This is a genomic window from Pseudomonas sp. 203-8, from assembly GCF_020708595.1.
Classification (GTDB): Bacteria; Pseudomonadota; Gammaproteobacteria; order Pseudomonadales; family Pseudomonadaceae; genus Pseudomonas; species Pseudomonas aeruginosa.
This window is the reverse complement of the sequence record NZ_JAJFDF010000006.1, coordinates 225292-281373: the sequence shown is the minus strand read 5'-3', so window position 1 is coordinate 281373 and position 56082 is coordinate 225292. Positions and strand designations below refer to the sequence as shown.

Here is a 56082-nt window from a genome sequence, read left to right as displayed (position 1 = left end):
AGCACCACGCTGTAGGGCTTGCGACGCACCGCCTCGGTCAGCACGCCACCCTCGCCGTAGCCGATGTAGCCGGGCGGGGCGCCCTTGAGGGTGGAGACGGTGTGGGCTTCCTGGAACTCGCTCATGTTGATGGTGATGACATTCTGCTCGCCGCCGTACATGGCCTCGGCCAAGGCCAGCGCGGTCTCGGTCTTGCCCACCCCGGAGGTGCCGGCGAGCATGAACACGCCGATCGGCTTGCTCGGGTTGTCGAGGCCGGCGCGGGAAGTCTGGATGCGCTTGGCGATCATCTCCAGCGCGTGGTCCTGGCCGATGATGCGCTTCTTCAGGTGCCGGTCGAGGTTGAGCACGGTCTCGATCTCGTTGCGCGCCATGCGGCCGACCGGGATGCCGGTCCAGTCGGCGACCACCGAGGCCACCGCCTGGTAGTCCACGGTCGGCAGGATCAGCGGCTCTTCGCCCTGCAACGCGCTCAGTTGCGCCTGCAGCTCCGCCAGCCGCGCATGCAGCGCCTGGCGCTGTTCCTCGTCGAGACGCGCCTCGCCTTCGCCCAGCGGCACGCCGCCGGCGTCCACCGCTTCGGCGGCGGCACGCAGACGGGCGCGGGTCTCCAGCAGTTCGTCGACCAGGCGTTTTTCCTCGGCCCAGCGCTGCTCCAGGGCGGCCAGGCGCTCGCGCTCCTCGGCCAGCAGGGTCTCGGCGTTGCGCTGGCGTTCGGCGGTGGCGACGCCGATGGCGCTCTCGCGGCGGATGATCGCCAGCTCGGTTTCCAGCGCCTCGATGCGTCGGCGGCTATCGTCGACCTCGGCCGGCACCGCGTGCAGGCTGATGGCGGTGCGCGCGCAGGCGGTATCCAGCAGGCTCACCGACTTGTCCGGCAGCTGGCGCGCCGGGATGTAGCGGTGCGACAGCCGGACCGCCGCCTCCAGCGCCTCGTCGAGGATCTGCACCTGGTGGTGCTTCTCCATGGTCGACGCGACGCCGCGCATCATCAGGATGGCCTTGTGCTCGGACGGCTCGTCCACCTGCACCACCTGGAAACGCCGGGTCAGCGCCGGGTCCTTCTCGATGTGCTTCTTGTACTCGGCCCAGGTGGTCGCCGCCACGGTGCGCAGGGTGCCGCGCGCCAGGGCCGGCTTGAGCAGGTTGGCGGCGTCGCCGGTGCCGGCCGCGCCACCGGCGCCGACCAGGGTGTGGGCTTCGTCGATGAACAGGATGATCGGCTTCTCGGAACTCTGCACGTCTTCGATCACCTGGCGCAGGCGCTGCTCGAACTCGCCCTTCATGCTCGCCCCGGCCTGCAGCAGGCCGACGTCGAGGGCGCGCAGTTCGACGTCCTTCAGCGCCGGCGGGACGTCGCCGGCGACGATGCGCAGGGCGAAGCCTTCCACCACCGCGGTCTTGCCGACGCCGGCCTCGCCGGTGAGGATCGGGTTGTTCTGCCGGCGGCGCATGAGGATGTCCACCAACTGGCGGATCTCCTCGTCACGCCCGACGATGGGGTCGAGCTTGCCGCTACGGGCCTGCTCGGTGAGGTCCACGGTAAAGCGCTTGAGCGCCTCCTGCTTGCCCATCGCGCTCGGCGCCAGGGCGCCGCTGGCCTCGCCCGGGGCGGCGCCGGCGTTGAAGCCGTCGCTGGCCGACAGGCCGTTCTCCGGCGAGGCGCCGACGTACTCGTCGAAGCGCTCGGTGAGCGCCTCGACCTTGAGCTTGGCGAATTCCGCCGACAGCCCGGTGAGGGCATGGCGCAGGCTCGGCGTCTTGAGGATGCCGATCACCAGGTAGCCGGTGCGCACCTGGCTCTCGCCGAACATCAGGCTGCCGTAGACCCAGCCGCGCTCCACCGCTTCCTCGACATGGGAGGACAGGTCGGTGATCGAGGTCGAGCCGCGCGGCAGGCGGTCGAGGGCCTCGGTCAGGTCCTTGGCCAGGCGCGCCGGGTCGATCCCGGACTGGCGGACGATCTGGTGCAGGTCCGAGTCCGGCAACTGGAGGATCTGGTGGAACCAGTGCACCAGCTCGACATAGGGATTGCCGCGCAGCTTGCAGAATACCGTGGCGGCCTCGATGGCCTTGTAGGCCAGGCTGTTCAGCTTGCCGAACAGCGCAACGCGACTGATCTCACTCATGTTCCTTCTCCTTGTGCTCGTGCGGCCGCGCAGTGGCGTACTGGCGGGCCAGCAGTAGATCCCTGGCGTCCTGGCCGGGATCGCCCAGCCAGGTGTTGAAACCGAGCCGCCCGCCGCCCTGCAGGCCCAGCGGGGGTACTTCGTGGCGTTGCAGGACCAGGTTGACGTCCCAGTCCAGCTCCTCGCCCAGGTATTCGGCGACCCAGGCGGCCAGCTCGACGAAGTGGTCGCCGTCGGGCAGGAAGCGCTGGTATTGATCGAGGTCCAGCGGCCCCAGGCGCAGGCGGAACTTGTGCTGGCGGTCCCAGACGTGGGTGCCCAGGCAGACGTCCATGCCCAGGCTCGTCGAGTCGACGCCGAGGCGGCTGCGCTCGGGCAGCTCCAGCCATTGGCCGACGTATTCCTCGACCGCCACCGGGACCTCGAAATACTCCGCGAGGATCACCCGCAGGCCGTCCGGGTAGCGGGTCTGCGCGGCGAGGTGGCCGGTGTAGTAGTAGCGTGCGGTATCCGCCAGCGGCTCGCGCCCCCGCAGGCTCGGCATGCCGCGCCCGGAGAGCGCGGCGAGGCGCGCCGACCAGTAGTCGTCGTCGATCCGGTCGTGGCTGATCTCCGGCCGCGCCTCCGCCCAGGCCCGGTAGAACAGGGTCAGCAGGCGGTGGTGGAAGACGTCCATGAAGCGCTTGAAGGTCGCGTCGTTGACGTTGCGCTGGCGTTCCCGGGCGTATTCGGTGAGGTGCAGCGGCAGCGGCCCGTTGGGGCCGGTGAGGCCGAAGAAGAACTGGTCCAGGCGCGGCACCGCAGCGGTGCCGGCCTGGCTCACCGAGGCCAGGGTCGAGGGCGCGAAGGTGCAGTCGGGCTTCTGCCCGAGACGCAGCGGGTCGTCCGCCAGCCGCACCGAATGACCGAGGCGCGGCAGTTGCGGCGACTCGCACTCGATGCGCCGCAGCGCCTGGAAGAAGTCATAGTCCCAGGGCGCCGCCGCCATCCCGGCGAGCAGGTTCAGAGGTTCGGACGGCTGCCCGGCTTCGCCTGCCATCTCATCACCTCGCCCCGTTCGCCGGTGCGCAGCACCGTCTCGGTAAAGCTGTTGATCGACACGTAGCGTGCCAGGAAGCGCTCGAACACAGCGCCGAGAAGGAACACCCCGGTGCCGCGGAACGCGTTCTCGTCGAAGTCCAGGGTGATCTCCAGGCCACGGCCGAAGACGATCGGCCCGGGCATCGGCAGGCGCCGCGTGCAAGGCTTGCTGCTGACCTCGCGCAGGCCCTCGATCTGCAATTGCAGCGCCGGATCGCCGCTGTCGCCGTAGAGCCGCAGCAGCTCGCGCAGGGCGGCGGCGCCCTGGCCGCGCTCGGCCAGCGACAGGTAGTTCAGCGACAGCTGGCTGATCAGCCGCCAGGCGCTGGCATCGTGGGCACGGCTGGCGCGCGGCCGGCTCGGTCCGGCGAGGCAGCGCACCTGCATGACCGGCGCGCTGTCCTCCAGGGTGAAGTCGCTCTTGTGCGCGCCGATCGGCATGAACAGCGGCAGGTCGCGGTTGGTGCACAGCGCGGCGATGCCGAGCTGGCGCAGGTCGTGGCGATAGGGCGCCTGGTTGGCGTCGACCAGGGCGACGAAGGTCTCGCTGCCGACGTAGGTCGAGCGCGGGCCCTTGCGCCGCTGCTTGCTGGACAGCACGCGCGGTTCGCGGCGCACGCTGAAGTAGGCCTGCTCGCGGCCGTAGCGCGCCGGGTCGCGCACCGCGTAGAACGGTTGGAAGGGTTGCTCCGGACCGCTGCCGTGGCCGCTCACCTGTTGCAGCGAATGCACCTCGAAATCCAGCGGACGGGTGCGGTCGACGATCACGTGATGCTCGTTGACCCGGTCGGACAGGTGGATGCGGTCGCAGCGGCGCGGGAACAGGTTGATCGCCGGGGTGCAGAACGGCACCAGTTGCTCCGCGTCCACCGTGCCCTCCAGGCGCTGGTCGTGCTTGCCGAACAGCACGACCAGTTCCAGCTCCTCGCCGTGGCATCGACGCAGGGCGCGGTTCAGGCCGGAGAACTCGACGAACAGGAAGCGCGCCGGCAGGGCGAAGTATTCCTGCAGCAGGCGGTAGCCCTGGAACGCCCGCGGCACCACCGGCAGCAGCGCGTCCTCGTCGTCGAAGCCGCGCGCACGCAGGCTGCTCGTCGGCAGGCGTTCGACCCAGGCATTGTCCGGGGCGCGGACGAACACCGCGCAGGCGTTGCCGAGCAATTGTTCGTAGAGGCGGTAGGGTTGTTCGTCGGCGCCGTGCAGGTAGAGCGGCAGGGCGTCCAACGACAGGCTGTCGAACGGGATGCCGGCGCCGCTGCGCAGGCGGATGCGCAGGCCGGCCTTGGCCCGCGGCTCGCTGGCGGCGAGGCGGCCGAGCACCGCGGCGGGATTGCCGAAGTAGTCGGCCTGGGCCACTTCCAGCGGCCACAGGGTCACCGGGTGGGCGGTGCGGTATTCGCAGGCGGTCTGGTCATCGGGGCCGAGCTGGCCGCGCAGGGAGGCCCCGCGCTCGACGCTGAAGCCGCTGCTCAGGGCGCCTTCGTTGGGGTCCGGGCGCAACTGCACCACGGTCATCGACGGGGTCGGCGCCAGGTAGTGCGGGTAGGCGATTTCCAACAGGTTGTGGGTGAAGGTCGGGTACTCCGCGTCGAGCTTCAGCTGGACCCGCGCGGTGAGATAGGCGAAGCCTTCCAGCAGGCGCTCGACGTAGGGGTCGGCGCACTCGAAGCCGGACAGCGACAGGCGCCCGGCGATCTTCGGGAATTCCTCGGCGAACTCCGCGGCGCTTTCGCGGATGTGTTGCAATTCCTGGTTGTAGTACTCGAGCAGGCGCGGGTTCATGTACGCCTCCGCTCGCCCTGGGCGACGCGCACGTGGCCGGTCTCCAGGTCCAGGTTGGTGGTCAGCAGCAGGCGCAGCGGCGCCGGTTCGGCCCAGAGGTCGCCCTCGATCTCGAAGCTCAGGGCGTTGTGGTCCATCTCGCCGGGCAGCAGTTGCGCGCGCACCCGCAACGAAGAACGGATGATGCGCGGCTCGAAGGTGGCGATGGTCTCGGTGAGCAGCGCCTCGATGGCATGCACGTCGACGCTCGACGCGGTGTGCCCGGCCAGCGCCGGCAGCCCGTAGTTGAGCACCGAGTTGCCGGCCGGCATCCGTGCGGCGGGGCCGTGGTCGAACAGCGAAGTGGTGTTGAACAGCCACGCCAGGTCGCGCAGCACCGAGGCCTTCAGCTGGTTCAGGGTCAGCACCCGGCGCTCCGCGGCTTCCTTGAGGTTGCCCGGCTCATCGTCGGTGAGGCGGTCGAGCAGCGACGGCTGCAGGCGCTCCTGGAGGGTCAGTTCGGCCATGTCAGGCGTCCGTCGGCTCGAAGTCCAGTTCACGCAGGTCGAACAGCGCGGTCTCGCCGGCATCGGTGACGAACAGCCGCTGGCCGACCGGCAGGCCGCTGTCCAGCCATTCGGTCTTGCGCCCCAGGCGCGCGGCGTCGTCGCCGTGCTCGACGGTTTCCGCGTAGCGCGCCGGCAGCAGCGCGACGGTGGCGCCACCGTTGGCCAGGGTCAGTTCGGCCGGCAGCCAGACCAGATCGCGCAGGTCGCTCGGCGCCTCGACCTTGAGGCTGCGCAGGTTGCTCATCGGCAACCAGGCATAGCGACCGTTGACGATTACCTCGAGCACCGGGCCGAGGCGCGTGTCGGCATCCGCCAGCCAGGCGAACGGCGCTTCGCCGATCCGCCCGGGCACCGCCGGCGCGGCGTCGAAGGCCTGCTCGCGCAGGGCCTGGGCGGCCTCGCCATGGCCTTCGGCGTCCAGGCTCAGGGCCTGCAACAGCGGCGCGATCCATTCCGCCGGCTGGCCGAGGATCACCGGCGTCAGGCGCCCGGCGAACACCTCGCGGCGCAGCGCCTCGCAGTCGATGGCGGTGGAGTAGGTCTGTACCATCGGCAGCGCCGAGGCATCCAGTTCGCCGACCACCTTGAGCTGGTTCTGCGCCCGCGCCCACTGGCCCATCACGGCCAGCAGCTGGAACAGGAAGATCCGCAGGGTAGCGTTCGACGGCTGGCTGCGCACCTGTTCCTGCAAGGCTTTCAAGGCATCGTCCAGGCGCCCGGCGCGCAACAGTTCTTCGGCGATCATCGCGATACTTCCCTGTAGCCGGGAGCCCAGGCGCCCGGATGCGAATGAAGGGTCGGCCATGGCGCCCGGCGGACGCGACGGACGACCCGGTGGAATTCAGTACCTCCGGCAGGAGGTCGGGCGGACGAGGTCCGCGGCGCGCCGCGCGCGCCTTCGGCACCCGGTATGGCGGGCGCTCGCACCGGCCACGGCATGGCCTGGCCACGCCATGACCGGCAGCCGGCTCATCAGGCCTGCACGTTCTGGCGGATGTTCCAGCCGTACTTGACCGGACCGCCGTCCTTCGCGCCATCCGCCTTCTGCGGCTGGTAGTCGACCTGGACCTGGGCGAAGTTCAGGGTCACGTTCTCGGTCAGGCGATCCTCGCCACCGCTGCCGCCGGTGCTCACCGAGGACACCAGGACTTCCTTCAGGGTGATGATCAGGTACTCGACCTGGTTCTCGCCGCCGGCCTTGCGGATGGTCAGCTTCGCCTGCGGATAGTGCTTGCCGCTGGAGCAGGCCATCATCAGGTTGGGCGTGGACTTGTCGATGTACTTGGTGAACGACAGGTCCTGCACGTTGACCTTGCCGGCGCCGCCGCCACCGCCCATGTGCATCGACCCGGACTGGGACATGCCCCAGCTCCATGCCAGCACGTCGATTTCCTCGGCGTGAGTCTTGTCCTTGGACTCACCCTTGACGTCGCCGATCTTGATGAACATATCAACAGCCATCTTTCCTCCCGTGTGGCTCGCGCCACTACGCTATGCAAGCGCCCGCCACCATGGCAGGCGCTGTCGTTGAATGCCTCAGGCCTCTTTGGCCGAAGGCAGCTTGGATACCAGGCGTAGCGATACCGTCAGTCCCTCGAGCTGGTAGTGCGGGCGAAGGAAGAACTTCGAGTTGTAGTAACCCGGATTGCCTTCGACTTCCTCCACCACCACTTCGGCCGCCGCCAGCGGGTGCTGGGCCTTGGTGGTCTCGGTGGAGTGGGCCGGGTCGCCGTCGACGTAGTTGAGGATCCAGTCCTGCAGCCAGCGCTGCATCTCGTCCTTCTCCTTGAAGGAACCGATCTTGTCGCGAACGATGCACTTCAGGTAATGGGCGAAGCGGCAGGTGGCGAACAGGTAGGGCAGGCGCGCCGCCAGGTTGGCGTTGGCGGTGGCGTCCGGATCGTCGTACTCGGCGGGTTTCTGCAGCGACTGCGCGCCGATGAAGGCGGCGAAGTCGGTGTTCTTCTTGTGCAGCAGCGGCATGAAGCCGTTCTTCGCCAGCTCCGCCTCGCGGCGGTCGGAAATGGCGATCTCGGTCGGGCACTTCATGTCCACGCCGCCGTCGTCGGTGGGGAAGGTGTGCGCCGGCAGGCCCTGCACCTCGCCGCCGGACTCGACGCCGCGGATCCGCGAGCACCAGCCGTAGAGCTTGAAGGAGCGGTTGATGTTGACCGCCATCGCGTAGGCCGAGTTGGCCCAGGCGTACTTGCTGCTGTCGGCGCCGTCGGTTTCTTCCTCGAAGGCGAACTCTTCCACCGGATCGGTCTTCGCCCCGTAGGGCAGGCGCGCCAGGAAGCGCGGCATGGTCAGGCCGATGTAGCGGGAGTCCTCGGACTCGCGCAGCGAACGCCAGCCGGCGTATTCCGGGGTGGTGAAGATCTTGGTCAGGTCGCGCGGGTTGGACAGTTCCTGCCAGGAACCCATGCCCATCACCGTCGGCGAGGCGGCGGAAATGAACGGCGCGTGCATGGCGGCGGAGATCTTCGCCATCTCGCCGAGCAGCTCGACGTCCGGCGGCGACTGGTCGAAGTAGTAGTCGCCGACCAGGCAGCCATAGGGCTCGCCGCCGAACTGGCCGTATTCCTCTTCGTAGAGCTTCTTGAAGATCGGGCTCTGGTCCCAGGTGGTGCCCTTGAATTTCTTCAGGGTCTTGTGCAGCTCCGGCTTGGAGATGTTCAGCACGCGGATCTTCAGTTGCTCGTCGGTCTCGGTGTTGTTGACCAGGTAGTGCAGGCCGCGCCAGGCGCTTTCCAGTTGCTGGAAGTCGGCGTGGTGCATGATCAGGTTGACCTGCGCGGTGAGCTTGGCGTCGATCGCCGCGATGATCGACTCGATCGACTTGATCGCGTCGTTGGAGATCAGGCTGGTCTGCTCCAGGGCATGCTCGGCGAGGGTCCGCACGGCGGTCTCCACCGCTTCGCGGGCGCGCTCGGTCTTGGGCTTGAACTCCTGCAGCAGCAGGCTGGCGAACTCACTGGTCTGCTCGGTGGTGGTCTGGCCCTGGGCCAGGTTCTCGGTGCTCAATTCGGCCATGCTGGAATCCTCTTACGCCTGCGGCTCGTCGTCTTTGGGCTTCGGCGCGCTGGCCAGGGCCTGAAGCAGGGCCGGGTCCTTGATCGCCTTCATGATCATTTCCTCGGCGCCGGTCTTGCCGTCCATGTAGGTCAGCAGGTTGGCCAGCTGGGTACGCGCCTCGAGCAGCTTGTTCAGCGAATCGACCTTGCGCGCCACCGCGGCGGGGCTGAAGTCGTCCATGCTCTCGAAGGTGATGTCCAGGCTCAGGTTGCCTTCGCCGGTCAGCACGTTCGGTACGTTGAAGGCCACCCGCGGCTTCATCGCCTTCAGCCGGGCATCGAAGTTGTCCACGTCGATCTCCAGGAACTTGCGGTCGGCGACCGCCGCCTGGGGTTCGGCGGGCTTGCCGGCGAGGTCGGCCATGACGCCCATGACGAAGGGCAGCTGGACCTTCTTCTCGGCACCGTACAACTCCACGTCGTACTCGATCTGCACGCGTGGCGCCCGGTTCCTGGCGATGAACTTCTGACTGCTGGTAGTGCTTCCCATCTTGTTTCTCCCTCGCGCGACGGCGGTTGTTAGCGCCGTCGGAATCGCCCCGGCGGCTTGCAGCGTTGGCCCGGACGGCCGCTAGGCGTTACTCGCTTTCCGGGCCTCGCAGGGTTTCGAACTGGGAAATCCCATCGGGGATGAGATTCCTCACGATTTCGGCGAAGTCGGCCGTCACCAGTGTCTTGGCGCGCTTGAGCAGCACCGGCACCGGGCTCGACGGCTCGTGGCGAACGTAATACTCGAGCAGGCGGTCGAGCTGGCGCAGGACGTCTTCGCGGTTGGCGATCTCGCCGCTGGCTCGCGGTGCCGGCGCGGCGACGGCTGCGACAGGCGCGGCGCCCCCCTGCTCGTCGGCGGCCGCTTCGGCGCCCGGCGCCAAGGGCTCGCCGGCGCCCTGCGGGCCGTACAGGTCGAACACCTGGAGGGCCTGGCGCAGCAGTTGACGAAGGGGACCGAGGTCGAGTCCCTGGGCCGAGCCGACCCGTTCGGCGACGCCGCTCTCGATGGCCAGGGCATGTTCCTGGGCGCCTTCCAGGGCGCGCCGGGTGGCGGCCAGCGCATCGGCGTCGGCATCGGCGAAGGCGCCGGCGATCTGCTCGGGACTCAGGGTCTCGCTGGCGAAGCGTTGCAGCCCGGCGGCGTTCAGCGCGGCGCGCAGGTTGACCGGGCCGAACGCCCGCGAGCGCACCAGCGGGATCGCCCAGACCAGTTGCAGCAGCGGTTCGGCGACCAGGCCGGTGAGGGCGTTGATACGGAAGGTGGGGTCGTTGTCGTCATCGGCGTCGAGCAGCGGATAGACGCCGTCCCAGTACTGGCCGAGCAGCTCGCGGACCAGCAGCAGGCCGTCGGCGAGCCCGTCCAGGCCGTCGAGGGCGACGTTGCTCTGCAGCAGCAGGTTGGCTACCCGCAGGTCCTTGCTACGGCCGAACAGTTCGCTGGCCAGCGCGCGTACGCGCGGCCACTCCGGCGGTTCGGCGGGCAGCACGGCATCGCCCATCTGGCGCTCGGGTTGGCCCTGGGCGATGCGTTCGAGTTCGAGGAACGCGGCGTCGTACTCCAGATCGTCGCCACAGGGCGAGTCCGGGGATACGGCAGCCAGCAAAACGGGTACATCCAGCACGGTGACGATCTCCCTATCATCGAAGCCGCTGCGCGGCCCTCACCTTCGCTTGTAAGATCCACTCCGTCGGATCTTGTAGGAGCCATTGATGAATATCGGATGACTCGAAAGGTTGGCAAAATTCTTGTGGCATGCCGCAAGGCTTGTCAAGGAAGGCACAACGCCACTAGTTGCATGACACCGCAGATCGGACAAATCTTTAAAAGACGTAGGATTAGTCTTTTATAATCCGGTATCACCCGATGTGTCTTCCCGAGGCGACGAAACGCCGGAAAGCCGTCGGGCCAGCCTGGATGCGAACCGAAATCCCTCGGGCACGGGGGTGAGCGCCTGGAAGAGCCGGGCGCTGGCAATGCAAGGAGTAGCAATGCCGCTGCGATTGACCATCACCAGCTACCACAAGCTGACCCCCGGTCAGTGTTCGGAAAAGGTACTGGACCAGGGACAGCTGACCATCGGTCGGGGCCCGGACAACGACTGGGTCCTGCCGGACCCGGAGCGCCTGGTCTCCAGCCGCCACTGCACCATCCTCAACCGCGACGGGGTGTACTACCTCACCGACACCAGCACCAACGGCGTGCTGCTGGTCAATGCCGGGCACCGCCTGCGCCGCGGCAACAGCGAGCCGCTGCAGGACGGCGAGACCGTCCGCCTCGGCGAATACGACATCCTCGTCCAGCTCGGCCATGACATCGCCCTGCCCGGCAGCGGCAATCCGCAGACCGATCCGTTCACCAGCTTCGACGCCCTGATGAGCCGGCAGGCCGCCGGATCGGCGCCTGCCTTCGCCGAACCGGCGCCCACCCCGCACCCCGCGGTGACGGCGCATTTCCAGGGCGGCTCGCCGCTGGACACCAAGCCCGACCTGTTCGACTTCCTCACCCCGCCGCCGCCCGGCGCGGCGCCGCGTCCGGACCATGTACCGGCCGAACAGCACGACTTCCGCCCGCCGGAACCGGTGATCCCGCCGCCCCCCGCGACCACCCCGGCGCCACCGCCCGCTGGCGGCGCACCGCTGATTCCGGCCGACTGGGACCCGTTCGCCGAACTGCTCGGCAACACGCCCGCGCCAAGCGCCACGCCCGTCGCCCAGCCGCTGCCGACGGCCGAACCGACGCCGCTGGCGATGCCCTTCGCCGACCCAGGGATCACCCAACAGCCACAGCCACAGCCACAGCCACAGCCACAGCCACAGCCACAGCCACAGCCACAGCCACAGCCACAGCCACAGCCAGCGAGCGTGGCGGCGCCGACGCCGCCGGCAAGCGCCGCCGCGTCGGCCGGCGGCGACCTGCTGCAAGCGTTCCTGCGCGGCGCCGGCATGACCCAGTTGAAGGTCGACCCGGCCGGCGCCGAAGCGCAGATGGAAGCCATCGGCCGCAGCTATCGCGGCCTGGTGGAAGGACTGGTGGACGTGCTGCGCGCGCGGGCCAGCCTGAAGGGCGAGTTCCGCATGGCGCAAACCATGATCCAGCCGGTGCAGAACAACCCGCTGAAGTTCGCGCCGAACGTCGACGAGGCCATGCTGCTCCTGCTGCGCCGCGACAACCAGGCGTTCATGGCGCCGGATCGCGCGGTGGCCGACAGCTTCGAAGACCTCAAGGCGCACCAGCTGGCGGTGATGGCCGGCGTGCAGGCCGCCATCCGCCACCTGCTGGCGCGCTTCGAACCGGCCGCGCTGGAAGCCCGCTTCGGCAAGCCGGCCGGGCTTTCCGGCCTGCTGCCGGGGGCCCGCCAGGCACAGAACTGGGACAGTTTCACCGAGCTGTACGCGAAGATCCTGCGCGAGGCGGAGGACGACTTCCAGGAGCTTTTCGGCCGCGAATTCAGCCGCGCCTACGAGGAACACAGCGCTCGACTACGGCGTTCCTGACGCCAACGAACACCAGGAGAAACAACGTCAATGAGGACGACACCATGCAGAAACTGATCGTCGCGCTGTTCGGGCTGCTGCTCGCCGCCTGTTCGTCCAGCCCGCCGGAAACCCCGCCGACCCGGGTGGTGATCTGGCTCCACGCCGCACCGAACCTCAACCCGTCCGCCGCCGGCCAGGCGGCGCCGCTGCGCCTGCGGCTGTACGAGCTGAAGAAAGACACCGCGTTCGGCCGCGCCGACTACTTCGCCCTCACCGACAACGCCCAGTCGACCCTCGGTGGCGACCTGGTGGAGCAGGACGAGTTCCTCCTGCGTCCGGGCGAGGAACGGCGCATCGAACGCACGCTCGACGAGCAGACCCGCCAGCTCGGTTTCGTCGCCGCCTACCGCGACCTCGACCGCGCCACCTGGCGCCAGGTCCTCGCCGTGCCGGGGCAACGCACCAGCCATCTCGACATCACGCTCGGCGCGCAGGCCATCGGCATCGTCGCGCGTCCCGCGCCCTGAACCTTCGGAGTCCCTATGTCCTGGAATAACCGCGTGGTGTGGTCCGAAGGCATGTTCCTGCGGCCACAACATTTCCAGCAGCACGACCGCTACCTGGAAACCCTGGTGGATGGCCGCTGCCGCTCGCTCCTGGCGGGCGGCTGGGGCTTTTCCGAGCTGAAGCTGGACGATGCCCTGCTGACCCAGGGCAAGCTGGCCATCGTCAACGCCCGCGGCGTGCTGCCGGATGGTACGCCGTTCAACATCCCCGCCGACGATCCGGCGCCGGCGCCGCTGAATGTCGAGGAAAGCCTGCGCGATGGCATCGTCTACCTCGGCCTGCCGCTGAAGCGGGTCGGCACCCGCGACACGGTAGAGGAGGGCGAGGCCCTCGGCGGCGCCCGCTACGTCAGCCAGGTGCAGGAAGTGCGCGACGACAATGCCGCCTTCGAGAGCCGCGCCCCGGTGGCCCTGGGCAGCCAGGCGTTCCGCCTGCTGACCGAGCGCGACGGCCTCGGCGAATACGCCGCGGTGGGCGTCGCGCGGGTCCGCGAGAAGCGCGCGGACCAGGCCCTGAGCCTGGACGAGGACTACCTGCCGCCGGTGCTCGACATTGCCGCCGCGCCGCCCCTGGCGTCCTTCGCCAAGGAGCTGCTGGGCCTGCTCCACCAGCGCGGCGAAGCCCTCGCCGGGCGGGTGGTGGCATCCAGCGCCGGGGGCGCCTCGGAAATCGCCGACTTCCTGCTGCTGCAACTGGTCAACCGCGCCGAGGCCCTCACCGGTCACCTGTCCCGCGTGCGCCCGCTGCACCCGCAGGAGCTGTACCGCGAACTGGTGGCCCTGGCCGGCGAGTTCTGCACCTTCACCGCCAGCCAGCGGCGTCCCGAGGAGTACCCGGTGTACAACCACGACGACCTGGCCGCCAGCTTCGCCCCGGTGATGCTCGCCCTGCGCCAGGCGCTGGCGACGGTGATCGACGCCAAGGCGATCGCCATCCCGATCGTCGAGAAGGCCTACGGCGTGCACGTCGCGATGCTCAGCGACCGCAGCCTGATCGACAACGCCAGCTTCGTCCTGGTGGTGCGCGCCGACGTCCCCGGCGAGAGCCTGCGCGGGCACTTCCCGCAGCAGGCCAAGGTAGGCTCGGTGGAGCACATCCGCGACCTGGTCAACCTGCAACTGCCGGGTATCGGCCTGCTGCCGATGCCGGTGGCGCCGCGGCAGATCCCCTACCACGCCGGCTCCACCTATTTCGAACTGGACCGCGGCAGCGCGCATTGGAAGCAGCTGACGCACTCCGGCGGCTTCGCCTTCCACATCGCCGGCCAGTTCCCCGGGCTGAACCTGGCCTTCTGGGCCATTCGAGGATAAGCAACGATGCCTCCCATCGACGATCCCTTCGGCACCCCGGCCGGCGGCGGCAACGGAAGCCCGCCCGACGACCGCACCATGATCATGCCGCGTCCCGGCGGCCGCGCCCCGGAACCGGCCGGCGGCCCCCGCGGCGGCGATCCCTACACGCCGCCGCCGATGGCCAGCCTGGCGCCGCTGAGCGGCCGCGGCGACGGCCTCAACCCGCTGGAGCAGGCCGCCGGCCCACTGCTGGCTATGCTCACCCGCCTGCGCAACACCATCGCCCATCCGGCGCCGGCCAGCCTGCGCGCGCAACTGCTCGGCTACCTGCGCCAGTTCGAGGAGAAGGCACGCCAGGCCGGCGTGGCGCCGGACGAAGTGATGCTGGCGCGCTACGTGCTCTGCACCGCCCTCGACGAAGCGGTGCTCAGCACGCCGTGGGGCAGCACCAGCGACTGGGGCAAGCAGAGCCTGCTGATCACCCTGCACAACGAGGCCTGGGGTGGCGAGAAGGTCTTCCAGTTGCTCGAACACTGCCTGCAGAACCCGCACCAGCGCCTGCACCTGCTGGAGCTGCTGTACCTGTGCACCAGCCTCGGCTTCGAAGGCCGCTACCGGGTCATGCACGACGGCCGCAGCCAACTGGAGGCGCTGCGCGAGCGCACCGCGGCGGTGATCCGCAGCACCCGCGGCGAGTACGAGCACGAACTGTCGCCGCACTGGCGCGGCCTCAGCGTGATGCGCGACCGCCTTTCGCAATACCTGCCGCCGTGGGTCGGTATCGCCATCGGCCTGGCCTTGCTGCTGGCCTTGCTGTTCGGCCTGCGGATGAAGCTGGCCGCCGACGCCGAGCCGGTGTTCAAGCGCATCCACGCCATCGGCGAGATCCCGGTGCAGGCCATCGACCGCCCGGCGGTGCAGCCGCGGGTGATCGAGCGGCCACGCCTGGCGCGCTTCCTCGCCGACGACATCAAGGCCCAGCGGGTGGCGGTGGAGGACGCCGTCGACCGCTCGGTGGTGACCATCCGCGGCGACGAGCTGTTCGCCAGCGCCAGCGCCAGCGTGCGCGACGAGTTCCAGCCGCTGCTGCTGCGCATCGCCGACGCCCTGCGCAAGGTCAAGGGCCAGGTGCTGGTCACCGGCCATAGCGACAACCGGCCGATCGCCACGCTGCGCTACCCGTCCAACTGGAAACTGTCCCAGGCCCGCGCCCAGGAGGTCGCCGACCTGCTCGGCGCGACCACCGGCGACGCCGGCCGCTTCACCGCCGAAGGGCGCAGCGACACCGAGCCGGTGGCGACCAATGCCAGCGCCGAAGGCCGCGCACGCAACCGCCGGGTGGAAATCACCGTATTCGCGGAGGGCGCGCAATGAAAGGCTTCCTCAACTTCTTCGCGCGCTGGGTGGTGCCGGTGCTCGGCCTGCTCGCCCTGAGCCTGATCATCTGGTTCCTCGGCCCGCTGCTGCGCCTGGGCAACTACGAACCGTTGGCCTCGGCGACCAGCCGCTGGGTGCTGATCGTCCTGCTGTTCCTGGTCTGGATCGGCTTCCGCGTGCTGCGCATCGTGCAGGCCCGGCGCAACGCGGCGAAGGTCATGCAGAGTCTCGCCGAGGTCAGCGCGCCGGACGCCGCCAGCGTCGCCACCGCCGAAGAGCTGGCGACCCTCAAGCAACGCATGGACGAGGCCCTGGCCCTGCTCAAGCGGGCCAAGTTGGGCGGCAGCGAGCGGCGCAACCTGTACGAGTTGCCCTGGTACGTGATCATCGGCCCGCCCGGTTCGGGCAAGACCACCGCGCTGATGAATTCCGGCCTCGACTTCCCGCTCGCCGCGCAGATGGGCGCCGGGGCGATCCGCGGGGTCGGCGGCACGCGCAACTGCGACTGGTGGTTCACCGACGAAGCGGTGCTGCTGGACACCGCCGGCCGCTATACCACCCAGGACAGCCACGCCCAGGTGGACAAGGCCGCCTGGCTGGGCTTCCTCGACCTGCTCAAGACCCAGCGCAAGCGCCGCCCCATCGATGGCGCGTTCATCGCCATCAGCCTTTCCGACCTGCTGCTGGGCAGCGACGCCGAGCGCGCCGCCCATGCCCAGGCGATCCGCGCACGCATCCAGGAGCTGTACCAGCAGCTCGGGGTGCGCTTCCCGATCTACGTGATGCTGACCAAGTTCGACCTGGTGCCGGGCTTCATGGAGTTCTTCGACAGCCTGAACCGCGAGGAACGCGCGCAGGTCTGGGGGATGACCTTCGCCCTCGACGACGGCAAGAGCGCGGAAGGCCCGCTGGCGGTGTTCGACAGCGAATTCGCCCTGCTCGAACAGCGTCTCACCGCGCGCCTGGTGGAACGCCTGCAGCAGGAGCGCGACCCGGCGCGGCGCGACCTGGTCTACGGCTTCCCGCAGCAATTCGCCGCCCTGCGCGAATGCCTCGGCGAGTTCCTCAACGGCGTGTTCAAGCCCAACCCCTACGAGGAACGCCCGCTGTTGCGCGGCCTGTACTTCACCAGCGGAACCCAGGAAGGCAGTCCGATCGACCGTCTGATCGGCAGCATGGCGCAGTCGATGAACCTCGACCGCCAGCACCTGGCGCGGCAGACCGGAACCGGGCGCAGCTACTTCATCGAGCGGCTGTTCCGCGAAGTGGCGTTCGGCGAACGCGGCCTGGTCGGCACCAACCCGAAGGTCGAGCGCCGCCGCAAGTGGCTGACCATCGGCGCGCTGAGCGCCACCGCGCTGGTGGTGCTGGCGGTGACGGCGGTATGGATCGCCAGCTACCGCGCCAATCAGAGCTACATCGCCGCGGTCGACCAGCGCGTCGACCCGCTGGCGCGCGGCATCGAGTCGCTGAGCCCGGCCCAGCGCGACGTCCTGGCCGTACTGCCACAGCTCAACGCGGTGCAGAATCTCGCCGGCGACGCGCCGAGCTGGGCCGAAGGCTACGGGCTGTACCAGGGCGACATGCTCGGCGAGGAGTCCGCCAGCGTCTACCGCAAGCTGCTGATCGCGGTGTTCGCCCCGCGCCTGGTGACCCGCATCGAGGAACAGTTGCGCTCCGGCGGCAGCAGCGATTTCCTCTACGAGGGCCTGAAGGCCTACCTGATGCTCGGCAGCCCGGACCATTACGACGCCGACTTCATCAAGGCCTGGATCAGCCTCGACTGGGAACGCAACCTGCCGCGCGACCTCTCGCCGGAACAGCGCCAGGCGCTGCACGCGCACCTCGACGCGTTGCTCGAACGACGGCCGCCGTCGGCGCGCCTGGACCAGGACCTGGTCGAGGACCTGCGCCGCCAGTTGCAGCAACTGCCGGTGGCGCAGCGGGTCTACGACCGGGTCAAGCGGCAGAGGCTGCCCAAGGACGTGCCCGACTTCCGCATCAGCGACGCCGCCGGCCGCGACGCGCCGCTGGTGTTCGCGCGCAAGAGCGGCAAGCCGCTCACCGACCCGCTCAGCGGCTTCTTCACCTACCGCGGCTATCGCGAGGTGTTCCTCACCGCCAGCCTCAGCCAGGCCGGCACCATCGCCGAGGAACAGTGGGTGCTCGGGCGCGACCTGAACGATGCCGGCGACGCCGCCAACCTGGCCCTCGACGTGCGTCGCCTGTATTTCCAGGACTACCTGCGGCAGTGGGACGACCTGCTCGCCGACCTCACCGTGGTGCCGATCACCAATGTCACCCAGGCCGCCGACGTGCTGCGCATTCTCTCCGGACCGACGTCGCCGTTCCGCAAGCTGCTCGAGGCGGTGGCCCGCGAGACCGACCTGCAGAAGGGCGACCGGCTGGTCGCCGCGCAAGTGAAGAAGGCCGCCGACGGCACCGTGGACAAGCTCAAGCAGCGCCTCGGCTCGCTGGTCGGCCAGGAGGAAGAGGGCGCCCGCGAACAGCCGCGGCAGGTCGACAGCGACCCGATCAGCGCCCACTTCGCCGAACTCAACAGCCTGGTCAGCAAGGGCGAGGGTGGCAACGAGCCGGCGCCGATCGACAGCCTGCTGGAGGACATGAACGCGCTCTACGTACAGGTCAGCGCCATGGCCGGAGCCAGCGGCGACTCGCTGCTCGGCGACGCCAAGAACCAGGTGGCCGCCGCCGCCTCGCGCGTGGCCCTCAGCGCCGAGCGCCAGCCGCCGGTGGTCCAGGGCCTGGTGAAGAACGTGGTCAACTCCACCACCAGCAGCATGATGGGCAGCGTGCGCAACCAGCTCAACGCGGCCTGGATCAGCGACGTGGTCAGCGTCTACCGGCAGTCCCTGGCCGGGCGCTACCCGATCGCCGCCGGCAGTTCGCGCGACGCCACCCTGGAAGACTTCGGCCACTTCTTCGGTGCCGGCGGGGTGATGGACAGCTACTTCCGCCAGTACCTGCAACCCTACGTCGACACCTCCGCCAGCACCTGGCGCTGGCAGCCCGGCGCGGCGCAGAAGCTCGGCATCAACCCCGGCGTGCTGCACACTTTCCAGCGCGCAGCGGCGATCCGCGACGCCTTCTTCCGCTCCGGCGGCATGCAACCGACGGTGCGCTTCGAGCTCAAGCCGGTGACCATGGACGCGGCGATCAGCCAGTTCATCCTCGACCTCGACGGCCAGCAGCTGACCTACGACCACGGCCCCAGCCGCCCAGTGGCGATGCAGTGGCCGAGCGCCAACGGCCTCGGCGTGGTCCGCCTGACAGTGACGCCGCCGCCCAGCAGCGGCCGTTCCGGCCTGACCCTGGAAGGCCCCTGGGCCTGGTTCCGCCTGCTCGACCAGTCGGACCTGGAACGCGGCAACTCGCCGGACCGCTTCACCCTGCGGCTGCGCATCGACGGCTCCAGCATCGCCTGCGAGCTGCGCGCCAGCAGCGCCTTCAACCCCTTCAAGAGCCGGGTCGTGTCCGGCTTCAGCCTCCCGGAGCGCCTTTGAACAGCGTCGGTTTCTACGGCAAGCTGGCCGGCCGCGGCGATTTCGTCAGCCGCGGCCTGCCGAACACCTTCGTCGAACCCTGGGACGCCTGGCTGGCCAGCGGCATGCGCGCCAGCCAGGACGAGCTCGGCGCGGCCTGGCTCGACGCCTACCTGACCAGCCCGCTGTGGCGCTTCGCCATCGCCCCCGGCCTGCTCGGCGGCGAAGCGGTGACCGGAGTGGTGATGCCGAGCATCGACCGGGTCGGTCGCTATTTCCCGCTGACCGTCGCCTGCCTGCTACCGGCGAACGCCGACCTCGGCGGGCTGGTCGGCGGCGACGACGGCTGGTTCGAACAGGTCGAGAGCCTGCTGCTCTCCACCCTCGAACCGGAGGCCGAGGTCGAGGCCTTCGAGCAGGCGGTGGCGCAGCTCCCGGCACCGCCCTGCGGACCGCGCATCGAACAATCGCTGATCAGCGGCAACCTGCTGCGCAGCGAAGCGGTGACCCCGGCGCAGCGCCTCGCCGCGCTGGCCCAGCACGCCTGCGACGGCGCCAGCCACTGGTGGGGACGCGGCTCGGCACGGATCTCCGCCGGCCTGATGCGCTACCAGGGCCTGCCGCCGGCGCCGGCGTTCGGACGATTCCTCACCGGAGAGGGCGAGGTGATCCCGCTCTTTCCCGGCATACCCGGTTAAGGACAACTGATGGTGCCCAACTCAGTCAGCTACTACAGGTCGGCCAGCTACAGCCACGTCGGCATGGTCCGCAAGGTCAACGAAGACGCCAGTCTCGACGCCCCCGAGGCGGGACTCTGGGTGGTCGCCGACGGCATGGGCGGCCACGCCGCCGGCGACTTCGTCAGCAGCCTGATCGTCGATACCCTGCGGCGCATCCCGGCGGCCTCCTCGCTACCGGCCTATGTCGGCGCGTTGCGCACCGGCCTCGCCCAGGTCAACGAGCGGGTTCGCCAGGAGGCCGGCCTGCGTGGCGTCAGCGTGATGGGCAGCACCCTGGTACTGCTCGCCGCGCGCGGCAACCAGGCGAGCTGCCTGTGGGCCGGCGACAGCCGCCTGTACCGCCTGCGCGGCGGCGTGCTGGAAGCCATCTCGCGGGACCACAGCTACGTCCAGGAGCTGCTCGACAACGCATTGATCAGCGAGGAAGAGGCGCGCCACCATCCGCGCGCCAACGTGGTCACCCGCGCGGTCGGCGTGCACGAGCAACTGGAACTGTCGGAAGCCGCGCTGCACGTGCTGCCCGGCGACAGCTTCCTGCTCTGCAGCGACGGCCTCAACAAGACCGCCGACGACAGCGAACTGCGCGACGTGCTCAGCCACAGCGATCCCTATGCGGTGGTCCGCAGCCTGGTCCACCTGGGCCTGACCCGCGGCGCCCCGGACAACATCACGGCCCTGGTGGTCAGGGCCTTCTGAGACGGACATGGACATAGAACTTCCGGGATTCGACATCGAACGCGAGCTGGGCGAAGGCGCCATGGCCACGGTCTACCTGGCCACCCAGCGCTCGCTGCAGCGCAAGGTGGCGCTGAAGGTGATGGCCGCGGCGCTGGCCGCCGACCCGAGCTTCGCCGAACGCTTCCTGCGCGAAGGTCGGACCCTGGCGCGGCTGTCGCACCCGAACACGGTGACCATCCACGACATCGGCAACGTCGGCAGTTGCTACTACATGGCCATGGAATACCTGCCCAACGGCACGCTCAAGGAGCGCATCCAGCAGGGCCTCGATCCCGAGCTGGGCCTGGTCTACGTACGGCAGGTGGCCGCCGCGCTCGGCTACGCGCACTCCCAGGGCCTGGTGCATCGAGACGTGAAGCCGGCCAATATCCTGTTCCGCGCCGACGGCACCGCGGTGCTCTCGGACTTCGGCATCGCCAAGTCGATCGAGGACAATACCCAGTTCACCCAGGTCGGCTTCGCCGTCGGCACCCCCAGCTACATGAGCCCGGAGCAGGCCCGCGGGCAGGAGATCGACGGCCGCGCCGACCTCTACGCGCTGGGCGTGGTGCTCTACGAGATCCTCACCGGCAAGCTGCCCTACAACGGCAAGGATTCGCTCTCCACCGCCCTGGCCCACCTCACCGAGCCGCTGCCGGAACTGCCGATCGAACAGGGCCGCTACCAGGACATCCTGCGCCAGTTGCTGGCCAAGGACCCGGCCGAGCGCTTCCCAACCGCCGGCGCGCTGATCGCCGCCCTCGACCGCCTGGCGCCGAGCGCCCTGGAAGCCACCCAGATCCGTCCGCTGGCGACGCCGCAGGGCTCGCCGCGAGCGAGCAACCCGCCGCCGGCCGAACCCGCGCCCATGCCGCCCGCCGACCTCGGCGGCCTGCAACCGGTATCGATCCAGTTGCCGCCGGTCACGCCCAGCGCCGGCGGCGCCACGCCGCCCCCGCCTCCGCCATCGCAAGCGGCGAAACCGCCATCGCCCCCGCCGCCTCCGCTGCCACCGGCGAAGCCGCGTGCCGGCGGCAGCCGCACGCCGCTGATCGCCGCCGCCGCGGCCGCCGTGCTCCTGGCGATCGGCGGCGGCGCCTGGTGGCTGCTGAGCTCGGGCGACGCGCCGAGCGCTGCCGATCCAGCGCCGCTGGGACAGACGCCGGCGGACAAGCCGCAGCAGCAGACCCCGGTGGCCGATGCCGAACAGGACGGCGGCGAGCGTCCGCTGCTGATGCCAGGCAAGAAGACCCTGTTCCAGCGCGTCCTGACCAAACCCGGCGCGGCCATCTCCGCCGAGGCTGGCGGCCCGCCCCGGGCCGGCGCGGTGCCGGCCTTCTCGGTGCTCTACGTGTACGCCCGCAAGCAGGTCGGCGGCAGCCCCTGGCTGCGCGTCGGCGCCTCCAGCAACGGCGAGGGCGACGGCTGGCTGCCGGCCAGCGCGGTGAGCGACTGGAAGCAGAGCCTGGTGCTGAAGTTCACCGAACGCTCCGGCCGCGCGCCGGTGATGTTCCTCAACAGCGCCGAGCAGGTCGAGCGCCTGCTCGGCGATACCCGCGCAGCGCGCGACACCCTGACCCAGGCGGTGGATCACAAGGGCGATCCGCAGGTGGTCGCGGTCGAGCCCAACGACCGGGCGATCCCCCAGGACCAGTTCTACCTGCTGCCGATCTTCGACTCGAAGGAAAGCTTCGACGCCGACGGCCAGCCGGCGCAGTTGCTGGAGGTCGCCTCGATCGACCCCGGCGGCAGCGCCGCGGCACCCCAGGCGCCGGGCCAGGCCGGGCAGGGCGGCGCCAGCGGCGCGGCGAGCGACACCTTCCGCACCGGCATCGTCCTGGTGGTGGACACCTCGGTGTCGATGCAGCCCTACATCGACCGCGTGCGCGAGGTGATCGACGGCCTGCAGCGGCAGATCGGCGAGCGCGGCGACCTGGACAAGGTCAGCTTCGGCCTGGTCGGTTTCCGCAACAACACCGACAAGACCCCCGGCCTGGAATACGTCAGCAAGACCCTGGTGCCGCTGCAACCGGGCAACGACGCGCAGCGCTTCGCCGAGTTGAGCAGCCAGGTGCGCGCCACCGACGTCTCCAGCCACTCGTTCAACGAAGACGCCTTCGCCGGGATCATGCAGGCGGTCGACGAAATGGACTGGTCGCCCTACGCCGGGCGCGTGGTGCTGCTGGTCACCGACGCCGGCGCGCTGCGCAAGAACGACCCGCTCGGGCGCACCCAGATGAACGAGGCCGAGGTCCGCCAGGCGGCGCTGCGCAAGGGCGTGAAGATCTATGCCCTGCACCTGCGCACCCCGGCCGGGAAGAACAACCACGGCTACGCCGAGCAGCAGTACCGCAGCCTCACCGCCGACGCCAACCCGAAGATCGCCGACCTCTACATCCCGGTGGCCGGCGGCGAGGTGAACGCCTTCGGCAACACGGTGAAGGAGATCGGCACGGTGTTCGCCGACCTGGTCCACGACGCCGGCAACCGCAAGCCGCAGGCGCCGCGCTTCGACGCCGCGCCAAGCGTGGCGAGCAAGTCGGCGGCCATCGGCTACGCCATGCAGATGGAATTCCTCGGTCGCCGCGACTCGGTGCGCGCGCCGCAGGTCGTCACCGCCTGGACCGCCGACCGTGACCTGACCAACCCGGCGCTGCCGGCGTTCCAGGTCTGCGTGCTGCTGAGCAAGCTGCAACTCAACGAACTGCAACAGTCGCTGAAACTGATCGTCGACGCGGCCAAGCGCACCCAGACCTCGCCCAAGGACTTCTTCCAGGAAATCGCCAGCGCCAGCGCCTACATGAGCCGCGACCCGGCGCAACTGGTGAAGGGCAGCAACCTGGCGCAGAGCGGCGTGCTCGGCGAATACCTGGAAGGCCTGCCGTACCGCAGCAAGTCGCTGAACATGACCCAGGACCTCTGGCTGTCGCTGAGCGTCGCCGAACAGCAGGACTTCATCGACGAACTGGAGTCGAAGATCCGCCTCTACGAAACCTTCCACAACGACGTCGCCAACTGGGTCCGATTCGGCGACGCCGACGCCGGCGACGCGCTGTACCGCGTGCCGCTGTCGACGCTGCCATGATCCTGCGCCTGCACGAGGTCGCCCGCAGCCACGGCGCCGGTCGCCAGCGCTACCGCCTGCGGGTGCCGGCGCTGGAATTGCGCGCGGGTCGCCAGCTGGCCATCGTCGGCCCCAGCGGCTGCGGCAAGAGCACCCTGCTCGACCTGCTGGCGCTGGCCCTGGCGCCGGACCCGGGCGGGCGCTTCGAATTCCTCGCCGGGGAACGCCCGCAGGACATCGCCGCGCTCTGGCGCGACGGCCGCCAGGACCGCTTGGCGGCGCTGCGCCGGCAGCACTGCGGCTACGTGCTGCAAAGCGGCGGGTTGCTCGAGTTCCTCGATGTGCGGCGCAACATCGGACTGCCCTGCGCGTTGCTCGGCGCCCCATCCGCCGAGCGCGTACAGGCGCTGGCCGAGCGGCTGGAAATCGGCGACCAGTTGGACAAGAAACCGGCGGCGCTGTCGGTCGGCCAGCGCCAGCGGGTCGCCATCGCTCGCGCCCTGGCGCATGCGCCGCGCCTGTTGCTGGCCGACGAGCCGACCGCGGCGCTCGACCCGCTGAACGCCGAACGGGTGATGCGCCTGCTGGTGGAGCAGGCCCGCGAGCGCGGCGCCTGCACCGTGGTCGCCACCCACGACGAACGCCTGGCTCGCGCCGCCGGCCTGGAAGTCCTGGCCATCCGCTGGCAACACGAGGCCGACGACAGCGTCGGCGCCTGCCTCGAGGAAGTTGGCTGATGCGCGCCGGCCTGCTGCTCTCGCTGGCCTGGGCCGACTACCGCGGCGAGGCGCGCCTGTCGCTCTGCGCGATCTTCGCCCTGGCGGCGGTGATCACCCCGCTGCTGGTGCTGTTCGGCCTCAAGTACGGCCTGGTCAGCACCCTCACCGAGCGGCTGGAGCGCGCGCCTTCGGTGCGCGAGATCATTCCGGTCGGCGGCGCCCGCTACCGTGCCGAGGACATCGCCGCCCTGGCCGCACGCGCGGACGTCGCCTTCGCCGTGCCGCGCACCCGGCAGATCGCCGCCACCGCCGACCTCAGCGGCGGCGGCGAGACCGCCCTGAGCGTCGAGATGATTCCCAGCGCCGCTGGCGACCCGCTGCTGGCCGGCCTGCCGCAACCCGACCGGCCGACCCGCGTGGTGCTCAGCCACGGCGCCGCGGAAAAACTCGGCGCCCAGCCTGGCGAGCGCATCGTCGCGCGCATCGGCCGGCGCATGGATGGCCAGGCACAGAGCCAGCGCCTGGAGCTGGAAGTGCTCGCGGTGCTGCCGCAGGAGCGTTTCGCCCGCGACGCGCTGTTCGCCCCGCTGGCCCTGCTGGAAGCCGCCGAGGACTATCGCGACGGTCGCGCGGTGGCCGCCTACGGCTGGCCGGGGAAGGCCGGCGAGACCCCGCGCGCACGCATCTACCCGGGCTTCCGCCTGTACGCCCGAGACCTCGATGCGGTGGAAGGGCTGCGCCGGCACTTCGTCGCGAGTGGCGTGGAAGTCGCCACCCAGGCCGAGGCCATCGCCCAGGTGCGCAGCCTCAGCCGCAACCTCGGCCTGGTGTTCTGGATCGTCGCCGCGCTGGCCATCGGCGGTGCCTTCGCCGCCATCGCCGCCAGCAGCCTGGCCGCCGTCGAACGCAAGCGCCGCGCCCTGGCGGTGCTACGTCTGCTGGGCTTCCCGACCGCCGCGCTGGTCGGCTTCGTCATGCTCCTGGCGCTGTTCAGCGCCGTCTTCGGCCTGTTCCTCGCCGGGCTGCTGTACGCCGCCACGGCCGGCGCGCTGAACCACCTGTTCGACAACCAGAGCGGCGAGTTCGTCTGCCGCCTGCTGCCCAGCCACTACCTGACGGCGCTGCTCGCCACGCTGCTGTGCAGCGTCCTGGCCGCCGCCAGCGGCGGCTGGCGCGCGGCGCGGATCGAAGCCGCAGAGGGATTACGCGATGTTTGAGAAAGCCATTCTTCCGCTCGCCCTCGGTGCCTGCCTGGCATTTGCCGCGCCGGCCTGGGCCGAAGGCGACTCGCCGGACAATCCCAAGCCGCTGGCCGACGACGTCGCCCTGCCGCTGCCGTGTGGCGGCGAGATGGTCTTCCGGCATGTCTACGTACTCGCCGAAGGCGCCCTCGACGATCGCGAGGTCAACCTCGGCTACGCCTTCAACGAAGGCGAGGCGGGCTACCAGCAGTCGTTCATCTCCGGCTACCGGCGCGACTACGTGAACGGCCAGTTCAGCCTCGCCGACCTGGCACCGGCCTGGCAGCAGAAGCTCTCCGCCAGCCTGCCGAAGCCTGCCGCCGGCACCCCGCTGAAGCCGATGCTGTACTTCATCGGCAAGTACGAGGTGACCGCCCGCCAGTACGCCGCGGTGATGAGCCAGGCGGCCGCGCTCTCCGGCCAGGGCGAGGCGCCGGCCTGCGACGTGCCGGACGGGATGGCCGCGCGGCTGCCCAAGGTCAACCTCTCGCGCTTCGACGCCGAACGCTTCGGCGCGGTGTACAGCGCCTGGCTGCTGAAGAACCACCCGGAACTGCTGCCGGTCAGCGGCCGCGGCAAGAATCCCGAGGACGGCGGCATCGGCTTCGTCCGCCTGCCCACCGAGGTCGAGTGGGAGTTCGCCGCGCGCGGCGGCCAGGCGGTAAGCCGCCAGGAACTGGAAGGCCGGCTGTTCCCGCGCAAGGTCGAGGGCAGCGACCAGGAAGGCCCGCTGGGCGACTGGGCGGTGTACAACCAGGTCGCCGGCGGCACCGGGCAGGCCGCGCGACTGTTGCCGGTAGGGATGAAGCGGCCGAACCCGCTGGGCCTGTTCGACGTGATCGGCAATGCCGCGGAGATGGTCCAGGAGTCCTTCCAACTGGTCCACGCCGGTCGCCGGCAGGGCACATATGGCGGTTTCGTGGTGAAGGGCGGGAACTATCTCGAAGGCGAGATGACTCTATTCACCGGGATGCGCCGCGAATACCCGCTGTTCGCCGCCGACGGCAGCGAACAGCGCAACGAGACCACCGGTTTCCGTGTCGCCATCGGCGCGCTGTCCGCGCCGCGCTCGCGCTATCCCGAGCTGTTCGCCCAATGGCAGAAGGAAGGCCGACTAGCGGCATTGACCGATGCCATCGATGACGCTCAAGATCCCACCAAGCAATTGGACGGAATCATTGCCGCCACCCGCGACCCGCAGATGCAGGCGCAGTTGGCCCAGATAAACGAGGAACTCAAGCGTAACGTTTCGTTGATCGCCCGGCAGCGCGAAGAGGCCGCCGGAAACCTGATACAGTCGGCGGCACTGGTCGCCGAGACGATCAACAACTACAACATACGCCTGACCAACCTCAAGAAGGACAGGGAGAAAGCCGTGGCAGCCAGGGATCAGGCGACCGCCCAGCTCTATGCCGGCGCCATCGCCAACGGGCGCAGCGCCCTCGATGGCGCATTGGCCATCTACATCGACAACCTCGCCACCGGCACCCGTTACACCGACGCGGTGATCCAGGCGCAGTTCCAGCGCATCCAGGAAGAACTCAATCGCAACCCGGTTCTGGGCAAGAGCCTGGTCAAGCGCGCGACCCTGTTCGTCAAACACGTCGGAGATTATCGCCAGCAGCACCGGGCCGAGCCGGAGGCGGTATTGAAGGAATTGCTCGCGTCCAGCGGGCGTTGAAGGAGTTCCGTCCGGCCCCTCTCGGCAGCCGGGCGGTTCATCAAACCAGGAGTGAGATGCAATGAGCCAACCCAGCGAAAACCGTTTGATCACCTCGGCGCGCTACGCGCTCTGCCTGTTGACCGCCAGCGGCGTGCTGCTCAGCGGCTGCGCCAGCAGCGGCGTCGGCTCGGTCGCCCAGACCACCCGCGCGGAATACTACCCGTCCTGCTACGAGCCGGTGTCGCACCTGCGCAGCACCGATAACGCAGTGCGCAATTCGGCCATCACCGGCGCCATTACCGGCGGCCTCCTGGGCGGCCTGGCCGGCGGCCTGGCCAGCGACGAGAACCGCGGCCGCAATGCCGCCCTCGCTGCCGCAGGCGGCGCCCTGGCCGGCGGCGCGGCGGGCTACTACATGGAGAAGCAGAAGCAGATCAGCGATGACCGCGCGCGCATCGGCTCCTACGGTACCGACGTCGACCGCAGCACCGTCGAGATCAACCGTAGCGTGGCCTACGCCAAGTCGGCGCAAAGCTGCTACCAGAGCCAGTTCAAGGCTCTGCTCGACGGTCGCAAGAACAAGTCGATCAACGAAGCCGAAGGGCGCAAGCGCCTGGCCGAGATCGTCAGCGGCCTGCAGGAGACCAACGCCTTGCTGGTCGCCGCCAACGGCCGTGCCGGCGAGAACATCAGCAACTACACCCAGGCCTACGAGAAAGACCTGCAGCAGGTCGGCGTACCGCGCGCCGAGGTGACCAAGGTCGCCGAGGCCGAGAACCGCGCCAGCACTACGAAAGGCGGCAGCAAGCCCAAGACCGGCAGCAATCCCAAGGTGCCGAAGGAAGCGGTCGCCACCGAGCAGACCATCCGCAAGGCCCAGGACGCGCAAAGCGAAGGCAACAAGGTGGCCTCCCAGGGCCAGGGCATGATCCGGGAAGTCTGCAACAGCCCGGACATGGGCGACTGGGCGCCGCCGAGCTGCGCCAAGGCCTGATCGGCCTCGTTACCGGCACGAACGCGACGGCGACCTTCGGGTCGCCGTTTCGTTGAGGGGGCTGGCGCGCTGACCCGACCGGCCTGAAGGTCGAGCGTTCGCCGGGACGGCTGCTTCCGACGTTTCCGGCTTCCCGGCGGCAGCGGTTCTTCCCGCAGGGCGGATATCGCCACCGGCACGCTCCGCCGCTACTCCGCCCTATACGAAATGCTGCACCGCGGGGAAAACGCTAGAACAACGCCATCTGCGCCCCCGGCACGGCGAACCGGCTGCAATCCAGCCCGAAGCCCTCGCGGCGGTCCAGCCCGAGGCGCTTCATCGCCACCGCGAAACGCTGCGCCAGCAGGTCGGCGAACGGTCCCTGGCCACGAAAGCGGTGGCCGAAGCGGCTGTCGTAGACCTCGCCGCCACGGCATTGGCGGACCAGGCTCATCACATGCTCGGCGCGTTGCGGGTAGTGCGCCGCCAGCCATTCCTCGAACAGCGGGCCGACTTCGCGCGGCAGGCGCAGGAGCATGTACGCGGCGCTGCGCGCGCCGGCGTCCCGCGCCGCCTGGAGCAGGCGCTCCAGCTCCATGTCGTTGACCATCGGGATCATCGGCGAGCAGAGCACGCCCACCGGGATGCCGTTGCCGCTGAGCGTGCGGATCGCCCGCAGTCGCGCCGAGGGCGCCGCCGCGCGCGGTTCGAGAATGCGCTTCAGCTCGTCGTCGAGGGTGGTCAGGCTGATCATCACCGCCACCAGGTTCTGCTCCGCCAGTTCGCGCAGCAGGTCGAGGTCGCGAAGGATCAGCGAGCCCTTGGTGACGATGGTCAGCGGGTGACGGAAGCGCAGCAGCACCTCCAGCACCTGGCGGGTCAGGCGGCGTTCGCGCTCCAGCGGCTGGTAGGGGTCGGTATTGGCGCCCAGGTTGATCGGCGCGCAGCGATAGCCGGGCTTGCTCAGTTCCTGCTCCAGCGCGCTGGCGACGTTGCTCTTGGCGATCAGCCGGGTCTCGAAATCGATCCCCGGCGAGAGGTCCCAATAGGCATGGCTGGGCCGCGCATAGCAGTAGATGCAGCCATGCTCGCAACCACGGTAGGGATTGATCGAACGATCGAAAGGGAGGTCCGGCGACTGGTTGCGGGAGATCACCGTGCGGGCGATCTCCTCGCGCACCTCGGTGAGCTGGATCGGCGGCACGTCCTGCTCCCAGCCATCGTCGAAGGCCTCGCTGTGGGTCGGGGCGAAGCGGTTGAGGGGGTTGCTGGCGGTACCGCGACCGCGCGGGGGCAGGGGAGCGCTCATGAGGGAAACCCGGCGAAATACTGTATATGGATACAGTATCGCACCGGGCCCCGGCCCACAGCCATCGCCGCCGGTCGGCGGCGAGCGGTCAGGCGTCGGGCTTCTTCTTCAGCTTGGGATTGGGGAAGAACTGCACCGACTGCACCTTCGGGTTGGCCGGCTTCGGCGCGTTCTGGTTGACCCGCGTACCCAGCTCCTTCGGGATCGACTGGCCCTGGGCGTTGAGCGTGTCGGCGTAGCCGCAGGCCACGCATTCGCGGTGCGGCACGCCGTCCTCTTCCCACATCTGGATCTTGTCCTGTTCGCTGCACGCCGGGCAGACCGCCCCGGCGATGAAGCGCTTCCTGGTGATCGCCGGGCTCATGCGGCCTCCCCGACCAGCCCGGAGTGACGCAGCAGGGCGTCGATGGACGGCTCGCGACCGCGGAAATCGACGAACAACAGCATCGGCTCGCGGGAGCCGCCGCGGGCCAGGATCGCCTCGCGGAAGGCACGCCCGGTATCGGGGTTGAACACGCCTTCTTCCTCGAAACGCGAGAAGGCATCGGCGGACAGCACCTCGGCCCACTTGTAGCTGTAGTAACCGGCCGCGTAGCCGCCGGCGAAGATGTGCGCGAAGCTGTTGGCGAAGCGGTTGTACGCCGGCGGACGCATCACCGCCACTTCGTCGCGGATGCCCTCGAGCACCTGCAGCACGCTGCGGCCGTCGCCGTGGGTGGCGTGCAGCTCGAAGTCGAAGAGGGAGAACTCCAGCTGGCGGACCATCATCATCCCGGACTGGAAGTTCTTCGCCGCCAGCATCTTCTCCAGCAGGTCCTGCGGCAGCGCCTCGCCGGTCTCGTAGTGGGCGGAGATCAGCGCCAGGCCTTCCGGTTCCCAGCACCAGTTCTCCATGAACTGGCTGGGCAGCTCGACGGCGTCCCAGGCCACCCCGTTGATCCCGGAGGCGGCGGCATGCTCGACGCGGGTCAGCAGGTGGTGCAGGCCATGGCCGAACTCGTGGAACAGGGTAGTGACCTCGTCGTGGGTCAGCAGCGCCGGCTTGCCGTTCACCGCCGGGGTGAAGTTGCACACCAGGTAGGCCACCGGGTCGATCAGCCGGCCCTGGGCGTCGCGCCGGCGGTCGCGGGCGCCGTCCATCCAGGCACCGCCGCGCTTGTTGGCGCGGGCATAGAGGTCGAAGTAGAAGCGGCCGACGTGCTCGCCGTTCTCGAGGATCTCGAACAGGCGTACGTCGGCGTGCCAGCGTTCGAAATCGTGCAGTTCGCGGATCTGGATGCCGTAGAGGCGCTCGACGATGGCGAACAGGCCGGAAAGCACCTTGTCCACCGGGAAGTAGGCACGCAGCGCCTCCTGGGACACGCTGTAGCGCGCCTCGCGGAGTTTCTCGGCGTAGTAGCCGGCGTCCCAGCTCTGCAATTCGGTGCAGCCCTGCTCGGCGGCGTAGGCGCGCAGCTGCTCCAGGTCGCGGGCGGCGAACGGCTTGCTGCGCACCGCCAGGTCGCGGAGGAAGCTGAGCACCTGGTCGCTGGACTCGGCCATCTTGGTCGCCAGCGACAGCTCGGCGTAGTTGGCGAAGCCGAGCAGGCCGGCCAGCTCCTGGCGCAGGTCGAGGATCTCTTCCATCACCGGACCGTTGTCGTTCTGCCCGGCGTTCGGGCCCTGGTCGGAGGCGCGGGTGCAGTAGGCGGCGTATACCTCTTCGCGCAGGGCGCGGTCATCGGCATAGGTCATCACTGCGTAGTAGCTGGGGAACTCCAGGCTGATCAGCCAGCCGTCCAGGCCCTTGGCCTCGGCGGCCTGCTTCATCTGGGCCTTGGCCGAATCGGTCAGGCCGGCCAGCGCGGCTTCGTCGGTGACATGCTTGGTCCAGGCCTGGGTGGCGTCGAGCAGCTGGTTGGAGAAACGGCTACCCAGCTCGGACAGGCGCGACTGCACCTCGGCATAGCGCTTCTGCTTGTCCGCCGGCAAGTCGATGCCGGACAGGCGGAAGTCGCGCAGGGCGTGTTCGAGGATGGTTTTCTGGGCCACGTCGAAGCCGGCCGCCTCGGGGCTCTTCGCCAGCGCCTCGTAGGCCTCGAACAGGGCGCGGTTCTGCCCCAGCTCGGTGGAGTAGGCCGACAGCTCCGGCAGGCAGGCCTCATAGGCCTCGCGCAGCTCGGCGCTGTTGCACACCGCGTTGAGGTGGCTGACCGGACTCCAGGCGGCGCCCAGACGGTCGTTGAGTTCGTCCATCGCCAGCACCAGGCCCTTCCAGGTCGGCTGCTCGCGCTGGGTTTCCAGCAGGCGGGCGATGGCGGCGCGGTTATCGGCGAGGATCCGCTCGATGGCCGGCTTCACGTGTTCCGGGCGAATGGAGGAGAAAGGCGGCAGGTCGTAGGCCTGCAGAAGGGGATTCGCGCTCACGTTGGCAACCTTGGCTAAGGAAATACCCGACCATCTTAAATACAATCGGCGGCATCCGCAGCCTGAGGAAAACTATCGTGACCATTCGTTCCTACCAGGGCAAAACGCCACTGCTCGGCGAGCGGGTCTTCGTCGATCCCTCGGCCGTGCTCGTCGGCGACATCGAGATCGGCGCCGACAGCTCGGTCTGGCCGCTGGTGGTGATCCGCGGCGACATGCACCGCATCCGCATCGGCCAGCGCAGCAGCATCCAGGACGGCAGCGTGCTGCACATCACCCACGCCGGCCCCTTCAACCCGGACGGTTTTCCGCTGAGCATCGGCGACGAAGTGACCGTCGGGCACAAGGTCCTGCTGCACGGTTGCAGCATCGGCAACCGGGTGCTGGTGGGGATGGGCTCGATCGTCATGGACGGCGCGGTGATCGAGGACCAAGTGATCCTCGGCGCCGGCAGCCTGGTGCCGCCGGGCAAGGTGCTGGAGAGCGGCTTCCTCTACGTCGGCAGCCCGGCGAAGAAGGCCCGTCCGCTGAGCGACAAGGAGCGCGGCTTCTTCACCTACACCGCCGGCAACTACGTGAAGCTCAAGGACCTGCACATCGCCGAGGACTACCATGCGTGACGCCACGCTGCGCTACCCGAACATCCTCTTCGATCTCGACGGCACCCTCACCGACCCACGCGAGGGCATCACCCGCTCGGTGCAGTTCGCCCTCGCCCGCCTGGGCATCGACGAGCCGGACCTGGCGCGCCTGGAACACTTCATCGGCCCCCCGCTGTTGCAGTGCTTCATGCAGACCTACGGCTTCGACGAAGCGCGCGCCTGGGAGGCGGTGAACCACTACCGCGAGCGCTTCAGGGTCACCGGTCTCTACGAGAACCGCGTGTTCGACGGCATTCCCGAGCTGCTCGAAGCCCTGGTCGGACGCGGCCACACGCTCTACGTCGCGACCAGCAAGCCCGGCGTGTTCGCCCGCGAGATCGCCCGCCACTTCGCCTTCGACCGTCACTTCAAGGCGATCTACGGCAGCGAGCTGGACGGCACGCGCACGCACAAGGACGAACTGATCCGCCATCTGCTCGACAGCGAAGGCCTGGCAGCGGAGCATTGCCTGATGATCGGCGACCGCATGCACGACCTGCTCGGCGCCAGCCGCAACGGTGTCGCCTGCATCGGCGTCGGCTACGGCTTCGGCAGCGAAGACGAACTGCGCGCGCACCAGCCGACCCATTACTCCGCCGACCTCGCCGCCCTGCGGCAGGTGTTGGAATCCCACTGACCCATGCTCCGTTTCAGACAAGGACGCCTGACATGACCGACAATCCCTTCGCCACCCCCACCGCCCCGGTGCAGCCGCCGGCCAGAGAGGTGCCCGCCACCACCCAGCCCTATGCGTTCATCGCGGTGCTGGCGCTGGTCACCTGCCTGTCCTTCGCCGTAAGCCTGGGCATCCAGTGGTACAACGACATCGGCGAGATCCGCCAGCGTTTCTCCGAGCACCTGCAACTGATGGCGCCGCACTGGTTCACCGGCCTGGTGTTCTACGCGGCGGCCAACCTGCTGGTGCTGCATGCCTACCGCGAGAAGCGGCAGCTCGTCGAGTTCCGCCCGCTGGCGCTGCTGCTGATCGGCTACGGTCTGCTCAACCTGGTCTGCGGCATGCTCGCCGGGATCGGCCTGGCACCGCTGACGCTGCCGTTCTACCAGTGGGTGACGGCGCAATCCAGCTACGGCGTCTGGCTGATGGCGTTCAACGAAGCGATGAGCTGGGTCTACCTGCTCCTGGGCAGCCTGCTGCCGTTGGGGCTGGTGCTGCTCGGCAGCCGGGTGAACTCGCCGCGCCTGGCCGAAGGGGAAGAAGCCCGCGTCGCTGCCTGGCAGGTCGCCCTGGGCGCCGCGCTGTGTTTCGCCACGCTGTGTTTCAAGCTGATGCAGTTCCTTCCCTACGCCCTGCTGCGCTACGACGAGCCTTGGCTATACGGCCTGTACCTGAGCGGCGTGGCGCTGCCCGCGGCGCTGCTCTTCGGCGCCGTCTGCACGCGCCTGCCGGCGCGCCTGCAACGCTTCGCCGCCGGCCGCGCGCTGCTGCTCGCGGTGGTCGCCATGCTGCTCTGGAGCGTCGCGCTGCTGGCGGTCGGCGGGGGGCTGGCGCTGCTGATGATCCTCGGCCTGGCGCCCGCTGGCATCGGCTATACGCTGCTGGTGGCGCTGCTCGGCGTCGGCCTGTTGGCGCTGCTCTGGCCGATCGGCCGGCTGGCCACGCGCTGGTGCTACGCCGACCAGCTCGCCGCCTGAGCAGGCGTCAGGGCGCTGCGGCGGCCAGCCGCTGCAACGCCGCCTGGCGCTCCGCCAGGGGGAGCTGGCCAAGGGCACGGACCCGCGCATAGAACGCCGGCCAGTTGCCGCCGACCTGGCGGAACAGCACGGCGAACGCCGCCACCCATTGGTCGTAGAGGCCGAAGGGAAGCAGCTTGGCATTGTTGAACGGCGCGTCGATCCAGGCCTTGAACGGCGACTCGCCACCCCATTCGCGCTGGCTCAGCGCCGCGTACTCGCGGCGCAGGCGCTGGAATTCGGCAGCCTTGCCGGCACGCTTGGCGGCATCGTCCAACGGCCCGGCATAAAGTGCTTCGAGGCGCGCACGACTGGCCAGGACCAGCGCGGTGAACTGCTCGCGGCGCTTCTCCTCGCGGCCGTCCGCCGGCGGCAGTCCACGATACTCGCGCCACTGGCGGGTACCTTCCTGTTCGACGAAGGTGGCGAAGGATTCGTTGAAGGCGGTGTCGTCGCGCAGGTAGAACTTCTGGTGCGCCAGTTCGTGGAAGATCAAGGTCGCCAGCCGTTCGTCGTCCCAGCGCAGCATGCTGCTGAGGATCGGATCGTCGAACCAGCCGAGGGTCGAGTAGGCCTGCACCCCGCCGACGTAGACGTCGTCGCCGAGCGCCCGCTGGCGCGCCGCCTCGGCGCGCGCGGCGGCCTCGCTGTAGTAGCCGCGGTAGGCCACGCAGCCGGCGATGGGGAAGCAATGTGTGACCGGCTGCAGCGACAGCTCCGGGGTGGCGAACACGTTCCATACCACGTAGGGCCGGCCGATATCGGCGTACAGGCGATAGCTGCGGTTGTCCGGCAGGCCGAGGCGTTCGCTGGCGAATTGCCGGGCCTTTTCCGCCTTCGCCAGGCGTTCGCGCAAGCGCGCGTCGCGCTGCGGGTCGGCGATCACCGCGGCGGCCGGCTCGCGGGCGCGCAGCAGGGCGAACTGGCCGCTGGCCAGTTGCCCGTAGTAGGAGACGGTCGAGCAACCGCTCAGCGCCAACAGCGCCAGGCAGGGAACCCAACGGGGCAGTCGAAGGTCAGCAAGCGGATGGCGAAGGCGGCGTGGCATGGGCGGAACATAGCACAGCACGCGGACCGCCCGCCGCCCTACCAGCACCGGTCCGCGATCCGGCGAGGCGGAGGAACGCAAGGCGTTTTTCCAAGGCGCGACGGATGGCGGCCGGGTTAAAGGAGCTTCGGAGTCTTCTATGCGTACGCTGCTGCTTGCCGGTGGCCTGCTCGTCCTGAGCGGCTGCTCACTGCTGATGCCCACCCCCGACCCGAACCGCGCCTGGGTCGACCTCGATACCCAGCCCGACGCCGATCTCGCCGCCGTGGAAGTCGACGACAAGAGCTGGGACCGCACGCGCTACTTCGAGGTCGATCCCGGCACCCGCGAACTCACGGTGCGCTACCAGTTCACCGTCGACCCGACCAACATCGGCCCCGTGGACAGCCCGCTCTGGCGCGATTGCCAGCTCAACCTCAAGTTCAAGGACTTCAGCGCCGGCCAGCGCTACCGTCTGGAGGCCGGGCACATCGGCTTCCGTCCCTGGGCGAAGCTCTACGACCAGGACAACAGGGAACTGGCGCGCGGCCGCGAGGGACGCTGCGCGAAGGTCTGAACGGCACAAGGCGAGGGCGCTATGCTAGGAGCTGAACGCCCTCCGGAGCCCGCCCCATGCGTCCACTCACCCGTCTCGTCCCGCTCGCGCTGCTGCTCCTCGCCGGCTGCGCCGGACCGCTGCCGCAGCCGGACCCGCAGATGGCCTGGGTCGAGCTGCGCAGCGCGCCGGCCAACACCCTGCTGGCCGAGCGCCTGGACGGCGAGCGGTTGAGCGACGGGCGCTACTTCCAGGTCACTCCGGGACGCCATGTGCTGGAGGTGCGCTTCCAGTACGAACTCTATGGCGGTTCCGGCGGCGGGGGGGGCGGCTTCGGCGAGCCGGTGCAGATCAACTGCTACCAGCAGGTGGTCTATGACGGCTTCGAGGCGGGCCGGCGCTATCGCCTGGAGGTGCGCCCGCAATTGCGCAGGGCGCTGGCGCTACTGAGCGACGAGCGTGGCGAGGTGGTCGCCCGTTCGAACTTCCAGACCAGCCGCTGCCCGCCGTACTGAAACGCAGCGGCTCAGTCGTCGCTCTTCTGGTAGATGATCTTCTTGGTGCCGTTCTCGCAACTGCCGACCACCATGTTCGGGTCGCTGACTTCGTCGTTGCGCACGATCTCCAGGGTGTAGGAGGTCACCCCGGCCGACTGGATCTTGGTCTCGATCTCCGCCTTGAGTTCCTCGCACGGCTTCGGCGCGGCCAGCGCCGTGGCGCTGAACAGCAAGGCGGCAATCCCCAGCCCGATGGTTTTCATGACCCGTCACTCCTCGTCGATGCCTGGCAGCCGAGTGCTGCGCAGCGCATCCTGCCGCATTCGACTGCGGCAGGCCAGGGCCAGTTCGCCGGGCTGGGGAAGCGTTCCGCTCAGCCGTCGAGGCTGGCGTCCAAGCTGATCTTCGCGTTGAGCACCTTGGATACCGGGCAACCGGCCTTGGCCTTGTTGGCGATCTGCTCGAAGGTCTGCGCGTCCGCCCCCGGCACGCGCGCCCTGAGCACCAGGTGCACGGCAGTGATGGCGAAACCGTCGGACTGCTTGTCGAGGGTGACCTCGGCGCGGGTCTCGATACGTTCGGCGGTCAGGCCGGCCTCACCGAGCATCATCGACAGGGCCATGCTGAAGCAGCCGGCGTGGGCCGCGCCGATCAGCTCTTCCGGGTTGGTTCCCGGTGCGCCCTCGAAGCGGGTATTGAAGCCATAGGGGTTGTCCTTGAGCGCGCCGCTTTCGGTGGAAAGGGTGCCCTTGCCGTCTTTCAGGCCGCCTTGCCAGACCGCCGATGCCGTCTTCTTCATGTCGACTCCTCCGGAGCTGTGGATGGACATCCGCTCGCGTCGGCGAGCGGGCATGTCTACATGGGAGGACGACGCAGCCGGACAAGTTCAGTCCGCTTGCGCGGCGGCGGGATTCAGGCGCAACCGTCGATGCGGCAGAGCGGCGCCGCGGCCCCGCCCACGGCACCGCTGCCGCCGGCAAGGCACAGCTGCGTTTCGAGGAGAGCCCGCCAGTCGTCCGGCTGGCCGAGGTAGCGCCCGGTGTCGAGCACCTGCAGGCGGCCGTCGCGCTCCAGGGCGAAGGTCGGGAAGCCAGCGGCGCCGAGACGGTTCATCAGCCGCCGACTGTCGGCGAAGTGCGCGCGCAGCGGCTCGCCGGCGCAGGCGTCGAACGCCTCGGCGAAGCCCTCGCCAAGCCCCAGTTCGGCACCCAGCTCGAGCAGCACCGGACGCTCGGCGATACGCCGGCCCTCGACGTAGTGGGCACGCTGGATCCGCGCCAGCATCGCCGCGCCGAGGCCGTCGAGCGCTTCGGCGGCAAGCACGGCGGCGGTCGGCGGGGCCGAGTCGAATACCGCGCTGGTGTCGCGCAGCAGGCCGTCGAAGTAGTCCTTGCCGAACGGCTGGCCGGTCAGTTGGGCGATCCGCAGGTCATGGGGCATCACGTAGTGGCGCAGACCGGCGCCGACCGGCTGGCGGTTGGCATCGGTCATCATGCCGCCGCCATGCAGGCGTACGTCCAGACCTGTCACCTCGCGGGCGGCGGCGAGCAGCGGTGAGGCGCCGTAGCACCAGCCGCAGAGCGGATCGTAGAGGTAATGCAGGGTGAGGTCGTTCATCTCGGTCTCCACGAGACGCCCCGCAGGGGACGCCTCGATCAGCGGCTATCGGCGGGCGCGGCTCAGGGCCACTGCATCTCGCCCTTGAGCACCTTGGCGCTCAGCTCCAGGCCTTCCTCGCCCGGCAGGTTCGGGTAGCGGCGCTTCATCGCCTCGACCAGCGCGGCGGAATCCCTGGCCTTGGGCAGTTCGGCTTCCAGGGCCTTCAGGTAGTCACGGGTGAAGCGCACGCCGTCCAGGCCCTTCGGCTCCTCGCCGGTGAAATGGCCGGGCACCACGCGCCGCGGTTGCAGCGCCTCGATCCGGTCGAGCATCGCCACCCAGGCCTGGCGCGAGGCCTGGGTCTGGGTATCGGCGGTCCAGACGTGCGAACCGGATTCCACCAGCACGCCACCAACCACCGTCTTCAGCGACGGAATCCACAGCACCGTGCGGTCCGGGCTCGGCCCCTTCAGGTCGACCACCTTCAGGGCATGGCCTTCCAGCTTCAACTGGTCGCCCTTCAGCGGCTCCGGCACCACCAGCGACGTCGGCGCGTTGTCCTTGAGGATCGGCCCCCAGTAGGCCAGCTTGGCGTCCTTGGTCGCCTGGATGTGTGCGACGGTCTGCGCCGTCGCGAGGATCTTCGCCTCGGGGAAGGCGGCCTTCAGCACGTCGAGGCCGAAGTAGAAGTCCGGGTCGCCGTGGCTGATGTAGATAGTGCTGAGGGTCTTGCCGCTGGCCTGGATACGCTTGACCAGTTGCTCGGCGTCGGCGCGGGAGAACTGCGCGTCGATCAGCATCGCCTCGCGCTGGCCCACCAGCAGTTCCGAGGACACGGCGAAGATCGCCTTCTCGCCGGGGTTGTAGACCTCCAGCCGCAGCGGTTCGGCGCTGGCGGCGAAGACGCCGGCGGCACCCAGCAGGGCGGCGGCGGCGAACAGGGAACGAAGCAATCCATGGCGCGACATGAGCGGTTCTCCAGGCAGTGGGATCAGAGGCTTGCCATGTTAGTTGCTTGAAAGCGCGCAAAAAGCCCCGCAATAATCACAGCTTTGTTGCATGGATCGAGCGAATCATGGACCGCCTGACCGCCACTCGCGTCTTCGTCGAAGTCATCGACAGCGGCAGCCAGACCGCCGCCGCCGAGCGTCTGGACATGTCCCGGGCGATGGTCTCGCGCTACCTCGCCGAGTTGGAGGAGTGGGTCGGCGCACGCCTGCTGCACCGCAGCACCCGCCGCCTGAGCCTGACCGACGCCGGCGCGGAGCTGTTGCCACAGTGCCGCGAGATGCTCGCCGTGGCCGACGCCATGCAGGCCACCGGCCAGACCCGCCGCGACAGCCCGCGCGGCACTCTGCGCATCACCAGCAGCCTGTCCTTCGCCCAGGCCTGGCTGACCCGTGCCGCCACCGCCTTCGTCGAGCGCTACCCGGGCACCGCCATCGACCTGCAGGTCAACAGCCAGGTGGTCAACCTGGTGGAGGAGCGCATCGACCTGGCCCTGCGCATCGCCAACCAGCTCGACCCCAACCTGATCGCCCGCCGCCTCGGCGAATGCCGCTCGGTGATCTGCGCCGCGCCGGACTACCTGCGCCGCCACGGCACTCCGCGACGCCCGGAGGACCTCGCGCTGCACAACTGCCTGACCTACTCCTACTTCGGCCGCAGTCTCTGGCAGTTCGAGCGCGACGGCGAGCCGACCAGCGTGCCGGTGGGTGGCAGTCTCAGCGCCAACGAATCCACCGTGCTGCTGGAGGCCGCCGCCGCCGGTGCCGGGATCAGCCAGCAGCCGCTGTACTCGGCAGCCCCGCTGATCCGTAGCGGACGCCTGGTGGCGCTGCTGCCGGAGTGGTCGCCGCAGGTGCTCGGCATCCACGCGGTGTACGCCTCGCGCCGGCAGATGCCGCCGGCGCTGCGGGCGCTGCTGGACTTCCTGGTCGAACGGATGGCGGCCGATCCGCACTGGGACGAGGCGGGCCCCCTGGCGCTGGCGTGAAAGCCGGGTAGACTGCTGGACGCGCCGCCTTCGACGCACCTTTATCCCCTGTCTGGAGCACGTCCATGTCCCTGTCGATCTACCAGGCTTCGATCCCGACCTTCCTGCGCACCCTCGGCAACCTCTCGGCGATCCTGAAGAAAGCCGCCGCCCACGCCGAAGCGAAGAACATCGATCCGCGCATCTTCATCGACGCCCGGCTGGCGCCGGACATGTTCCCCCTGGCGCGCCAGGTGCAGATCGCCAGCGACGCCGCCAAGGGCGCCGGCGCGCGGCTGGCCGGGCTGGAAGTGCCGAGCTACGCGGATACGGAAACCACCTTCGACGAACTCCAGGCACGCATCGCCCGCACCGTCGAGTTCCTCGAGGGCATCCGCGAGGAACAACTGGACGGCGCCGAAGAGCGCAACGTGACCCTCAAGGTGCGCGGCCAGGAGATCAGCTTCAACGGCCGCGACTTCCTCTTCGGCTTCGCCCTGCCCAACTTCTTCTTCCACGTCACCACCGCCTACGCCATCCTCCGCCACAACGGCGTCGAACTGGGCAAGATGGACTTCCTCGGCGGCGCCTGAGGTTCCCGCGCCGGGATGGCACGCACAAGGACCATGGAATGGATCGGAAAACCCTCGACGACACCAGCAAGTTCCTCAGCTATGTCCTTCGCCACCAGCCCGAGGCCATCGGCCTGACGCTGGACGGCGAAGGCTGGGCCGACATCGACGCCCTGATCGCCGGCGCGGCGCGGGACGGCCGCGCCCTCGACCGCGTGCTGCTCGGCGCGGTGGTCGAGAACAACGACAAGAAGCGCTTCGCCCTCTCCGCCGATGGCCAGCGCATCCGCGCCGTGCAAGGCCACTCGCATGCCGCGGTGGCCATCGCCTACGCCCCCGCGGTCCCGCCCGCAGTGCTCTACCACGGCACCGCCAGCCGCTTCCTCGACTCCATCCGCGAGCGCGGCCTGGTTCCCGGCAGCCGCCACCACGTCCATCTCTCCGCCCGCCGCGCCACCGCCCTGGAAGTCGGCCGCCGCTACGGCAGCCCGGTTCTGCTGGAAATCGACGCGCGCGACATGCATCTGGCCGGGCACCTATTCCACCAGGCGGAGAACGGCGCCTGGCTGACCGAGCGGGTACCCGTGCGGTTCATCCGCGAGGCTTGAGAAGGCATCGCCTCTCATCGGGAAGTCGTAGGGCGCATAACGCGCAGCGTTATCCGCCGATGCGCCGAGGCTAAAAGGAGAAAGCCGCCGCCTGCGATGAACCAACCGCCTCCTTGATGGCCCGCTGCCGCCTAGCAGAAGCGGCAGTGGAGCAGGCGGTGAAAGCCGGCTTGACTGAGGAAAAACACCGACAAGCGCAGGACGCCCGATGGACCTTCGCCCCAGCCACGTGCATGTGTTCCCACCCAGCCGCGACCTCCCGGCCGCAACCAGTCCGCACCGCGAAACCCTGCTGCGCAGCGGCTGCGCCTGGAACGGCTCGCTCTACCTCGGCTATCCCCTTGGCCAGCCGCAGCTCACCGTGCAGCGCCTGAGCCTGGCCGCCCACGAACGCCTGGACTGGCAGGTCCATCCGATGCCCAGCGCGCTTTACGTGCTCAAGGGCGAACTGCGCCTGGAGACCCGCGACGGAGCCCAGAGCACGCGGGTGCTGGAAGGCGAGGCGGCGGGTTGCCTGATGAACATCATCCATCGCCTGATAGCCGGGGCCGAACCGGTGGAAGCCCTGCTGTTCCATGCCGGCGTGGAAGGCATGCCGGTGGGGCTCGGCGAACGCGGCGAAATGCCCGACGCCTGAAGACGCCGGCGGGCCGGACAGCAGCCCGAACCCGCCACGCCCCGCGTCACGCTCAGGCGGAGAGCCCGTACAACCTGAGCCAGCCTTCCAGCGCCAGTGCGGTCTCCAGGTTGTGGCGGCTCACCTGGGTGTTGAAGTACCCCTCCGGATGCTCCAGTTCGGCGGCCAGGAACTCTCGCGAAACGATGCCGAACACCGGGTTCGCCGCGTCCTCCAGCAGACGCCGCACGCTCCCGCGCAGGAAACGCTCGTAGCCGAGGTTGGCAGAAGTCGGATAAGGGCTCTTGCGGCGCTTGAGCACGGCTTCCGGGACATAGTCGGCGCAGGCCCGCTTGAGCAGCCACTTCTCCTCGCCGTCCCGGCTCTTGATCGACCAGGGCACGTTGTAGACGTACTCCACCAGCTCATGGTCGGTGTAGGGCACCCGCACCTCCAGGCCGTTGCACATGCTCAGGCGATCCTTGCGTTCGAGCAGCAGCACCATCCAGCGCTTCAGATGCAGGTGGCTGAACTCGCGCATCCGCCGCTCCTCCGGGCTGTCGCCGGCCAGGTGTTCGACCTGGCGCAGCCCATCGTCGTAGCTGGCCTGCTGGTACTGGAGGAGATCGCAGCGGCGGTTGAAACCGGCGTCGATGAAGCCGGCCGGCAGGCGCACCCTGGAGGCCCAGGGGAAGCGCGCCGCAGCCACCGCCTGCGGATCGCGGAACCAGCCGTAGCCACCGAACAGCTCGTCGGCGCCTTCACCGGAGATGGCCACCGTGGAATGCCGGCGGATCTCGCCGAACATCAGGTGCAGCGAGGTATCCATGTCGCCGAAGGTGAAAGGTACGTCCTTGGCCCGGAATACCTCTTCGCGCGCTCGTTCGCAGACCAGTTCGGCATTGTCGATGAGCACGGTGCGATGACGGCTGCCGATGTACTGCGCGGCCAGCAGGGCGAACGGCTGGTCCTGGTCGGGACGCAGGTCGTCGCTGCGGAACTGCTCGGCCTGGCCGACGAAGTCCACCGAGAACGAATTGATGTCGCCGCCGTGCTCCGCCTTCGCGATGCGCTGGGCGATGCCGGTCAGGGCGGTCGAATCGAGCCCACCCGATAGCAGCGAACACACCGGAACGTCGGCGTGCAATTGCGCCCCCAGGGCGCGGGTGACCAGTTCGCGGGTGCGCTGCACGGTGCTCTGCAGGTCGTCGGCATGCTCCTGGCGGCGTACCTCCCAATAGCGGCGCAACTTCGCCTGGGAATTGGGACGCCAGGACAGCAGGTGGCCGGGCAGCAGTTCCTGGACCTCGCGGAACGGCGTCTGCGAAGTGCCCCGGGACAGCGTCAGGAGGTCGACCAGGCCGACCGCGTCGAGCCTGGCGGCGAATTCCGGATGCGCCAGGATGGACTTGATCTCCGAGCCGAACAGCAGTCCCTCGCGGTGCCGCGCGTAATACAGCGGCTTGATGCCCAGGCGGTCGCGCACCAGCAGCAGGTGGCCGTCGCGGCCATCGAAGACGGCGAAGGCGAACATCCCGGTCAGGTACTCGCAACAACGCTCGCCCCATTGCAGATAGGCGTGCAGGACCACCTCGGTATCGCTGCGGGTGCGGAACTCATGTCCGGCCCGGCGCAACCGCTCGCGCAGGGCATCGTGGTTGTACACCTCGCCGGTGTAGACGAGGGTGACCTCCTGGCCGGTGGGAAAGCGATAGGACATCGGCTGCACGCCGCCGCTGAGGTCGATGACCGCCAGCCGCCGGTGACCCAGCAGGGCGTTGCGGTGCTTCCAGATGCCCTCGGCATCCGGCCCGCGCAAGGCGAGCGTATCGGTCATGGCGAAGATCGCCGGAAATTCGTCGTCGAGCTTGCGCGTGTAATCCACCCAACCCGCGAGACCGCACATAGGGAAACTCCTCTAATTGATGTTTATCGGGAAACTCATCCAGAGAACATGCTGAAAACATCCGTGCGGCCGGACAGATTTCCGGCGTACGAATGCTTCGCCCAAGGCGGTCGATGTATGAACTTTTCGAGGACCTGAAGATAAGCAGTTTCGGCAGGCCTGCGCCCAAGGAAGGCCAATGATAGAACAGGAAAAAACGTGGACGAGTTAATTAATATCTATCTAAATCTGGTAGCTGTTTTTAAAAAAACAAAGGAAAAACAATAATCTACAAAATTAATGAAATATCCTGAAACATCATTACGCGGCTCTACAACCAGATATTACAGGGTCGTTCACGGCTCTTTCCAAAGACTTAGAAGGCTAATCCAATTAAACTTATAATTGCTTTACGGCAATCATATGAATAGCCAGCTAAGCAAATGACTACAACAAACTCAGATCGTACAACTATTGAATATAAGAGTTGTCCATCGACGCTGATTTCGTGGCAACGTTCGACGCGACGATGGACGAGCGGGAAAAGTAGGGCGGCGCGGGGAAGGGAGAATTAAAGAAGGCAACTTCGAGCGAGCGATACATCCGGAAGCGGGCCCGCTGCACCGGGCCCGCCAGACGACCTACCTCAAGGGCATTCGCAGGTCGACGGACCGAACACCGGCCCGCTGCACGGGTCCTCGGACGGGCCGAAAACCGGGCACGCGGCCTGGGCGGTAAGAGAGAAGCCACAGAGCAGGAACACAGCCAACAGTACTTTCTTCATTTGCAACCTCCTGGTTGGTAATCGAACGCTCCCTGTCCCTGGTCGAGGGTACAGTCGGTCATCACGGGCACTCGCAGACGGTCGGTCCCAGCACCGGGCCCGCGCAGGGATCTTCCCCCGGCCCGAGCACCGCGCAGTCCGCCTGCGCCGTCAGCGAGAACATCCACAGCAGCAGCGAAGCCGCCAGCATCTTCCTTTTCATCTGACCTCCTTGGTCGAAACAGCGATCAACGATCCGTGTCCTTCTCCGAAAACAAGGGCATTTGCCTGCAGAAGGACCGAACGCCCGTCCGCTCGCGGCGCACCGCAAGACTCGCCGGCGAGCCGCCGGACCCCGGAGAGCAAAGACCAGCCCGAGCGAACGCGCCAGTGCGGTGGATTGCCGCAGCGCCAGCGAAAGTACCGGGGCAGGGGGCTTCGGCACCGGTTCGCCATCAACTTTTCCTATCCCCGGCGGCCACATAAATTCGTTGGACGCACCGCGCCGGCGCCTCCAAGAATGCCGCACGGGTGCGAAGTCCGGCCGTGCACCCACCGACGCCCCACAACAGCAAGAACAACGATCGGTGCATCCATGGCAAAGGACCTGACTTTCCCAGACGCCTCCGCGTCGTCCCGCAACCCTCCCTCCGCGCGCCTCCGTCTACCGGCGACACGCGCCCCCTAGCACCGCCCTCGCGTCCGCCACCGCAGCAACCCGCGACGCACCTTGCGTCGGTCCCGGCCCCCGCCGCCGGCGGGCGCCGCTCGCCCGCGCTCCGCCCGCCGCACCGATCGACCCATGAACCGAACAAGAACAGGAGTCCACCCGATGCGCTACGCCCGTCACGCAAGCCGATACTCCCTCTTCGCCCTGGCCGTCTCGGCAGCCCTGCTGCCCGGCGCCGGCTGGGCCGCCAACGGCGACCTCGCCGGCGCCCGCAAGCCGCCCAGCGTCGCCTGCTCCTGGAACCGCGAGGCAGCGTTGTCCTACGAGGAGCGCCGGCTCGACACGCCGCTGCCGTTCAGCGGCGCCAACGTCGTCACCCATGACCAGACGCCGCTGGCCGAGCGCATCGTCAAGGGCGCCGGCTTCGACGGCTTCGAACCGGCCTTCGCCAAGCGCCTGTGCGCCGCCGACGGCCGCACCCCGGTCAGCAGCTACGCCAAGGCACTGAAGCTGGTCACCGAAGAGGGCCGCGCGCTGTGGCGCGCCGCCGTCGACCGGGCCCAGGGGCGCCGCGCCATTCCCGCCGGCGCGCTGCCGGCCGATGACCGTATGCTCTACTGGACGCGCCTCTACATGACCCGCACCCTGCGCCAGTGGGCGCCATCCTTCCACCTCGGCAAGGCCCAGGCCCAGGCACTGCAATGGCGCTTCGAACGCGCCTCGCGCGGACAGCTGGACATCGACCTGCCACGCCGCTACGCCGCCGACGGCTCGCGCTACCGGCGGATGATCATCAGCGGCTTCGACGTCTTCACCCTGGGCACTCCCGGGACGGCGAACACCGGCCTGCGCAACGGCAACCCCTCGGGCGCCACCGCCCTTGCGCTGGACGGCCGCGAGTTCAGGCTGGCCGACGGCAGCCTGCTGCGTATCGAGGCCTACCTGTTGCCGGTCAGCTACGACCCGTTCAACCGCGGCATGCAGGAAGACACCCTGGGCCCCTGGTTCCGCCCCGGCCCGCGCCGGGTCGACGCCTCCATCACCATCAGCCAGGGCGGCGCCAACCAGTTCTGGCTGGAGGCCTGGAACGGCCGCTTCCACGGCTCCTCCGCCGGCAACGACGGCATCGTCTACTGCCCCGCCGACAGCGCTTTGCCCAACTACGTGCTTCCCCTGGGCAGCGTGACCAATCCCGGCACCGCGCCGATTTCCCTGCGGGGCTCCGGCTGCAATATCAACCCGCCGCGCCGCTGGCTCGGCTACGACAGCGCCAGCCGCTGGCGGCAGAACCTGCCGGCACAGTTCTCCAAGGCCTCGCTGCCGGTCCGCCAGTTGCTCGCCGCCGATACCTGGCGCGGCATCGAGCGGCCGCCGGGCGCTACCAGCCAGGCCACGGAAGGCTTCGACGTCACCTGGCACACCAACTACGACTTCTTCCCCGATTGCGCCAACCCGCGCACCGAAAACGTGCCGACCAACGGGGTGATGAACGCCATGCCCGATCCCTCCCTGGTGCTCCCGCCGAACCGACGGATCTGCGCGCGCAACGGCGGTGGCGGCGACTACCTGTCCAACGAGAGCGCCTACCGCAACACGGTGCTGCGCGACGCGTTCCGCCTGGAGATTCCCGCCGGGCACATCCATGTACCGGTGATGAACAACTACTACACCGGCGTACCGGCGAGCGGCGGCGGCGCGCGCAACGACAACGCCATCAGCGACGCCCGCTACGAGGCCTACCGCAGCGCCATCGTGGCGCAGACCCGGGCGCTGCTGGTGGGCGTCGGCAACGCCCTGGCGCAGGGGGCGCAAGCGGACTAGTCCTCGCCAGGCGCAAGGCCCTCGCGTCCTATCGCTTCGCCGCGGAGCCAAACTGCCGCCGACGCAGGCCAACGGGACGGTAGCCCGTCGCTTCAGCCTCTACTGAATCGAAAAAGGCGGCACGCGGGGAAACCTCGGACTCACGACCCGGAGCTTTCCCAGGCCCGCGCCGGAACGGTAGGGCAGAGTCGAAGAGTGCGAACGCCGATGATGGAGACAACCGCCATCGCCCGCATCACCGGGGCGGTGGCAAGGATTTCCCCTGACTTGGAGAGTTTTCCATGAGCTTCGCGCAGAATCTCCTACGCCTACGCCAGCAGAACGCCCTGACCCAACGGCAGATGGCCGAGCGACTGGGCGTCACCGTGAGCCAGTTGCGGCACTTCGAAACCAAGGGCGGGCACCCGTCGCTGGTGGTGCTGCAAACCATCGCCGGACGTTTCGCGGTGCCCCTCGACTGGCTGGTCTGCGAGCGCAGCGAGCGGCAGGCGCTACCGGAAGACCTGCGCCTGCAGTTCGAGGCCATCGGCCGCCTGCGGCTGGACGAGCGGCGCGCCATCCGGGCGTTGCTCGACGACCTGATCCGCCAGTACATGGCCAAGCGCAACGCAGCGGCCAAGCCCCTCCCGGCGGCTTGCACCGAGGCCACGGAGACGTCCCCGTAGCCCCGGCGCACGGCTCAGTCGCTGCCGTACCTCGGCGAGCGCGGGCCGTACAACAGTCCGCCCGGCTGGCCGGCCGAGAGCAGGCGCGCACTGGTCATCCCGGCGATCGGATAACCGGCGTCCTCCACCGAACTGTTGATGATCTGCTTGACCGCCGCGGTGATCAGCATGCCCACCAGGCCGCCGTTGTTGCCGCCGTTGCCTTCCTCGCTGGAGGCGGTCGCCGAGCCGGTCCACAGGGTGGTGCCGGATCGCAGGTCGACCAGCTTGGCGCTGGCGGTGACGATGGTCGCGCTGCTGATCACCATGTAGCGCGTGCCGTAGTCGCTCACCGTGACGTACAGCGCCGCGTCGGCGCCATAGATCTCGCGCAGCTTGGCCGGGGACACCTGGTGCACGTCGCCGGCGCTGGTCAGGCCGTTCTGGCGGAAGGTCTCGTCGGCCAGCGCCACCGGCACCACGTAGTAGCCGGCCTCGGCCAGCGGGAAGGTGACCTGCGAGAGCATGCTGTAGGTCGCCTTCACGTCGGGCGACTCGTTCAGCGGCGGCAGGACCAGGATCGAGCGCGGCTTGGCCTGCTTGAACGCCGAGTAGTCGACGCTCTTGGTCGGCGCGCAGCCGCCGAGCAGGGCCAGCAGGGTGAAACCGGCCACCAGGCCGGACAGTCGGGCGAGTTTCAACGGGCACCTCCACGGGCGTTGTTCAGGAGGAAGTCCATGTAGGTCGCCGACTCGGGAAACAGCGCCTTCTCGGTCTCGAACTCGCGGACCATCTGGTCGTCCTTGCCGATGCTGGAATAGAGCAGCCCCAGCTGGGCGTGGTAGCCCGGCGGTACCGCGCCGTTCTTCGCCCGGATCTTCTCGAGGTCGGCTTCCAGCGCCTGCGCCTGGGCCTCCTTGGATTCACCCTTGAAGTATTCGTGGACCTGGGCCTGGTAGCCCTCCCACTGGTACAGCGTCTTCGGTCCGCTGCACCCGGCCAGCGCCATGCTCCCCAGCAGCGCCGCCGTCCATGTGATCGTCTTGCTCATGTGTGCCGTGATTCCCTGGTTTCTGGTGGATTATTGGTTCTGTGGCTTCCAGGCCCCGCTATCGACCGCGTTGACCAACTTGTTCACCGCCTCGCGCATGGCCAGGTCGAGAACCTTGCCGTTGAGGGTCGAGTCGTAGCTGGCGGTGCCGCCGAAGCCGATCACCTCGCGGTTGGACAGGGCGTACTCGCCAGCGCCCTGGGTCGAATAGACGACCTCCGAGGTAGAGATGTTGACGATGTTCAGCGCCACCTTGGCGTAGGCGATCTGCGACTTGCCGCGGCCAAGGATGCCGAACAGCTGGCGGTCGCCGACTTCCTTGCGGCCGAACTCGGTGACATCGCCGGTCACCACGTAGTCGGCACCCTTCAGGCGCTGGGCCTGGCCCTTGATCGCCGCTTCCTGCTGGATCTCGCTCATGTTGTCGCGGTCCAGCACGTTGAAGCGATTGGTCTGCTGCAGGTGGGTGATGAGAATGGTCTTGGCCTGGCCGCCGAGGCGGTCGACGCCATCGGAAAAGATCCCGCGCATGTAGCTGGAGCGGTTGTCGAACTTGCCTACCGCAATCGGCGAACGCACGCCGCTGTAGGGTCGGTTGACGCTCTCGACCTGCTGTACCGGCAACGCGGTGGAGGTCTCGGTGGCGCAGCCCGCCAGGCCGGCCAGGGTGGCGACGGCGAGGAGCGGCAGTAGTGCTTTCTTGGCGCTGTGACTCATGGGGTTCTCCTGGAAAAAAACGCTATCGACGCGGAGCGGCTTCTAGCCGCCCCGTGTGCGGAAAAGAGGGCGTAGTGAAAATCGAGGAAGGCCAGGCGGCACGGCGGCGCGCCAAGGCGAGGGGCGAAATGGGGTGGCCACGATTTCTTTCCTTGAAATACGAATGCGTCGATCAACCGGCGCTCCCGGCCGGCCTTGGAAATCCGAAAGAATCGTGCGGGAAGCGATGCACGAACCGTATGAGCCATCAATAGGCCATCTCGGTGGGCGGCAAAGTTACCACAGTTATTCCGATCGTTTCGTTATGCAGGAAGCATACTCGGAGAATTCTGACTGCGTCTCGTTCGCAGGATCGAGGTGGGACGCCGGGCACCGGTGTCCGCCACCAACCGGTGGCAGCCAGGCAGGCCTCCTTGCCGCCCATTGCGCCCGACGCTGTACGGCGCAAATGAAAACGGACACCCCTTGGGAGTGTCCGTCTCTGCCGTCGACCGGTCAGGCCAGGTCGAGGCCGCGCATTCTCAGGCGCAGGTCCTGTTCCTGGGGCTTGCCTGAACGATCCGTCCCGGTTGCCAGGTCCAGGGCATCGAGCAGTCCCTCGCCGTGGCCGCTCCGTTCCCCCAGCGTGGCCTCTTCGAGCACCCGACGGGTCACACCCTGCCCATCCTTGGCGCTGAGAAGCACGCGCATGTCGGTCCCCTTGTCGTAGAGGATCTCCTGCTCATCGCCCTCGATCGATATCTCGCTGACATCGATCCCGGATCTGCCGAACAGGGTGGTTATCGTGCCCTGGCCCGCGAAGCTCCTGGCAACGCTGGGGTCCCGGGAGGTGGAGAGATAGCCGGCGTCGTGGCCGACCTGGCCCTCTTTCACCGCCTCGAAGGCATCCCTGCCCTGGGTGCCGCGGAAGGTCTTCACGACCTGTTCAGCCGGTCCGCTCTTTTCGAACGCGGCAGACATGCCCCGGTCGATCAACGCCTGGCCCGCATCCAGCTCTCGCCCCTGACGCAGGGAACGATTCAGGTGCTGGTACTCGCCGTTGGTATAAAGACCGAGCGCCATCACCTCGGCATCGCTGTACGGCCCGTCCGGGTGTTCGCTTAGGTACTGCTCCGCCTCCAGCCCGAAGTGCTCCACCAGGCCATCCGCCAGCGCCTTGTCGACAGGCTCGCCCTTTACCTCGCTCTCTACCGCGTGGCGCAACAGGGCGACCTTGTCCATTACCGCATGCAGTTGGACGGCGATTTCGCGCAGTTGCTCCGGGCTTGCGCTGAGTACATGCTGGCTGGCGGCACCGCCCGCGGTCCCCCACTGTTGCAGCGCGATCCCCCCAACGCTCTGTTCGAGCAGGCGGGCAGCCTGGGTACGGGAAGCCTCGATCCGGCTGCCATCGCGAATCCCGACCAGGGCGGTGGCCAGCGAGCGCAGGGCGCCGTCGCCGCTGGCCAGGCGCGTGTGATCCTTCGCCAGCCTCTCCGCTGTCAAAGTCGCCAGCTCGCTCGCCTTGCCAAGTCCGCCCAAGGTCAGGGGCAGTGCCTTTTGCAGCATCATCTGCTTGATCTCGGCGGCCGAGAGACTGGCGGCAGGCGGCGCGTCCTGACGGGAGAGCGGCGCCTGGGTGGAGGCGTGGGCACGGCTCCCCAGCAGTTTGCCCAGCCACTCGATGATCGCCACGAAGGGACGCGCGAGGGCGGCCCCCAGGCGGGAGAGCAGGCCCTCGCCCTTCGGTGCTTCCTGGCGCTGGGCCAGTTGTTGCGCCTCCCGGGGAGTGGCCACCTGGCGGGCCTCGACCTGTCCCAGGCGCCCGGCCACGGCCTGGCTCAACTCAGCCACGAAAGACGGGTTCTGCTGAGATGATTGAATATGCATGATGATTGACGTCTCCTGATGTTTCCCCGCCAGTCTAGGAACGAGGCGCCCCTCCGCCTATCAGGATTGGCCGTGGTTTTTTTACTGTTGGCGGCCGTCGGAGCACGCGGAAAGAGAACCGTCAGCGGCCGAAAAACAGCGGACTTTCCCTACGCCAGCTCCCGTGCGCCTACACCGGGGCGGAGAACCCGATGGATATCGGCGGCAGCGACGGGCTCTTGGTGGACGGCGCACCGCCGTGCGGGCGCCTCGGGGTCGTCTGCTGCTATGGTGCGCACAGGCACGTCGCCATCCTCTCTCCCGGCGAATGGAATCGAGCATGACGCTTTCCCTGGATCTGTTGTTGAGCCTGTGCACGGCCCTGGCCATCGGCCTCCTGATCGGCGCCGAGCGCGGCTGGCAGGAGCGCGACCACGAAGATGCGCGGCAGATCGCCGGAATCCGCACCTTCAGCCTGGCCGGCCTGCTCGGCGGCTTCGCCACCCTGCTCGCGGGCGAACTGGGCAGCGCAGTCTGGGTAGCCTTGCTGCTGGCCCTCGCGGCGCTGGCCGTGGCCGGCTACGTGAGCGATGTCAGGCGTGGCGGCGACCAGGGCATGACCACCGAGATCGCCCTGCTGATGACCTTCCTCCTCGGCAGCCTCGCCCTCACCGAACAGCGCCTGCTGGCTGCCGCCGGCGGCATCGTGCTGACCCTGCTGCTGAGCCTCAAGGACAAGCTCCACGCCCTGCTGAAGCGCCTGACCGCCGAGGAGCTATCGGGCACCCTCAAGCTGCTGTTCATTTCCGTGGTCCTGCTGCCGGTGCTGCCCAACCAGGGCTATGGTCCCTGGGCGTTCTTCAATCCCTACCTGACCTGGTGGATGGTGGTGCTGATCGCCGCCCTCGGTTTCTCCGCCTACCTGGCCATCCGCCTGATCGGCTCGCGCAAGGGCCTGTTGCTGACCGCGGTGCTCGGCGGCCTGGTGTCCTCCACGGTGATGACCCTGACCCTGGCGCGCCTGCGCGAGCGCATGCCCGACGCCCTGTTGGCGTGCGCCCTGCTGGCGACCTCGGCGCTGATGTTCCCGCGCATCCTTGTCGAGATCGGCGCGATCCACCCGGCCTTGCTGAAGGAGCTGGCCCTGCCATTCGCCGCCACCACCCTCGTCTACCTTGGCGGCACGCTGTTCCACGCCCTGCGCGGCGGCCGCGCCAGCCAGGAGGCGCCCGACGAGCCAGGCCTGCGCAACCCCTTCGAACTGCTCCCGGCCATGCGTTTCGCCGCCTTGCTGAGCGCGATCCTGCTGTTGGTGGAGGTCGGCCGGCGGCTGTTCGGCGACGCCGGCATCTATGCGGTCGCGTTGCTCTCCGGCCTCGCCGACGTCGACGCGATCACCCTGTCCCTGGCCCGCGCGGCGCAGGGCGAACTCGATCCAGGCGTGGCCAGCCGCGGCATCGCCCTTGCCGCCCTGAGCAACAGCCTGGTCAAGGCCGGCCTGGTCGTGCTGGTGGGCGGCAAGCGGCTGGCCCTGCAAACGCTGCCCTTCAGCCTGGCGGGGCTGCTGGTAGGAGCGCTGCTGATCCTGTTGTGAGGCGCCGGGGAAACCCCGGAGCACCGCTGGACGAACGCGACGGCAACCGCCTGGCGCCCCGCATCAACCTGCGCGGCTACTGGCTGCAACGGCCGGGTTTCGAGGACCGGACCAGGACCCGGGTGAGGCAGGGCGGCCTGGCGATCACGGCGGAGCGAGGGGAGGGGACGCCTCCGCGCTGGACTGAGGCGTCTCTGCGACGTCGGAGACAAGGCGGTGGCTGGCTGAGCCAATCACCCTTTGCGGCGTGAAGAGCGCCTGGAACTAGCGGCACTCACCCCGCGCGGTCGCATCGACCACCCTGCCCGAGGCGTCGGCAAAGAACTCGTAGATGCAGGTGTAATAGCCGCTCTGGTTGGCCGTGCCGGTCTTCTGGTTCAGGACCGAGCTGTTGGGCGTATTGCCATGGCCCTGCTCGTAGTAGGTGTAGTCGTAGTCGTGGCTATAGTTCTCGTACTCCTTCCACACGTACTTCTGCCTGGCGGCATCCCCCGTCACACGTTCCGGCTCGCCGAAGCGCTTGATCACGTCCTGGATCGGCAAGCCGATCCAGGACTGCGCATCGCTACGCGCGCGACTGCCATAGGCCTCCATGACGCACCCCGACACGCTGATCGCAAGGGCCGCCAGGGCGGTGAGTCTCAGAGCCAGTACCGGCATATTTGCTTCTCCTTCCATGGCGGCCTGCCTACGCGGCATCCCGCTCCCTTTGCGCGGGTCGGTGTGCTGCGAATGGTAGGGGGCCGGGGCCCGCCCGTTCAACGGGAGACGGCGGTTTCCGGTGTACTAGTACATTGGGGCGCTGTGCGACGGGGCAGTAGAAAGGAGGGTCGGCAAGCCGCCAGGAGCAGATGGATATGGGTGGTTATTCGGCAAAATGCATGGAGCTTGTTATCGAAGGCATCCTCGAGGTTTTGAGGATCGGAGAGGTAGCGTTGGTAGTCCTCGTCCTCGGCGAATACCACTTGGCGACTGTGTCCCCGCTGGACCATGTGAAGCGGATAATTCGGTAAACCACTCGCCCTTGCCTAGGCATCGCGGAGCCTCCTTACGGCGTCTGCGCTGGAGCCTCCCTGCTTAGAAAATTAGAGTAGGGAAAATAAATCAGTCCCCTCTATGCTGGTCCCCTTTATGCTGATTACTGACCTGTACACGTCAATCTGCTCGGGCAGCGATCAAGAAACACGGTCATCCGAAAAGGGTTAAGTAAGTGCCATTCAAATCTGTCCCCTTTGTTCTTTCATTCCTAGAACATTTCATGCCTGAGCAGCTTAAAGCATGCACCCTTCTTGATTACCCCTTCTATAGCAGATGAACGTGTCGTGGCGTTTATATAGAGCAAAATAGGGTAGTCAGGAAAATTTAACTCTACTGGTTCATCATCAAGAGGGTCAAGATTGGCTTTCAGAATAAAATTCTCCGAATCATTACTACCAAACATGTAGTAATCCCCTCCTTGATAAGAACTATTTCTTTCATCAAGAGGCACTCCAAAAATTTTCTCTATATGCTCTCTTGCCAGCAAAAGGCTGAGATTTTTCGTTCCGTACAAGTCATATGCAATCATTTTGGAAGTACCAAGCTCGGAGCGCGGCTTGCAGCCGTTGCCGCAGAATCATAAATCATAAAGTTAACTTCACGCCCTGCTTGTGCACTTAGCTTTCTAGCTAGATCTTTTAATCCAAGTGCTTGCAAATCTCTTCCGCTCAGAGGACCAGTACGAGTACCGCCGCTTCTCAAACCTATTCCTAGCGGCTGTGCACGCTGCAACAACTCAGGGCCTGCCAAGGCAATATCGAAGTCACTCACCCTACCAACGTCAAACGCTTGTCCAGTCTTGAAACTCTGCCCCGTTATAGCACTCCCTTGTAAAAAAGGGGACAGATTTATTTTTACTACTCTAATTTCGGCGACTGCGCCCACTCTGAAACGCTCAAAGCAAATAATTCGCTAGGCATCGCGAAGTTCCTTTACGGCATCTGCGCTGGAGCCTCCATGCTCAGAAAATTTAGAGTAGAGAAAATAAATCTGTCCCTTTCATTCGATATAGATGCTCCTTTGGAACTCTAAAAACACCTAGCTCACTTTTTGACAAATACTCAAGCAGATCTGACTCCGGATAAACACCATCATATTTTATATACCCACATACATCATTAGACATTTAATCACCTATCTGGTATCCAAGGGCCTACCGGCTTTCCATCCGAGCCTATTTCTTACTTACATAGCCCTTTCGTTATATTCAATTTTATGCTCGTGCGGAGCCGCCCTTCCATCCGAACCACATCCTAAGCTTCCGTGGGCTCTTTGCTGACCACAGTCTTCTCTTGAAACAACATTGAAAGGGGAAAGATTTACTTTCTCTACTCTAATCTTCTGAGCAAAGGCTCCAGTGCAGATGCCGTAAAGGAACTTCGTGATGCCTTGGTAAGGGCGCATGGTTTAACGAGTTATTTTCTTTGAGTAGTTCGGCGTGGGCGCCGTCGCCGAAATTAGAGTAGAGAAAATAAATCTGCCCCTTTATTCTTTCAACTAAAACTTTGAGGATTTCTCTGAAATCAAAGTATCGAACTCATATTTGCCGCCGGATAACACTAGAGTCAGGAAAATAAAAATCCCCATTATAACCAGTCTCTTTATTTAAATATTACAGCGAATCTTCATTTTCTAAAGCTTGAGGCAAAAAAGCTTCCGCCCTACCATATATTTCATAGAACTCTTCAGAGCTTAGGGAAAAATTATCAGCTCTAGAATAAAAAACAAACTCAATCTTTCTTTCTTTACTCACTGATATCTCCATAAAAGGCTCTCTCTCCCCCTCCTTATATACACAAAGATATGGATAATCACTATTAACATCTCCAACTTTTTCAAAAATCAAATTTACCTTCATTTTTGCACGCCTCTAAACCCAATAAATTTACCATCCCCACCCCAACTAGCAGCCCGTCCGTCTGGTAATGTAAGAAAAAAGGGGACTAAGAAAAAAAGAAAAAAGGGGACAGATTTATTTTCCCTGCTCTAATCTCGGCCGCCCTTGCCCACGCCGCTCTATTCTCACCCCGGCTACCCGCTCGATCTCGTCCACGAACCGTTGATTGCCCGTCAGTTGTCCACGCTGAACCGCCTCGCGAATCAGCCTCAATTCCTCGGCCGGTATCGCCTCTTTCATGAACGTTACGTATCGCCGATATCTCTCTTCGGCCGTCTGACCTAGCTCAATGAAGCAGGAATCCATATCCAACCAGTTTGGCTCCTTCAACCAATCCGCCCGCAGCCCATAACTTGACCAGGGATAGGCCGCCACATCGTCCACCATCCGCGCCCGAACAGGGTTCAGTTCGATGTACCGGCAACACGCCAGCAGGTAGGCATCGCTCTGTACGACACTCGATTTATAGCGACTTTCCCACAACGTTCCGGAACGGCCCTCCAAGCGATTCCGATATCGTGTCGTGCGCGCCGCCAGCGTTTTCATCAGTTGCGCCAAGCCAGACAGCGAATCACCAGGCGCCAAGAGCAGATGGACATGGTTGGTCATCAGGCAAAATGCGTAGACCTTGATACCAAAGGCATCCTTGAGGTCCCGTAGATCGGAGAGGTAACGCTGGTAGTCCTCGTCCTCGGCGAATACCACTTGCCGATTGTGTC

Annotated in this window: 53 protein-coding genes and 1 pseudogene (2 of these 54 cut by a window edge); 24 read left to right on the top strand and 30 right to left on the bottom strand. The window is 67.5% G+C overall.

Going from position 1 to position 56082, the window contains the following annotated elements; all coding sequences use genetic code 11:
- From tssH to tssA, 9 genes are all read right to left on the bottom strand, one after another.
- Window positions 1–2129, bottom strand: the 5' portion of a protein-coding gene (gene tssH / locus LJF27_RS16070; protein ID WP_010793589.1) for a type VI secretion system ATPase TssH. It extends 580 nt beyond the left edge of the window; only the first 2129 of its 2709 coding nucleotides appear in the window; it begins with the start codon at window positions 2127–2129; the stop codon falls past the left edge of the window.
- Window positions 2122–3168 carry a type VI secretion system baseplate subunit TssG gene (tssG, locus tag LJF27_RS16065; protein WP_003104969.1) on the bottom strand — a complete coding sequence of 349 codons (1047 nt, stop codon included), beginning with the start codon at window positions 3166–3168 and terminating at the stop codon, window positions 2122–2124. Before tssG ends, tssH begins: the two co-directional genes overlap by 8 nt.
- Entirely contained in the window at window positions 3132–4991 is a 1860-nt protein-coding gene (gene tssF / locus LJF27_RS16060; RefSeq protein WP_003083676.1) for a type VI secretion system baseplate subunit TssF, read from the bottom strand. Before tssF ends, tssG begins: the two co-directional genes overlap by 37 nt.
- Entirely contained in the window at window positions 4988–5497 is a 510-nt protein-coding gene (tssE, locus tag LJF27_RS16055) for a type VI secretion system baseplate subunit TssE (RefSeq protein WP_003104971.1), read from the bottom strand. Before tssE ends, tssF begins: the two co-directional genes overlap by 4 nt.
- Window position 5498: 1 nt before the next feature.
- On the bottom strand, window positions 5499–6344 hold the full coding sequence (gene tagJ, locus LJF27_RS16050) for a type VI secretion system accessory protein TagJ (RefSeq protein ID WP_003119488.1): 846 nt from the start codon (window positions 6342–6344) through the stop codon (window positions 5499–5501).
- Between the two features lie 167 nt (window positions 6345–6511).
- Window positions 6512–7000 carry a type VI secretion system receptor/chaperone Hcp gene (gene hcp, locus LJF27_RS16045; protein WP_003083670.1) on the bottom strand — a complete coding sequence of 163 codons (489 nt, stop codon included), beginning with the start codon at window positions 6998–7000 and terminating at the stop codon, window positions 6512–6514.
- Window positions 7001–7075: 75 nt separating this feature from the next.
- Window positions 7076–8572 (bottom strand): type VI secretion system contractile sheath large subunit, encoded by a 1497-nt coding sequence (gene tssC / locus LJF27_RS16040; RefSeq protein ID WP_003104973.1) that lies wholly within the window; start codon window positions 8570–8572, stop codon window positions 7076–7078.
- Between the two features lie 12 nt (window positions 8573–8584).
- A complete protein-coding gene (tssB, locus tag LJF27_RS16035) occupies window positions 8585–9103 on the bottom strand; it encodes a type VI secretion system contractile sheath small subunit (RefSeq protein ID WP_003083666.1) in 519 nt (172 codons plus the stop codon).
- An 88-nt stretch (window positions 9104–9191) separates the two neighbouring features.
- The gene (tssA, locus tag LJF27_RS16030; protein WP_003104975.1) at window positions 9192–10226 is read right to left on the bottom strand and encodes a type VI secretion system protein TssA; all 1035 of its coding nucleotides are present in this window, start codon (window positions 10224–10226) and stop codon (window positions 9192–9194) included.
- A gap of 367 nt (window positions 10227–10593) precedes the next feature.
- Here tssA and tagH point away from each other — a divergent pair, with 367 nt between their 5' ends.
- The 12 genes from tagH to tagQ all read left to right on the top strand — a co-directional run bounded on the left by tagH (window position 10594) and on the right by tagQ (window position 27958).
- Entirely contained in the window at window positions 10594–12099 is a 1506-nt protein-coding gene (gene tagH / locus LJF27_RS16025; RefSeq protein ID WP_016263986.1) for a type VI secretion system-associated FHA domain protein TagH, read from the top strand.
- Between the two features lie 44 nt (window positions 12100–12143).
- A complete protein-coding gene (gene tssJ, locus LJF27_RS16020) occupies window positions 12144–12608 on the top strand; it encodes a type VI secretion system lipoprotein TssJ (protein WP_004351964.1) in 465 nt (154 codons plus the stop codon).
- Window positions 12609–12623: 15 nt separating this feature from the next.
- A complete protein-coding gene (gene tssK, locus LJF27_RS16015) occupies window positions 12624–13958 on the top strand; it encodes a type VI secretion system baseplate subunit TssK (protein ID WP_023117262.1) in 1335 nt (444 codons plus the stop codon).
- 6 nt (window positions 13959–13964) lie between these two features.
- The gene (locus LJF27_RS16010) at window positions 13965–15314 is read left to right on the top strand and encodes a DotU family type VI secretion system protein (protein ID WP_003115051.1); all 1350 of its coding nucleotides are present in this window, start codon (window positions 13965–13967) and stop codon (window positions 15312–15314) included.
- On the top strand, window positions 15311–18841 hold the full coding sequence (gene tssM, locus LJF27_RS16005) for a type VI secretion system membrane subunit TssM (RefSeq protein WP_003106968.1): 3531 nt from the start codon (window positions 15311–15313) through the stop codon (window positions 18839–18841). Before LJF27_RS16010 ends, tssM begins: the two co-directional genes overlap by 4 nt.
- Window positions 18838–19518 (top strand): type VI secretion system-associated protein TagF, encoded by a 681-nt coding sequence (gene tagF, locus LJF27_RS16000; RefSeq protein ID WP_003106966.1) that lies wholly within the window; start codon window positions 18838–18840, stop codon window positions 19516–19518. Before tssM ends, tagF begins: the two co-directional genes overlap by 4 nt.
- A 9-nt stretch (window positions 19519–19527) precedes the next feature.
- Window positions 19528–20256: a serine/threonine phosphatase PppA gene (pppA, locus tag LJF27_RS15995; RefSeq protein WP_003106965.1), complete on the top strand. Its 729-nt coding sequence runs from the start codon at window positions 19528–19530 to the stop codon at window positions 20254–20256.
- Between the two features lie 7 nt (window positions 20257–20263).
- Window positions 20264–23362, top strand: coding sequence for a serine/threonine protein kinase PpkA (ppkA, locus tag LJF27_RS15990; RefSeq protein WP_229601854.1), 3099 nt, complete (start codon window positions 20264–20266; stop codon window positions 23360–23362).
- Window positions 23359–24078, top strand: a complete 720-nt coding sequence (gene tagT / locus LJF27_RS15985) for a type IV secretion associated ABC transporter ATP-binding protein TagT (RefSeq protein WP_023117263.1) — start codon at window positions 23359–23361, stop codon at window positions 24076–24078. Before ppkA ends, tagT begins: the two co-directional genes overlap by 4 nt.
- Complete coding sequence (gene tagS, locus LJF27_RS15980) at window positions 24078–25277, top strand: type IV secretion associated ABC transporter permease TagS (protein ID WP_003083634.1); 1200 nt, start codon at window positions 24078–24080, stop codon at window positions 25275–25277. The genes tagT and tagS overlap by 1 nt, the downstream gene beginning before the upstream one ends.
- A complete protein-coding gene (gene tagR, locus LJF27_RS15975) occupies window positions 25270–26982 on the top strand; it encodes a type VI secretion system-associated regulator TagR (protein WP_003106615.1) in 1713 nt (570 codons plus the stop codon). The genes tagS and tagR overlap by 8 nt, the downstream gene beginning before the upstream one ends.
- A gap of 61 nt (window positions 26983–27043) precedes the next feature.
- On the top strand, window positions 27044–27958 hold the full coding sequence (gene tagQ / locus LJF27_RS15970; protein ID WP_003106614.1) for a type VI secretion system-associated lipoprotein TagQ: 915 nt from the start codon (window positions 27044–27046) through the stop codon (window positions 27956–27958).
- Window positions 27959–28187: 229 nt separating this feature from the next.
- Here the strand turns inward: tagQ and LJF27_RS15965 are convergent, their stop codons facing one another.
- From LJF27_RS15965 to prlC, 3 genes are all read right to left on the bottom strand, one after another.
- Window positions 28188–29246, bottom strand: a complete 1059-nt coding sequence (locus tag LJF27_RS15965; protein ID WP_003083628.1) for a PA0069 family radical SAM protein — start codon at window positions 29244–29246, stop codon at window positions 28188–28190.
- 88 nt (window positions 29247–29334) lie between these two features.
- Window positions 29335–29610, bottom strand: coding sequence for a YheV family putative zinc ribbon protein (locus LJF27_RS15960; protein ID WP_003083624.1), 276 nt, complete (start codon window positions 29608–29610; stop codon window positions 29335–29337).
- Window positions 29607–31652 carry an oligopeptidase A gene (gene prlC, locus LJF27_RS15955; protein WP_003083621.1) on the bottom strand — a complete coding sequence of 682 codons (2046 nt, stop codon included), beginning with the start codon at window positions 31650–31652 and terminating at the stop codon, window positions 29607–29609. Before prlC ends, LJF27_RS15960 begins: the two co-directional genes overlap by 4 nt.
- A 77-nt stretch (window positions 31653–31729) precedes the next feature.
- Between prlC and LJF27_RS15950 the strand changes: the two genes are divergently transcribed.
- The 3 genes from LJF27_RS15950 to LJF27_RS15940 are packed head-to-tail and all read left to right on the top strand — an operon-like array spanning window position 31730 to window position 33946.
- Window positions 31730–32272, top strand: a complete 543-nt coding sequence (locus LJF27_RS15950; RefSeq protein WP_003106612.1) for a gamma carbonic anhydrase family protein — start codon at window positions 31730–31732, stop codon at window positions 32270–32272.
- Window positions 32265–32930, top strand: a complete 666-nt coding sequence (locus tag LJF27_RS15945) for an HAD family hydrolase (RefSeq protein ID WP_023117264.1) — start codon at window positions 32265–32267, stop codon at window positions 32928–32930. Before LJF27_RS15950 ends, LJF27_RS15945 begins: the two co-directional genes overlap by 8 nt.
- A gap of 32 nt (window positions 32931–32962) precedes the next feature.
- On the top strand, window positions 32963–33946 hold the full coding sequence (locus tag LJF27_RS15940; protein ID WP_003114660.1) for a hypothetical protein: 984 nt from the start codon (window positions 32963–32965) through the stop codon (window positions 33944–33946).
- 7 nt (window positions 33947–33953) lie between these two features.
- Here LJF27_RS15940 and LJF27_RS15935 read toward each other — a convergent pair whose 3' ends face one another.
- Window positions 33954–35081 (bottom strand): aminopeptidase, encoded by a 1128-nt coding sequence (locus tag LJF27_RS15935; RefSeq protein WP_003118564.1) that lies wholly within the window; start codon window positions 35079–35081, stop codon window positions 33954–33956.
- A 91-nt stretch (window positions 35082–35172) separates the two neighbouring features.
- On the opposite strand from LJF27_RS15935, the gene LJF27_RS15930 reads away from it, so the two are divergent.
- Window positions 35173–35589 carry a hypothetical protein gene (locus tag LJF27_RS15930; RefSeq protein ID WP_003083614.1) on the top strand — a complete coding sequence of 139 codons (417 nt, stop codon included), beginning with the start codon at window positions 35173–35175 and terminating at the stop codon, window positions 35587–35589.
- A gap of 56 nt (window positions 35590–35645) precedes the next feature.
- On the top strand, window positions 35646–36083 hold the full coding sequence (locus LJF27_RS15925) for a hypothetical protein (protein ID WP_003083612.1): 438 nt from the start codon (window positions 35646–35648) through the stop codon (window positions 36081–36083).
- 11 nt (window positions 36084–36094) lie between these two features.
- Here the strand turns inward: LJF27_RS15925 and LJF27_RS15920 are convergent, their stop codons facing one another.
- The 4 genes from LJF27_RS15920 to LJF27_RS15905 form a co-directional block, all read right to left on the bottom strand.
- Complete coding sequence (locus LJF27_RS15920; RefSeq protein WP_023117265.1) at window positions 36095–36328, bottom strand: DUF1161 domain-containing protein; 234 nt, start codon at window positions 36326–36328, stop codon at window positions 36095–36097.
- A 110-nt stretch (window positions 36329–36438) separates the two neighbouring features.
- Window positions 36439–36894 (bottom strand): OsmC family protein, encoded by a 456-nt coding sequence (locus LJF27_RS15915; RefSeq protein WP_003118563.1) that lies wholly within the window; start codon window positions 36892–36894, stop codon window positions 36439–36441.
- 83 nt (window positions 36895–36977) lie between these two features.
- Window positions 36978–37682, bottom strand: coding sequence for a disulfide reductase DsbM (gene dsbM / locus LJF27_RS15910; protein ID WP_012613434.1), 705 nt, complete (start codon window positions 37680–37682; stop codon window positions 36978–36980).
- 62 nt (window positions 37683–37744) lie between these two features.
- On the bottom strand, window positions 37745–38632 hold the full coding sequence (locus tag LJF27_RS15905; RefSeq protein ID WP_003083599.1) for an MBL fold metallo-hydrolase: 888 nt from the start codon (window positions 38630–38632) through the stop codon (window positions 37745–37747).
- Window positions 38633–38739: 107 nt separating this feature from the next.
- Between LJF27_RS15905 and osaR the strand changes: the two genes are divergently transcribed.
- The 4 genes from osaR to LJF27_RS15885 all read left to right on the top strand — a co-directional run bounded on the left by osaR (window position 38740) and on the right by LJF27_RS15885 (window position 41456).
- On the top strand, window positions 38740–39660 hold the full coding sequence (gene osaR, locus LJF27_RS15900; RefSeq protein WP_023117266.1) for an oxidative stress response transcriptional regulator OsaR: 921 nt from the start codon (window positions 38740–38742) through the stop codon (window positions 39658–39660).
- Between the two features lie 65 nt (window positions 39661–39725).
- The gene (locus LJF27_RS15895) at window positions 39726–40232 is read left to right on the top strand and encodes a DUF1993 domain-containing protein (protein WP_003083593.1); all 507 of its coding nucleotides are present in this window, start codon (window positions 39726–39728) and stop codon (window positions 40230–40232) included.
- A gap of 38 nt (window positions 40233–40270) precedes the next feature.
- Entirely contained in the window at window positions 40271–40819 is a 549-nt protein-coding gene (locus LJF27_RS15890; protein WP_023117267.1) for an RNA 2'-phosphotransferase, read from the top strand.
- 208 nt (window positions 40820–41027) lie between these two features.
- Window positions 41028–41456: a cupin domain-containing protein gene (locus tag LJF27_RS15885; protein WP_003083588.1), complete on the top strand. Its 429-nt coding sequence runs from the start codon at window positions 41028–41030 to the stop codon at window positions 41454–41456.
- Between the two features lie 52 nt (window positions 41457–41508).
- Here the strand turns inward: LJF27_RS15885 and asnB are convergent, their stop codons facing one another.
- The 3 genes from asnB to LJF27_RS15870 all read right to left on the bottom strand — a co-directional run bounded on the left by asnB (window position 41509) and on the right by LJF27_RS15870 (window position 44306).
- Complete coding sequence (gene asnB / locus LJF27_RS15880; protein WP_012613433.1) at window positions 41509–43341, bottom strand: asparagine synthase (glutamine-hydrolyzing); 1833 nt, start codon at window positions 43339–43341, stop codon at window positions 41509–41511.
- 625 nt (window positions 43342–43966) lie between these two features.
- Window positions 43967–44104, bottom strand: coding sequence for a PA0050 family protein (locus LJF27_RS15875; protein WP_003083584.1), 138 nt, complete (start codon window positions 44102–44104; stop codon window positions 43967–43969).
- 61 nt (window positions 44105–44165) lie between these two features.
- The gene (locus LJF27_RS15870) at window positions 44166–44306 is read right to left on the bottom strand and encodes a PA0050 family protein (protein ID WP_003083582.1); all 141 of its coding nucleotides are present in this window, start codon (window positions 44304–44306) and stop codon (window positions 44166–44168) included.
- A 609-nt stretch (window positions 44307–44915) separates the two neighbouring features.
- On the opposite strand from LJF27_RS15870, the gene LJF27_RS15865 reads away from it, so the two are divergent.
- Window positions 44916–46574, top strand: a complete 1659-nt coding sequence (locus LJF27_RS15865) for a hypothetical protein (protein WP_023117268.1) — start codon at window positions 44916–44918, stop codon at window positions 46572–46574.
- Between the two features lie 281 nt (window positions 46575–46855).
- On the top strand, window positions 46856–47239 hold the full coding sequence (locus tag LJF27_RS15860; protein ID WP_003118492.1) for a helix-turn-helix domain-containing protein: 384 nt from the start codon (window positions 46856–46858) through the stop codon (window positions 47237–47239).
- Window positions 47240–47253: 14 nt separating this feature from the next.
- Here LJF27_RS15860 and LJF27_RS15855 read toward each other — a convergent pair whose 3' ends face one another.
- From LJF27_RS15855 to exoT, 4 genes are all read right to left on the bottom strand, one after another.
- Window positions 47254–47919: a DUF799 domain-containing protein gene (locus tag LJF27_RS15855; RefSeq protein WP_003083573.1), complete on the bottom strand. Its 666-nt coding sequence runs from the start codon at window positions 47917–47919 to the stop codon at window positions 47254–47256.
- Entirely contained in the window at window positions 47916–48269 is a 354-nt protein-coding gene (locus LJF27_RS15850) for a DUF4810 domain-containing protein (protein ID WP_003083569.1), read from the bottom strand. The genes LJF27_RS15855 and LJF27_RS15850 overlap by 4 nt, the downstream gene beginning before the upstream one ends.
- Window positions 48270–48299: 30 nt before the next feature.
- Window positions 48300–48986, bottom strand: a complete 687-nt coding sequence (locus LJF27_RS15845) for a CsgG/HfaB family protein (RefSeq protein ID WP_003111706.1) — start codon at window positions 48984–48986, stop codon at window positions 48300–48302.
- A gap of 495 nt (window positions 48987–49481) precedes the next feature.
- Window positions 49482–50855 carry a T3SS effector bifunctional cytotoxin exoenzyme T gene (gene exoT, locus LJF27_RS15840; protein ID WP_023117269.1) on the bottom strand — a complete coding sequence of 458 codons (1374 nt, stop codon included), beginning with the start codon at window positions 50853–50855 and terminating at the stop codon, window positions 49482–49484.
- A 163-nt stretch (window positions 50856–51018) separates the two neighbouring features.
- On the opposite strand from exoT, the gene LJF27_RS15835 reads away from it, so the two are divergent.
- Window positions 51019–52428 (top strand): MgtC/SapB family protein, encoded by a 1410-nt coding sequence (locus tag LJF27_RS15835; protein ID WP_003118557.1) that lies wholly within the window; start codon window positions 51019–51021, stop codon window positions 52426–52428.
- 264 nt (window positions 52429–52692) lie between these two features.
- Here the strand turns inward: LJF27_RS15835 and LJF27_RS15830 are convergent, their stop codons facing one another.
- The 6 genes and pseudogenes from LJF27_RS15830 to LJF27_RS15805 form a co-directional block, all read right to left on the bottom strand.
- Window positions 52693–53088, bottom strand: coding sequence for a hypothetical protein (locus tag LJF27_RS15830; RefSeq protein ID WP_003083536.1), 396 nt, complete (start codon window positions 53086–53088; stop codon window positions 52693–52695).
- Between the two features lie 179 nt (window positions 53089–53267).
- A pseudogene (locus tag LJF27_RS15825) lies at window positions 53268–53464 on the bottom strand (transposase); the annotation flags it as partial.
- Between the two features lie 210 nt (window positions 53465–53674).
- Window positions 53675–53995, bottom strand: coding sequence for a hypothetical protein (locus LJF27_RS15820; RefSeq protein WP_071549187.1), 321 nt, complete (start codon window positions 53993–53995; stop codon window positions 53675–53677).
- Window positions 53992–54237, bottom strand: coding sequence for a hypothetical protein (locus LJF27_RS15815; RefSeq protein WP_088136366.1), 246 nt, complete (start codon window positions 54235–54237; stop codon window positions 53992–53994). Before LJF27_RS15815 ends, LJF27_RS15820 begins: the two co-directional genes overlap by 4 nt.
- An 841-nt stretch (window positions 54238–55078) precedes the next feature.
- Window positions 55079–55324 (bottom strand): hypothetical protein, encoded by a 246-nt coding sequence (locus LJF27_RS15810; protein WP_124083303.1) that lies wholly within the window; start codon window positions 55322–55324, stop codon window positions 55079–55081.
- Window positions 55325–55438: 114 nt separating this feature from the next.
- Window positions 55439–56082 carry the 3' portion of a transposase gene (locus LJF27_RS15805; protein WP_023117270.1) on the bottom strand. 58 nt of this gene lie beyond the right edge of the window, so 644 of the gene's 702 nt are visible here — the last part of the coding sequence; its start codon lies beyond the right edge, outside the window; its stop codon occupies window positions 55439–55441.

Excerpts from the sequence above, each read along its gene's own strand:
- tssG (WP_003104969.1), bottom strand. The coding sequence starts at position 3,168 with ATGGCAGGCGAAGCCGGGCAGCCGTCCGAACCTCTGAACCTGCTCGCC.
- tssF (WP_003083676.1), bottom strand. The coding sequence starts at position 4,991 with ATGAACCCGCGCCTGCTCGAGTACTACAACCAGGAATTGCAACACATC.
- tssE (WP_003104971.1), bottom strand. The coding sequence starts at position 5,497 with ATGGCCGAACTGACCCTCCAGGAGCGCCTGCAGCCGTCGCTGCTCGAC.
- tagJ (WP_003119488.1), bottom strand. The coding sequence starts at position 6,344 with ATGGCCGACCCTTCATTCGCATCCGGGCGCCTGGGCTCCCGGCTACAG.
- hcp (WP_003083670.1), bottom strand. The coding sequence starts at position 7,000 with ATGGCTGTTGATATGTTCATCAAGATCGGCGACGTCAAGGGTGAGTCC.
- tssC (WP_003104973.1), bottom strand. The coding sequence starts at position 8,572 with ATGGCCGAATTGAGCACCGAGAACCTGGCCCAGGGCCAGACCACCACC.
- tssB (WP_003083666.1), bottom strand. The coding sequence starts at position 9,103 with ATGGGAAGCACTACCAGCAGTCAGAAGTTCATCGCCAGGAACCGGGCG.
- tagH (WP_016263986.1), top strand. The coding sequence starts at position 10,594 with ATGCCGCTGCGATTGACCATCACCAGCTACCACAAGCTGACCCCCGGT.
- tssJ (WP_004351964.1), top strand. The coding sequence starts at position 12,144 with ATGCAGAAACTGATCGTCGCGCTGTTCGGGCTGCTGCTCGCCGCCTGT.
- tssK (WP_023117262.1), top strand. The coding sequence starts at position 12,624 with ATGTCCTGGAATAACCGCGTGGTGTGGTCCGAAGGCATGTTCCTGCGG.
- LJF27_RS16010 (WP_003115051.1), top strand. The coding sequence starts at position 13,965 with ATGCCTCCCATCGACGATCCCTTCGGCACCCCGGCCGGCGGCGGCAAC.
- tssM (WP_003106968.1), top strand. The coding sequence starts at position 15,311 with ATGAAAGGCTTCCTCAACTTCTTCGCGCGCTGGGTGGTGCCGGTGCTC.
- pppA (WP_003106965.1), top strand. The coding sequence starts at position 19,528 with ATGGTGCCCAACTCAGTCAGCTACTACAGGTCGGCCAGCTACAGCCAC.
- ppkA (WP_229601854.1), top strand. The coding sequence starts at position 20,264 with ATGGACATAGAACTTCCGGGATTCGACATCGAACGCGAGCTGGGCGAA.
- tagT (WP_023117263.1), top strand. The coding sequence starts at position 23,359 with ATGATCCTGCGCCTGCACGAGGTCGCCCGCAGCCACGGCGCCGGTCGC.
- tagS (WP_003083634.1), top strand. The coding sequence starts at position 24,078 with ATGCGCGCCGGCCTGCTGCTCTCGCTGGCCTGGGCCGACTACCGCGGC.
- tagR (WP_003106615.1), top strand. The coding sequence starts at position 25,270 with ATGTTTGAGAAAGCCATTCTTCCGCTCGCCCTCGGTGCCTGCCTGGCA.
- tagQ (WP_003106614.1), top strand. The coding sequence starts at position 27,044 with ATGAGCCAACCCAGCGAAAACCGTTTGATCACCTCGGCGCGCTACGCG.
- LJF27_RS15965 (WP_003083628.1), bottom strand. The coding sequence starts at position 29,246 with ATGAGCGCTCCCCTGCCCCCGCGCGGTCGCGGTACCGCCAGCAACCCC.
- LJF27_RS15960 (WP_003083624.1), bottom strand. The coding sequence starts at position 29,610 with ATGAGCCCGGCGATCACCAGGAAGCGCTTCATCGCCGGGGCGGTCTGC.
- LJF27_RS15945 (WP_023117264.1), top strand. The coding sequence starts at position 32,265 with ATGCGTGACGCCACGCTGCGCTACCCGAACATCCTCTTCGATCTCGAC.
- LJF27_RS15940 (WP_003114660.1), top strand. The coding sequence starts at position 32,963 with ATGACCGACAATCCCTTCGCCACCCCCACCGCCCCGGTGCAGCCGCCG.
- LJF27_RS15930 (WP_003083614.1), top strand. The coding sequence starts at position 35,173 with ATGCGTACGCTGCTGCTTGCCGGTGGCCTGCTCGTCCTGAGCGGCTGC.
- LJF27_RS15925 (WP_003083612.1), top strand. The coding sequence starts at position 35,646 with ATGCGTCCACTCACCCGTCTCGTCCCGCTCGCGCTGCTGCTCCTCGCC.
- LJF27_RS15920 (WP_023117265.1), bottom strand. The coding sequence starts at position 36,328 with ATGAAAACCATCGGGCTGGGGATTGCCGCCTTGCTGTTCAGCGCCACG.
- LJF27_RS15915 (WP_003118563.1), bottom strand. The coding sequence starts at position 36,894 with ATGTCCATCCACAGCTCCGGAGGAGTCGACATGAAGAAGACGGCATCG.
- dsbM (WP_012613434.1), bottom strand. The coding sequence starts at position 37,682 with ATGAACGACCTCACCCTGCATTACCTCTACGATCCGCTCTGCGGCTGG.
- LJF27_RS15905 (WP_003083599.1), bottom strand. The coding sequence starts at position 38,632 with ATGTCGCGCCATGGATTGCTTCGTTCCCTGTTCGCCGCCGCCGCCCTG.
- osaR (WP_023117266.1), top strand. The coding sequence starts at position 38,740 with ATGGACCGCCTGACCGCCACTCGCGTCTTCGTCGAAGTCATCGACAGC.
- LJF27_RS15895 (WP_003083593.1), top strand. The coding sequence starts at position 39,726 with ATGTCCCTGTCGATCTACCAGGCTTCGATCCCGACCTTCCTGCGCACC.
- LJF27_RS15890 (WP_023117267.1), top strand. The coding sequence starts at position 40,271 with ATGGATCGGAAAACCCTCGACGACACCAGCAAGTTCCTCAGCTATGTC.
- LJF27_RS15885 (WP_003083588.1), top strand. The coding sequence starts at position 41,028 with ATGGACCTTCGCCCCAGCCACGTGCATGTGTTCCCACCCAGCCGCGAC.
- asnB (WP_012613433.1), bottom strand. The coding sequence starts at position 43,341 with ATGTGCGGTCTCGCGGGTTGGGTGGATTACACGCGCAAGCTCGACGAC.
- LJF27_RS15875 (WP_003083584.1), bottom strand. The coding sequence starts at position 44,104 with ATGAAGAAAGTACTGTTGGCTGTGTTCCTGCTCTGTGGCTTCTCTCTT.
- LJF27_RS15870 (WP_003083582.1), bottom strand. The coding sequence starts at position 44,306 with ATGAAAAGGAAGATGCTGGCGGCTTCGCTGCTGCTGTGGATGTTCTCG.
- LJF27_RS15865 (WP_023117268.1), top strand. The coding sequence starts at position 44,916 with ATGCGCTACGCCCGTCACGCAAGCCGATACTCCCTCTTCGCCCTGGCC.
- LJF27_RS15860 (WP_003118492.1), top strand. The coding sequence starts at position 46,856 with ATGAGCTTCGCGCAGAATCTCCTACGCCTACGCCAGCAGAACGCCCTG.
- LJF27_RS15850 (WP_003083569.1), bottom strand. The coding sequence starts at position 48,269 with ATGAGCAAGACGATCACATGGACGGCGGCGCTGCTGGGGAGCATGGCG.
- LJF27_RS15845 (WP_003111706.1), bottom strand. The coding sequence starts at position 48,986 with ATGAGTCACAGCGCCAAGAAAGCACTACTGCCGCTCCTCGCCGTCGCC.
- exoT (WP_023117269.1), bottom strand. The coding sequence starts at position 50,855 with ATGCATATTCAATCATCTCAGCAGAACCCGTCTTTCGTGGCTGAGTTG.
- LJF27_RS15830 (WP_003083536.1), bottom strand. The coding sequence starts at position 53,088 with ATGCCGGTACTGGCTCTGAGACTCACCGCCCTGGCGGCCCTTGCGATC.
- LJF27_RS15820 (WP_071549187.1), bottom strand. The coding sequence starts at position 53,995 with ATGATTGCATATGACTTGTACGGAACGAAAAATCTCAGCCTTTTGCTG.
- LJF27_RS15810 (WP_124083303.1), bottom strand. The coding sequence starts at position 55,324 with ATGAAGGTAAATTTGATTTTTGAAAAAGTTGGAGATGTTAATAGTGAT.